Source organism: Peribacillus simplex, from assembly GCF_030123325.1.
GTDB classification, from domain to species: domain Bacteria; phylum Bacillota; class Bacilli; order Bacillales; family DSM-1321; genus Peribacillus; species Peribacillus simplex_D.
On record NZ_CP126106.1, the window covers coordinates 2,332,149 to 2,389,819 of the forward strand.

Consider the following 57,671-nt stretch of genomic DNA (forward strand, 5'->3'; position numbering starts at 1 on the left):
AAATTATTAAAGGTGCTCCAAGCGAGAGGCTATCCTTTTCACGACATTTTGTATACTTTATTATTTTTAACTTGCGACTTTCTTCCTGGACTGCGATTAAATCCCTTTGGTCTATATGATGTGAAAACCGATAGAATCTTATTTCCTTCCACATCCATGACGCACTTTTTAAACGAAATGAAAGCGTAGAAAAGAACAAATGATAGGAGTATTTAATTTTGCACATATAGTATTAAATAAGCGATGGTGATATTATTCAATTATTGGATGAGCCTATGTAGGAATAGAGGAACTGTGTTTCAAAAATATAATGCCCTACTCGCCACAAGTGCTAGTTTTATTAGAAATGAATTTAGAAGAATTATGGCAAGTACCTAGTGATTAAGGAGCGAGATTCACAGTTATCTATCATAAGTGTAAAAAAAATCTTCTTATTGCCATTCAGTAATAAGAAGATTTTTTTTAGATATTGTGTAGAAATAAATAAAAGATTTCGTTCTGATGCAAAATAAGCATTAAATTTTCTAGAACTATCTTAGACATACACCCAAACCAACAGATAGTCTTTGCAAATGAAATTGTACCATTAATATCGTTGAAAAAAATTCATAAGGAACAAAAACAACTCAAAGAAAAGTAGAGCAAAAAAGTTTTGAAATAATTGGAAATCAATAATATTCGGAAGAAGAAGTGGAGACAATTATCCAGTTGAAAAGCCTATTAATTAGGCTTTTTAATGTGTTAATAAATTAAAGCATGGGTCTCAGTCATAACTAATGGTTGGCATAAGAAGCACGATAATTTATAAGAGGTACAATTTTTACAAAAAAAATATTTTTTACCAGATTATTTTAAAGTGATATAATTTTCTTAAAATTATATTTATTTAAGTGAGGACTGATGGAGAGCATGCTGACATTTGGTACAGTTATAAAGCAAAATGCAAGTAAGTACAAAAATAAGCCGGCTGTTATTTTTCAAGATACGATCAAGACATATGAAGAGTTAAACATTCGCGCGAATAAAATTGGAAACGCTTTCTTGGGACGTGGCTTTCGAAAAGGTGATAAAGTAGCTGTCATGTTAAAGAATCATTCTGCTTATGTCGAGATCATGGCCGGGCTGTCCAAAATCGGAGTCATCATTGTACCGATAAACTATCGCCTGGTTGGACCTGAAGTAGAATATATACTAAGAAACTCTGAAAGCCGGGGATTCATTATTTCAAAAGAATATGAAGGGATTGCCCAAGTGTTGCTTCCAAAAAACTCTCAATTAGACACCGTTCTGGTAGTGGGTGGTGCATCCAATGAAAATATGGAAGGGTATGTAGATTTTCTTGCTTCAGGCTGTGATGCGGAACCGAACATAGAGGTTAATGAGAAAGATACTTTCTATCTGGGCTACACTTCCGGTACGACCGGAAAGCCAAAAGGAGTGGTCATTTCCCATCGATCCCGAATACTGACAGGAATGGCCGCAGCTTATGAATACAAGATCGACGAATCAGATATTCACCTTGTTGCCGGGCCTGTTTATCATGCAGCACCATGGATTTTTCTTGTCATGCAGCTGCTCGTGGGCGGCACCCTTGTCATTCATGAATCATTTAATGCAGAACAGGTGCTTGAAGACATTGAACGATACAAGATCACAAACACATTCCTTGCACCAACGATGTACAATTTCTTGATCAACACGAGGGAAGACACAAAAACAAAGCATGACATCACCTCTATGCGCGTGTTGATTTCAGCAGGCTCGCCGCTGCCGACACAAACAAAAATGGATATTCTGGAATTTTTCAAAAATGCCGATTTGAACGAATTTTACGGCTCGACTGAAAGTGCGATTACACTGAACATTAAGCCGGGTGACATTCGCCGGAAGGAACGTTCAGTGGGACATCCTTTCCCGCTTGTGGAATGTTTAATTTTGGATGACGAGAAGAATCCAGTTTCGAACGGTGAAGTAGGGGAGTTGTATTTTAAATCACCGTACAACTTAGACGGCTATTATAACAATCCGGATGCTGACGCCGCTTCATTTTATCATGGTTTTTTTACAGTGGGAGATATGGCGCTGCAGGATGAGGATGGATTTTACTATATTGTAGACCGAAAGAAAGACATGCTGATCAGCGGCGGTGTTAATATTTATCCGCGTGAAATTGAGGAAGTCCTTTATTCACATCCCGGGATTCTCGATGTTGCGGTGATTGGTGTACCGGATGCCGTGTGGGGGGAATCGGTTAAAGCCATTGTTGTACAAAGAGAAGAGGCTAATCTCAAAGCAGAAGATATCATTAGTTACTGCGAAGGAAAATTAGCCGGCTATAAGAAACCAAAATCGGTAGACTTTGTGCATGAACTCCCACGCAACCCATCGGGGAAAATATTAAAAACAACATTGCGGGAATCCTTTGCAAATGATAGAAATGGAATCTTTCATATTAATTAATTTTTTCTATTACGGAAGCAAGTTAAAAAGCAACTGCGTTGATCAAGCAGTTGCTATTTTTTTATAAAATAGACAAATATGACTATCGATCCTCTAATGGTATTTCCATTTTAATAGCAATCTGAATGAGCTAAACCCATTCTATATCAAGTTTTCTAAAGTAACATAACTATTCCACCTGAGGTAATCCCACCATTAAGGATTTAGGGACATCATCTTGTTTAAGGAAATTTAATCTACGTTCATCTCTCTAGCTATGCCGAGTGTGTTTCACATTAGTTAAATATAATAGCCACTAATTAAAGTTGTGCATAAATTATGGAAAAAATAAATAGAGCTAAAGAGAGATCTTCATCCCTCAGATATTTTCCCCAACTTGTGCATTGCTTTTTTTGAGGAAGAAAAGAACAGTTTATAGAAATATGCTCATAAAGGTGTATTCCAAGTATTTCCTCTGTTAGATTATAAGATTTTAACTAACTGATTCATTATTTCTATGTAAATGTTGTTGGGATATAATTTGTAAAATATGAACGGTTTATTTTGCACATATAAGCTCTTAAAGATTTTTAAATATAATGTTAAAGCGAAAATGATTATATGATGTAGCATGTGTTCTGATAATTGAATGTTTGTTTTTGAGCTTTATTTTACCTAATTTTTTCAAATTAAAATGAATATTGATAGGGAATAACGAATAATAAATAAGATTATATATAAAATATAAATTTTTTTAAGTGTTGTGAAATTTTAAATAATCCTATATACTAAAAAAAACTATTTTCCTATATGTAACTGGCGCAACATGGAGTACCATGGGGGAGCATATAGAGTATAAGCCGCGCGCCTGGGCAAACACTTGATTTATAAATAGATCGAGTGTTTTTTATTTTCCTAGGAAGAGGTGTAGGTAGAGATGAGTAATATGCATAGAAAGATGGGGACTTTTGCTTTAACTATGACAGGTATTGGTTCTATTATCGGCTCAGGTTGGTTGTTCGGAGCGTGGAAAGCTTCCCAGATTGCTGGGCCAGCAGCTATTTTTTCTTGGATTATCGGTATGGTTGTAATTTTATTTATTGCATTATCATACGCAGAGCTTGGGGCAATGTTTCCTGAAGCTGGAGGAATGGTTAAGTATCCTCAATATTCGCATGGCTCTTTTATTGGATTTTTAGCTGCGTGGGCGAACTGGATTTCTATCGCTTCGACTATTACCGTTGAGGCCATTGCTTCGGTACAATATATGAGTACGTGGCCTTGGGAATGGGCCAGATGGTCTCATTCTTTAGTTGATAACAATATCTTAACGACCAAAGGATTATTCATAGCTTCTTTATTATTATTGTTCTATTTCTTTGTCAACTATTGGACAGTTAACCTTTTTGCTAAAGCAAATTCATTTATTACTATTTTTAAATTAATTGTTCCAGGTGTAATGGCAGGATCGTTATTTTTTGCTGGATTCCATGGTGAAAACTTTACAAGTTCTCATGGAATCGCACCATATGGTTGGGCAAGCGTTTTAACAGCAGTAGCAACTTCTGGTATAGTGTTTGCGTTTAACGGATTTCAAAGTCCCGTTAATATGGCAGGAGAAGCTAAGTCGCCAAATAAGTCTATACCAATTGCTGTTATAGGGTCTATTCTAATTGCAGGTTTTATATACGTTATTTTACAAGTTGTTTTTATCGGTGCAGTTGATCCGTCTATGATCGTGAACGGATGGAGTCATCTGAATTTTAATTCACCTTTTGCGGATTTGGCAATTGCTCTTAGCCTTAACTGGTTAGCGATTGTATTGTATGTAGATGCGTTTGTATCACCTTCTGGTACAGGTGCCACTTATACAGCTACAACTTCGCGAATGCTTTATGGAATGCAGAAAAATGGGTACTTACCGAAAATCTTTGGTACATTACATCCACTTTATGGTGTTCCTCGTCCAGCTATGTTACTAAACTTAGGCGTATGTTTTATCTTTTTATTTTTATTCCGCGGATGGGGCGTACTTGCTGAAGTGATTTCAGTTGCTACACTTATTTCGTATATCATGGGGCCAGTTGCATTGGCAACTTTAAGACGAACTGCTTCTCATTTTAACCGTCCATTTCACTTAAAGGGTGCTTCTATTATTGCACCTTGTGGATTTGTTTTTGCATCGCTTACTTTATACTGGGCGCGTTGGCCATTAACAGGAGAAGTCGTTTTCATCATTGCCATTGGATTGCCTATTTACTTTTATTATCAAGCTAAAAATAAATGGGATGGATTCAAAAAACAATTTTTATCAGGTGTTTGGATGCTTCTTTACTTAGGTTGTATGATTTTGATATCTTATATTGGAAGTGAGAAGTTCGGCGGAAAAAATATTCTTACATTTGGCTGGGATATGGTGGTCATCGCATGTCTGGCACTCTGCTTCTATTGGTGGGGAGTTAAGAGCGGGATTAAAACAGAATACATGGCTGAGGCTGAAAAAATCAACAAAGAATTTATCAATAAATAACTCTTAGTGTATAGACACAGCTATATGAGTAAAAAGAAAACATGGTTACTTTATGACCATGTTTTTTTTATTTGGCTCTTTTCGTAAAGTTTGTGGCTTTTACAAAGTAAAATCCTGAAAAGGAAAAATATTGGTATTTTGTAGAATAATTATCATAGAGCTTATTCAACTAAATGGCAGTTTAGTTAAATAAGTAGAAGTTGAATTCTGGATTATCATATGCAAAAGGTGTAACCAAAAGGCTCTTTTCATAAAGATTGTTGTTTTTAAAACGAAACGATTTAAGGTTGATTGGAGCGCAAGTCCGAGACTCCTGCGGGAGCAGCGGGACAGGTGAGACCCCACAGGCGTTTACGCCGAGGCGGCTCACCGCCCGCCCCGCGGAAAGCGAGCATCTGGAGGGGAAATAACCACACCGCTTTACTTGGTAAATAGCAACAAAGTATGCGAAAACAGCCAACCAAAAAAAGAACTGTACATGTGAAGTGAACCCAAAAAGTTAGACACTTTATTTAATTAGGCAGCCTTGAGGGCATGAACCCGGTAATCTACCGGGCTCATGCCTTTTAATTTTACCTTGATTCGCTGATGATTGTAGTAATGGATATATTCTTCTAGTTCTTGTTTGAAATGCTCCATGCTTTCAAATTCTTGAAGATAGAGTAATTCGGATTTTAATAAGCCAAAGAAGTTTTCAATGACCGCATTATCGAGACAATTTCCTTTGCGGGACATGCTTTGTGTAATGTTATGTCTTTTCAAATCATGCGAGTATTGTTTCATCTGATAATGCCAGCCCTGATCTGAATGGAGAATGGGTGAATCTTTCGATTCCAAGCGATCAAAGGCTTTATCCAGCATTTTGGAAACGAGCGGATAAACAGGCCGAGATTCGATATTATAGGCGATGATTTCACCATTAAACAAATCAAGAATGGCCGATAAGTATAGTTTCTCCCCAGCTAGATGGAATTCGGTGACGTCTGTCACCCATTTTTCATTGGACTTTGCCGCCTTGAAATCACGTGCTAGAATGTTGGGCGCAATCTTGCCGATGTTCCCTTTGTACGAACGATATTTCTTCATGCGAACCAATGACTTCAATCCTAGTTCATTCATCAATCGGAGAACTGTTTTATGATTGATGCGAGCACCTCGGTTACGTAATTCTAGGGTGATACGCCGATACCCATAACGCCCTTTATGCGTATGGAAAATCTCTTTGATAAGTGATTTAATTTCTGTGTATTTATCCTCACGCCCGAAGGCGTTTACCCAATAATAGTACGTACTCCGTGCCATTTTAGAAATGGATAGAAGCAGATTTAAATCAAATTGTTTCCTTAGTTCATGGACTACTTTCGCTTTTTCTTTCTTTGTAAGGCTTCCTTTTCTTGAACTAAGGCATTCAACTTTTTTAGATAGGCATTCTCTGCACGTAAGTATTCTAATTCGGCAAGAAGTGCTTCTTGAGAGCCATTAGCTGGCGATGTTTTCTTGGTTTCTTTTTTCATGGATAGACGCCCCTTTTTCTTTGGTTTAAGGGCGTCTATACCGCCTTCCTTAAACTGATTTGCCCAATTCAAAAGTGTAGAATCGGAAGGAAGGTTATAGTGTACAGCGGTCTCGTTGATCGATGCCCCATATTCGTTCATATATTTAAGTACCTCTAGTTTAAAGGGCAGAGTGTAATTTGTATAGGATGAAGCAAGTCCTTCCATCCCATGTTTTAGATAGCGAGCGACCCATCTTTTCAGAGGGGATAAACCTACATTTCTTTCTTGTGCAATGGATTTATAGGATTTTTTTCCTTCTAAGTACTCTAAAACTGCATGTAATTTTTCGTCTATCGTATATTTAGTCAAAAAAACTGCACCTCCAATTGTTAGATGTTGTCTAACAATTGGGGTGCAGTTCAATGGGACAGTTCTTTTAAAGAGGGATTATTTCACTTTTTTGAGAGGTGAAATGATATTGTTATAAAAATATCTTTCCCATTTAGCTAATAAACTGTTCCCATTTTCACCTCGCTGTATTTCAATTTCGTGTTTTTTATGAAATTCGCTTACTCGCTTATTATGTTCTTTATGCCAGTGATGGAGAGCTTTTTGGTTCATTTTTATTCCTCCTCCAAAATATCATCATAAGTATAGCTTTATAATTGTTAATTATAAAGCTATTTTAGCCCGCAAATTTTGACATTCCTCTGGTAAATCTTCAAATTTTTTGTCCGCAGCCAGTAAGTCCATCGGACTTCGACAAGGCTCCGAAATGGCAAAACTGGAGCTGAAAACGCCTCTGGATGGGATTGTTTCGTATAATTAAAAAAATATTAAACCCAAATATTGTTCCTACTCGTGGATAAACATAACCAATTAGTTACATAGTAAGCCAATTTTCAATAAATGTTGCAATAGCCCACCCGTTGCTGGATGGGCTATTCAAATGTATTTTATAAAACTCATGGATAAAATCAATATCACGAATTGTGAGTAGGTATAATCTATAATATGGTAAAAACTAGTTTCATAATCTCTTGAAAACCAATCTGAGTTTGAATGAAAAAATTCAAAAATGAATTATTGGGATTTCGATGAATCCTCTATAGAAAGGCATTATAACTGATTAAAATTCATTTATGAATTGACTGGTCTTAATACTAAGCGATTTTACACAAAAATGGGACTTGGCATGCAAGTTGCATAATCATAATAATAATAATAAGAAATCTAACATGCACGATATGAAATTCGTTTATGTGCGGAGGGATAACTGGTGCGAAAAACAAAAAATAAACCATGGGAGCAATGGTATGTTGAAAGAATGAAATCTATGAAGCTGCCGGAAATATCGGTCTATTCACTGCTTGATATAACAGCAAGTAAGTTTCCACACCATACAGCCATCATTTATGAAGACCATTCAATGGATTATAAGAATCTAAAAATGCAGGTAGACAAACTTGCAGGGAAATGGAGAGAAATGGGCTTTGTCAAAGGTGAACGTATTGGTCTGATGATGGCCAACCACCCTTATTTCATAATCAGTTATTACGCCGCCCAGGCACTGGGCCTGATTGTTGTACAGATTAATCCCCTGTATAAACCGCGGGAACTTTTGCAAATTTTAATTGACTCGGATACCAAAAATATTGTATTTGACCAAACCGCCGCAAATACAATCGAAGAAACGAAAGCGATATATGAATTTGATGTTTGCATTAATACGGAAAATGATCAAAATGGCTCCTGTTCCCTTCAAATGATGATTGAAACCGGGGATGCCATTAAGAAGCCCAAAATGATAAGCCCGCATGAAGATACTGCAGTCATCCAATATACTGGCGGCACCACTGGGAAGATGAAGGGTGTCATGCTTACTCACCATAATTTAACATCCAATGTCGTGCAGAGTTATGAAATGTATGGGGATTCCCTTAAACCTGGTGAAGAAATCGTTTTGGCAGCTACTCCTCTTTACCATGTTTATGCCATGACAAGTGCGATGAATCTAGGTATCTATATTGGAGCTGCCATCCTCTTATTTCCTAAATTCGAACTTCAAGATGTACTTGCAAAAATAAAAAAGTACCGTCCGACTTTCTTTCCAGGAGTTCCAAAGATGTATAATGCTTTCGTCAATCATCCTGGAATTGAAAACTATGGACTGAATTGTTTAAAAAGTTGTTCTTGTGGATCGGCGCCCCTGCCGGTTGAAGTAATCAAGCGATTTGAGGAGCTGACAGGTGCCAAAATCGGAGAGGGTTTCGGTTTGTCGGAAGCTTCTCCTTCCACTCATCGTAATCCGCCATTTGGAAAAAGGAAAATAGGAAGCATTGGCATCCCTTTTCCAGGCACGGACTGTATGATCATTGACGATGAAAATAATGAAGTGCCTAACACATGCGTCGGGGAGTTGCTCATAAAAGGCCCGCAAATCATGAAGGGTTATTGGAATAACGAAGCCGAAACCAAAAAGGCCTTACAGAATGACTGGCTCTATACTGGCGATCTTGCGGTGATGGATGATGAAGGGTATTTCTATATAGTCGGCAGGAAAAAGGAAATGATCATCGTCGGCGGATTCAATATTTATCCGCAGGAGGTGGAAGGTGTTCTATATGAACATCCGGCAATAAAAGAGGCAGCTGTGGTGGGCATCCCCCATAAAGAAAAAGGCGAAATTGTGAAAGCATTCATCGTACCTAAAGAAAGCGCTTCCGTGGATCTTGAAGAAATAGAAGGATATTGTTATTCCCAATTGACTCCTTATAAAGTACCAAAAGTATTTGAATTGAGGAAAGAACTTCCGCGGAATACAGTGGGTAAACTATTAAAAAGATTGTTAGTTAAAGAAGAATTGGAAAAGGGTTGAAAGAGGGGAATGTGGTTTCATTTATGAAACCTAAGTTGGATGATAGATCAGTGTGTGAACAAAAATGAAGAAGAGGAGGGAATTATATGCGTTGGGTTGTTCTCATTCTATTATTCTTTGGGGCCGTCATCAACTTTGCGGATAAATCGATCGTGGGACTCGCAGCTGTTCCCATCATGAAGGAATTCAATCTTTCCTATGCGGAGTGGGGCCTTGTTGGAAGCAGTTATTATTGGCTCTACCCAGTAACAGGGATTTTTGGGGCAGCATGGGCTGATCGGCTGGGGGCTAAAAAAGTGCTTGGGTTCATCATGCTGACATGGACTGTTTTGCAATTCGGCGTTTTAGCCATCACCGCACTTCCATTATTGATTCTATATAGGATTTTACTGGGCGCATTCGAAGGACCTTATAGCCCAATCGCTTACAGTCATGCCGATAAGTGGTTTCCGCCGAAACTGAAAGGCTTTGCCAATTCGGTAGTGGTTGGCGGAGGAACCGTTGGTGCGATGATCGTGGCACCGATCCTCGTTTCTTTAATTACGATATTCGGCTGGAAGGCTGCCTTTGCCGCCCTTGGTGGAGCAAGCCTTGTTTGGTTCTTCCTCTTTCAATTTTTAACAAAGGAAAATCCAGTTGAAGTATATGAAAACGTACAAAAGAAAAAGAAAGTGAAACTGGAAAAAATAAAAGTGAAAGACTTTTTGTTGCTATTGGCTTCACCTACTGCTTTGTTTACTACGCTTGCATATTTTTCAACGTATATTTTAGTTGTTTGGTTTTCTGTTTGGCTCCCGATTTATTTAGTGGAAGCCGTAAAAATGACTCCAGGTCAAATGGGAACCAGTGTTGCAATAATCGGAGTCGTTTCCGTATGTATTTATATGGGTGTTTCGATGGTGTCTGATCAATTATTCAAGAAGAATCAGAATTGGCGGTCATCGAGGGTATTTGTCGTCGCGGGCGCCATGATTCTTGGTGCATTGTTCTTTTCCTCAATCATGGTATTTCAAAATCCAATCTGGGTAATAGTCGCCATGTGTTTAGCAAAGGGCCTTACATATGCAATTTTACCGATCGGACCAACGATCATGATCAATGAAATGCAAGAGCGGGGGGGATTGATGACAAGCATCTTAACATCATCAGGAAATATAGCGGGCATTATTGCACCTCTATTAACTGGCTATATCATAAGTTTAGCAGGAGGAAATGAGTTAATGGGATATAACTTATCGATATTGTTCATGGCCATCCTTGTCCTGGCTTTTGGCATCCTGTTTGCGATATTCGTTAAACCAGCCAAATCAAAAGGGAAACATGAAAATAAAAGTTCGGATAACTTTGACCTTAGATCCTCATAAGCAAGGTAGAACCTGCTTACATTCAATGAAACTAGTGAAATGAAGGATTGCTTTCTAATGGGTGTTAAAAAAGGAAAAGGAGCGGATGGGAAAATGAATAGAGATGCCGTCATAGTTTCTGCAGTTCGAACAGCAATTGGAAAACAGGGAGGTGCACTTGCATCGGTTCCCGCCCACGCATTTGGAGCAGTAGTGATGAAAGAAGCCATAAAACGGGCGAATGTCGAACCCCGAATGATAGATGATGTAATCATGGGGAATGTGTTAAGCGGAGGTGGAAACATTGCCAGGTTAACGGCGCTGGAAACAGGCCTCTCGATTCATCTTCCGGGACTGACTGTCGACCGTCAATGCGGCTCGGGAATAAATGCTGTCAACTTGGCTGCACAAGCGATTCGTGCAGGCGAAGGCGATGTCTATATCGCCGGTGGGGTCGAGAGCATGAGCAGGGCGCCATACTTGATGGATCGTCCGGAAAAAGCATACAGTGCAAAGCCGCCGCAGTTCAGAAAATCCCGGTTGTCCCCAAAAGAGATTGGCGATCCCCCGATGGGAATTACGGCTGAAAACTTAGCGGAAAAATATGAGGTCAGCAGGGAAGAACAAGATGAATTCGCTCTACAAAGCCAAAAAAAGATGGCCAGAGCCGTGGAAGAGGGCCGCTTCAATGAGCAAATTGCGCCTATTCACATTCCCGTCAGAAAAGGCGACGATATTGAATTTAAATTGGATGAACATCCACGTCCGCAAATAACGAAAGAAGGGCTAGCCAAATTATCACCTGCGTTTTTAGAAGGCGGTTCCGTGACTGCAGGCAATAGTTCGGGATTTAATGATGACGCATCGGCCCTGGTCATAATGTCGAGGGAGAAAGCGGTGGAATTGGGGATTAAGCCTTTAGCGACGATAAGGGCACAGGCCGTTGCAGGGGTAGATCCGAATTATATGGGAATAGGACCAGTTCCCGCTATAAGAAAGGTAATGGAGAAATCAGGTCTTTCTTTAAATGAGATGGACATCATTGAAATTAATGAGGCCTTCGCCGCTCAAGTCATTGCTTGCAATAGGGAGCTTGATATGAATCCCGCAAGAGTGAATGTGAACGGGGGAGCCATTGCACATGGACATCCACTGGGTGCGACGGGTGCCATCCTCATTACGAAAGCGGTTTATGAATTGAAGCGTTCTGCCGGAAGGTTTGCTCTTATTACAGCTTGCATTGGAGGCGGGCAGGGAATTGCTACGATCATTGAACGTGAAGCCTGATTTTGTAAGAGTGAGGACTCCAATTTACCAGATTGCAATGAATTCCATTGAATGATTAATTGATAAAGCCCTATATGCCCTATGAAGAAAACTTGTAAAAGGCTATTCATGAACAGAACTAAGGAGGAATGAAATGATGACAATCACTTTAACCAAGGAAATGCAGCAAATGAAGGAAATGATCCGTAATTTTGTTGAAAGGGAAGTGGAGCCCTACGCCATACAAATTGAGGAAGAAGATGCAATCCCGGAGCATTTGGTGGAAAAAGCAAAAGACCTTGGCTTATTCGGGATAAGCATTCCAGAACAATACGGTGGAATTGGCTTGAATGCAGTTGGAAAGGCAACCGTATTAGAGCAGTTAGGAAGGACCCATAATGGATTCGTTTCATTAATAAGCGCCCACACCGGGATTGGGAGTACAGGTCTGGTTAAACTTGCATCCGAACATTTGAAAAAAAAATATTTGCCTGAAATGGCAGCAGGCACGAAAATTGGCGCCTTTGCTTTATCTGAACCAGGAGCGGGATCTGATGCAACCAATTTGGCAACAACTGCAGAAAAGAAGGGTGATTACTGGGTGATGAACGGGACGAAACATTTCATCACTAATGGGCCGATAGCAGATGTTTATACCGTATTTGCTTTAACGGATAAAGATAAAGGAGCAAAGGGAGGGATTACAGCTTTTTTAGTAGAAAGAGATTTTCCTGGTTTAATTGTCGGCAAAAAGGACAAAAAAATGGGGTTAAGGGGATCATATACTTCACAGGTCATTTTCGAGGATTGTATCATACCTGAAGAAAATGTTATCGGCGAAGTTGGAATGGGATATATCTCTGCCTTGAAGATTTTAGGTGAAGGGCGTGTAGGTTTGGCTGCAAGATCAGTGGGATCAAGCGGTAAATTGATTGAATTATCAGCCAAATATGCAAAAGAGCGCATTCAATTCGGCAAACCAATTTCGGACAACCAAGCGATTCAATGGATGCTTGCTGATATGGCAACCGAAACGGAAGCCGCAAGAGCATTGACGATGATGGCGGCACAAAAGATTGATGAAGGAAAAAAAGTGATAAAGGAAGCATCAATGGCAAAGCTGTTCGCTTCAGACGTTTTTAATCGGGTCGCGGATAAAGCGGTTCAAATTCATGGCGGAATGGGATATATGGCTGAATATCCAGTTGAACGTTTTTATCGGGATGCCCGCATAACGAAGATCTATGAAGGAACGAATGAAATCCAACGTTTAATCATAGCGAGGAATGTCTTGGAAGAGTGTTGAGTGTTTACTGTTTTATTCGGGCAGGTAGTCTTGTGCCCATGAATCTGGATTTTCAAGGGGGAGGAACGAAATGGGAGAAGATATCGTAATCGTTAGTGCTGTTCGAACACCGATTGGAAGGTACGGTGGAGCATTTAAAGAGATTAGCTCCGGTCATTTGGCGAGCATAGCGATCAAAGAAGCGATCAAGCGAGCGAATATTGCAGCAGAACAAGTGGATGAAGTCATTTTCGGGGAGGTTAGGCAAACGACCGAATCCTCGAATGTCGCGAGAGTGGCAGCTCTGCGCTCAGGGATTCCCGAGTCTGCACCGGCTTTTACGGTAAATCGGTTATGTGCATCTGGAATGCAGGCCATCACCTCAGCAGCACAGCAGGTAATTTCAGGTCAGGCAAATATAGTCGTTGCCGGCGGTACGGAAAGCATGAGCCGCGCACCGCTTTATTTAAGAAGTGCCCGTTTTGGAGGAGACAGGACCAAGCTAGTGGATTCCAATACAGAAGCTGGACAGCAGCCTCAAGAAATTTACGGAAAAAGTTTAGGGATGGGAATTACCGCTGAAAATGTCGCACAACGATACAGCATTTCCAGGGAAGAACAAGATGCCTTTTCAGTGGAAAGTCAACGAAGAGCGGCGCAAGCGATAGAAGAAGGAAAGTTCAAGGATGAGATCGTTCCTGTTCAAGTCTCTGACAGGAAGAGTACGGTTACCATTGAAACGGATGAATATCCACGTCCGGAAACCACAATGGAAAAACTTGCAAGCTTAAAACCCGCTTTCAGGGAAAATGGAACCGTCACTGCAGGGAATGCCTGTGGCCGTAATGACGGGGCTGCTGCATTGGTATTAATGAAGGCGAGTGAAGCGAAACGGTTACAAATACAACCGATCGCTAAGATTGTCGATTGGGCGACCGCGGGAGTTTCTCCAGAAGTGATGGGAATTGGTCCAGTACCAGCAGTCGGAAAACTTATGGAGCGCACCGGGAAAAAAGTAGAGGAAATTGGGCTTTTCGAATTAAATGAAGCGTTCGCTTCACAGGCATTGGCAGTAATCCGGGATTTATCGCTAGATGAAAACAAAGTTAATGTAAATGGGGGAGCGATCGCTCTTGGACACCCAGTCGGATCGACGGGCGCCCGGATCGTGACAACGCTAATTCATGAACTGATTCGCAGGAAAGAAAGATTTGGTGTTGCTACACTTTGTGTTGGCGGCGGACAGGGAATGGCTATCATGATCGAAGCGGTATAGGCCAACGATTAAGGAGTGGAAACCCCATACGTTTCTGCTCCTTTCCGTATATAAGTTGAATCGCGCCAAAGTGAGGGGGAGGAAGATTGCCTGTTGAAGTGGAAGATATTCGGAATCAATTCGAAAGTAGTGCATTCTTTTCACATATAGGTTTTGAAATCATTCGGTTTGAAGAAGGGAATGTTACGATAAAGTTGAACATTGAAGAACATCTGCTTAATGTTAATGGAACTCTGCACGGGGGCATTCATGCTACCATGCTGGATACCATTCTAGGAATGGTGACCCGTTCCGTTACCAAATCCAAAGTCGTTACGACAAGCTTAACTGTACATTATTTAGCCAGCATATCGAGCGGGGAACTATTTGCGGAAGCAAAAGTCCTTCAAAAAGGATACAAAATTGCCTTTACTGAAGGAGAAATAAAAGATATTGCAGGCAACACAATTGCAAAGGGAACAGGGATTTTTAAAATCATTCGAGATAAATGAGGCAAGTTTGATCAAGTTGGCTGACAAATGACTATGCTCCATCTTAATTGAAAAAAATGAGGTGTGAAAAAAATTGACCAGAACTTGGCATGGATTTTATCCGAAAGAAACCCCTGCTGAAATTGTCATTCCTGTATTGTCATTATATGGACTACTTGAACGTTCAGCCCGACTTTATCCAACCTGCAAAGCTGTAATAGATGGGGATCGGGAAATGACATATATGGAATTAAAGGATGCCTCAGATCGTTTTGCTGTGAATTTAGACAACCGTGGATTTCAAAAAGACGATCGTATAGCAATCATGCTGCCAAATTGTCTAGAATATATCATTGCCTATTATGCCATTCATCGTTTGGGAGGTGTGGTCGTTCAAGTGAACCCACTGTATCAGACGAGTGAATTGGATTATATATTACGCGATTCCGAAGCCAATTGGTTCATTGGGCGTGAGGAACAACGGGAAAAGTTAGTGCTAACAAGTTTTGCTGATAGGTTAATGTTCATATCTGCTGAACAATTAATGGAAACTGGAACGGATATATCAAGCAAAGATTATGAACTTCCTGCTCGGGACATCAATCCGAAGGAAGATGTGGCTGTACTTCAATATACAGGGGGGACTACAGGGAAATCAAAAGGGGTCATGCTCACGCATTTTAATTTGATCTCGAATGTTTATCAAGACTTTGCCTTTACGGCAAATGCCCTTCAACTCCAAAGGCCTGGGGAACGGATGCTTGGATTGACCCCATTATTCCATGTATTTGGTAATGGACGATTGAATAGTGCCATATATGCCGGATCGACTTTTATCACATTAGAGAAATTTGAAATAAACAAGGTGGTGGATTTGATTCGATCACATCGGCCAACCATTTTTCCAGGTGTCCCGACCATGTATATTGCTTTACTGAATCACCCGGATTTAACGGCGGACGATTTAAGCTGCTTTAAGTACTGCAGCTGTGGTTCAGCCCCGCTCCCGATAGAAATCATCCATCAGTTCGAAAAAAAATTACGGGTCACGATATTGGAAGGGTTTGGAATGTCGGAAACTTCACCCACTACCCACCGCAATCCTGTCATAGGGCAGAAAAAGCCAGGAAGTATCGGAATTCCATACCCAAATACCGACGCTAAAATCGTCGACCTGAAAACAGGCATTGATGAATTGACAGCAGGTGAAAGAGGCGAACTGATCATTAAAGGCCCGCAAGTAATGAAGGGATATTGGAAAAATTCAGAGGAAACGGCAACGGCTTTGCGGGATGGATGGCTTTATACTGGGGATATCGCGACGATGGATGAAGAAGGATATTTTTATATCGTAGGCAGGAAGAAAGATATGATCATTGCAAGCGGTTATAATGTTTATCCAATCGAAGTTGAAGATATTATATATCAGCATCCAGCCGTAAAAGAGACATGTGTATATGGGGTTCCGGATTCATACCGTGGGGAAACGGTAAAAGCGGCCATTGTCTTAAAGAAAGGAAAGTCAGTTCCGGAGCAAGAAATCAGGGAGTTTTGCGTGCAACGATTGGCCAGATACAAAGTGCCGCGAAGTTTTGAGTTCAGGGAGAAACTGCCAAAATCAGCTGTAGGGAAAATATTGCGCAGAATATTAATGGAGGAAGTGACACAGAGCCCTACTGTCGGGGAGAGTTAAGCATTTCATTTTTTGTTAGGGAACTCATATGAAACCCTAAATAAGTGAAACCTTTATTCGAGGTTCCCCTTATTTAGGGTTTTCCATCATTTTTTTATAGACTATAAAACTACTTTCCTTTTAGGGGAATTTCAAATGAAGTCCCCTCCACCAAAAATTCATGAGACTCACCATCCGCAATATCATCGGTAGTGAATGCAAATGAATCGAGCCGTTCGAAGTTTTCCTCGGGATCAACCAAAAGGCCAATTGTGCCATTTCTTATTTCTCCTGGTTGGTAATCTGACCGGCTTACTTTTTTTGTCCCCATAAATGTATCCCCGGAATGGATGAAATTTTTAGAAGGCACATCATATGTAAGATCATCATTAAAGTAACATTTTCCATTCTGAAGAACTGAAGTTCCTTCGAATCTTTATTTTCCACGGAATAAGTTATCTCTAGATAGGGAACCTTTTCATCAATATCCGTTTTAGACAACGCAGCCCGTTGATCGATTTCCTCCATGGATATATTCTCTTTATAATATATCGAATAGGCCTCTTCAAAACTCAATCCCGTATAGGACTTGAGCTCCTCCTTTGCTTCATCTGTGAGTGAAGACAATTGAATCCTGCGGATATCCTTGATTGTGATGACCATTGGTGCCAATTCAAATGACTCATTAATGGACTTCGTTTCTAGTAATGTGAATGTTCCCCAATTTTTTTGGCGGACCTTATCGCCGACTTGTTCTAGATGGATCCCGCCATATTCCTGCACCTCAGGAATTTTGGACTCCTTGGCTTCCGCATTTTTTCCTTTTTCTCGCTCTCGAAATAATTGAAGGCAATTACACTTAATAAAATAAGCAATAATCCAACAATTGCAGAAATGATCCACCGTTTACGGATACTTCATCACCCCTTGTCTTAAACCATTGCTGTCATATACCATTTTTTCGCAAAGGGCTGATTGGGTAACTGAAGAAATTAAAAGGCATGAGCCCGGTAGACTTTCGGGTACATGCACTCAAAGCTGTGCTTATTTAAATAAAGTGTTTACCTTTTACAATTGGCAATCAATTTGTTGAAACGGTTGGGTCCCATACCTCATTGAATAAAAAACAAGCAAAGGAGCTTGCCATCGATACGATGCAAAATGTCAACCTACCAAATCCCGCGAATCTATTAAAAAGCTATCCTTTTCAATTGTATGAACATAAAAGCCGATGATGAATTGGACAAATAAAGAACCGCTTTACAAAATCTTAACATTGGATTAATGTGGGATTTATATTAAATGATTATGATTAAACCGTAATAAACAGTAATAAACATTAATAATTCCACATTAAATGGAGGCACTTTTTATGAATTACACATTCAAGAAGAATTGTTACAAGTCTATTCAAGCTGTGATGTTAGGAGTGAGTGTACTAGGATTAGCTGCTTGTGGAGCTACTAATGAGGAGGCTGCTCCAGTTATTAAGGATCCAAGTTCGTTAACCCTGAAAGAAATTGAAACAAAGGCAAAAGAAGAGGGGACAATTAATAGTGTCGGTATGCCTGATTCATGGGCTAACTGGGGAGAAACGTGGAATGAAGTGATGAAAAAATATACGTTGGAACACAATGATACAGATTTATCCAGTGCCGAAGAGATTGCCAAAATGGAATCGGAAGGAGAGAATGCAACAGCTGATATCGGCGATGTAGGGGTTTCCTTTGGGCCCATCGCGGAACAAAAAGAATTAACGATGCCATATAAAACTTCCTATTGGGACGAGGTACCTGACTGGGCAAAAGATGACAATGGAGATTGGGTTGTTGGCTACCAAGGAACGATTGCATTCTTAACTAATAAAGAATTAGTAGATAACCCGCCAAAATCATGGGATGACATATTAAAAGGAGATTATAAAGTAACAGTTGGAGATGTTCAGCGTGGTACACAGAACCAAATGGCCGTTCTTGCTGCCGCTAAGGCTTACGGCGGTGATGAAACAAATCTCCAACCAGGAATTGACTTTTTTGCTAAGCTTGCCAAGCAAGGCCGCCTTAGCTTAACTGATGCCAAGCCGGCTAACATCGAAAAAGGGGAAGTGGAAGTTGCCCTTGTTTGGGATTTCAATGCTCTTGGTTACGCTGACCAGATTAACCGTGATCAATTTGAAGTCTCGATTCCAAGTGAAGGTTCAGTCGTAAGCGGCTATGCAACTATTATTAACAAAAATGCAAAGCATCCGCATGCGGCAATGGCAGCTAGAGAATATATCTTAAGCGATGAAGGCCAAATAAACTTAGCTAAAGGATTTGCCCGTCCAATTCGCGATGTAGAACTACCGAAAGAAGTAGCTGAAAAAATGGTTCCAGAAGAACAGTACAAAAATGCAAAACCAATTGAAGATTACAAAGCTTGGGAAGAAACGGCCAAGAAATTACCACAGCTTTGGCAAGAAGAGGTGTTAGTCCATGTCAAATAAAGTAATAGCAATTGTAGTTGATGGTATGAGATATGATAAAGCATGTGAGACACTTGGATTTATTCAACATCTAGTTGAAACAAATCAGGCAGCACTTTACAAAGTAAAGTCGGAACTCCCAAGTCTTTCCCGTCCATTATATGAAGTGTTACTAACGGGTACACCGGCATCAGTGAACGGAATTACGTCCAATCAAGCCGTGCGCTTATCTACTGAGAAAAGTCTCTTTCATCTTACGAAAGAAAACGGCTTAAGAAACGGAACGGTATCTTATTACTGGGTAAGCGAACTTTACAATCGCGCGCCATTCCATTTTATTGAAGATCGTGAGCAAGAGGATGAGTCTAAGCCGATTCAATATGGAAAATTTTATTGGGATGATGACTATCCAGACAGTCATGTGTTAATGGATGCAGAAGCTTTGCGCAGAAAGCATGACCCACACTTTTTATATATTCATCCGCTCGGTGTAGATGTAAAAGGAGAAATGTTCGGTTCGGAATCGAAAGAATATCGTGAACAAATCTTGAAAATGGGAAGCTTGTTGGCACAACTTTTACCAATTTGGATCAAAGAAGGTTACCACATTTTAATTACATCTGACCATGGCATGAGTGAATATGGCAACCATGGCGGCATAACTGATGGTGAGCGTGATGTACCGCTCTTTATCATGAGTCCAAAAGTTGAGCCTGGCGTTTATAGTGAAGTGGTTCCGCAATTAGCTTTTGCACCGCTCGTTTGTGAACTTTTAAATATAGAGCCGTCCAATAAAATGGTTTCCTATCAACTTCCAGGTTTGAAAGAAAAAAATACCCTTTAAAGTAGATACAATATTTCAAAATAAAATGAAGAATGAAGGTTGACGGGAATTGGTTTACCGAACTTACTGTTGAACCAATTCCCAAATTGTTAGAGAACAAAGAGGAGCGAGAAGTCTTGCGAAAAATAAAAAAACAAAAAATTTACTTATTAGCTCTTTTACTGCCATTTATTTTGTTTGTGATTGGATTTGAATTAGGACCATTAGTAGCAATGATTAAAAATAGTTTTTATGCTGACGATGGAATTCAAGTTACGATCGATCAATATCTCACCATATTTAAAAGTGAATTTTACTTGCAAGCCATTCAGAATAGCCTTGTCATTTCTTTATTTTCCGCTGTAACTTCTGTGATTATAGCGGTCATTGCAGCCTATTCGATTACAAAGTTCTCACAAAAAATACAAAATCGATTGCTGATGATTGCCAATATGACGTCGAACTTTGAGGGGATTCCCCTTTCATTTTCATTTATTATTTTGCTTGGAAACAATGGGTTGTTTACGTTGCTTTTTTCAAAGATTGGTGGGGATGTGTTTGCGGATTTTAATTTATATTCATGGACAGGCCTCATTCTTGTTTATATATATTTTCAAATTCCGCTTGCTATTATGCTCATCTACCCGTCTTATCAAGGAATTAAGAAACAATGGAAAGAAGCTTCTTCATTATTAGGAGGGTCAACATTATCATTTTGGCTTCACATTGGGATTCCAGTTCTTTTACCTAGTATCGTAGGTACATTCAGCATTTTGTTTGCTAATTCGATGGGGGCTTACGCTACAGCCTATGCATTAGTAGGCAGCAACTATAACTTATTGTCATTGCAAATTGCCTCACTAGTTGCAAGTGACGTTGCATTAAAGCCGCAGCTAGGCAGTGCGATGGGAGTACTTCTAGCAGCGACAATGATAGGGGCGATGTGGTTCAATGAACGAATGATGCGCCGCATTAGGAGGGATTTACGATGAAACCTTCATTGACTTTTCATAAAGTGATTATTGGGTTACTAGTCATGTATTTATTAATTCCGCTTGTAGGAACATTTTTATTCTCGATTGCCGGAAAATGGGATCATACCATTTTACCTGAGAGTTATACAATGAAATGGTATATTGAATTATTTCAAGATGAACGGTTTTATGATGCTTTTCGACGAACGCTGTTTTTAATTGTCATGTCTGTAGGTCTTAGTGTTGTTATTATGCTTCCGACCATTTTTATCATCACGGTATATTTCAGTAAATGGGAAGGATTACTTCAAGCAGCAGCCATGCTTCCTTATGGAATTCCTCCCATTGTTGGAGCTGTAGGATTAATCAAGGTATATTCAGATGGACCGATTCACATTGCCGGAACACCTTGGATTTTAATCGGAGCTTATTTCATAACGATTCTGCCATTTATGTATCAAGGTATACGTAGCAGTCTTCGTACGATTAATGCCGTGCAGCTTGTTGATGCAGCTGAATTACTCGGTGCCACAAAATTTCAGGCGTTTCGCACAGTGGTGTTTCCAAATATTATATCTGGTATTTTAGTGTCTACCTTATTATCAGTCGCTCTTTTATTTAGTGAGTTTGCTTTTGCCAATTTGCTTGTCGGGGGCCGATTTGAAACCATTCAAATTTATCTTGCCGACAAACTAAACAGCAGTGGTCACTTAACAAGTGCAATTGTCATTACTTATTATTCACTGATTTTACTTTTAACGGGGACTGTATTAAAACTTACGTTTAGAAACGAAAAAAATCGTGTCGTGTCAAATAAGAAGCGTATTCTTTCATTTTTTAAAAAACAATACTGTAGTAAAAATACCGCTATAGAAGGTGAAAAATAATGGGCTATGTAACCATCGATCAAGTGACTAAGGGGTATGAAAATCAAGTCGTTCTAGATGACATTTCTTTAACATTAAAAAAAGGGGAATTTGCTACCCTTCTTGGGCAAAGTGGATGCGGAAAAAGTACATTGTTACGTTCCATTGCGGGGCTTGAAGGTGTTGATATAGGTAGAATCTTAATTGAAGGAAAAGATATAACTAATTTATCACCGCGTCAGCGTGAGGTCGGTATGGTATTTCAGTCTTATGCGCTTTTCCCGAATATGACCGTTTTTGATAATATAGCATACGGCCTTAAAATGAAGAAGGTGAAAAATGTTAAATCAAGAGTGAAAAAGATGATTGATATGGTTGATTTAATAGGAAAAGAAGATTCATATCCTCATCAGTTATCTGGCGGGCAACAGCAGAGGGTTGCTCTTGCCCGTGCGCTTGTCATGGAGCCAAAAGTTCTGCTTTTGGATGAGCCGTTAAGCGCATTGGATGCTAAAATTAGAAAAAGTTTGCAAAAAGAATTAAAGAGAATACAGAAAGAATTAGATATTACAACAATTTTTGTTACTCATGATCAGGAAGAAGCAATGACGATGTCTGATCGGATTTTTGTCATGAATAAAGGAAAAGTTGTACAATCCGGTTCTCCATCAGAAATTTATACGTCTCCAGTCAATACATTTGTTGCAAAATTCATCGGAAATTATAATGTTTGTAAAATGGGAGTTTTCCATAATCTTGTTCGCAGCAAAGAATTAATAGGGAATGAAGTCGCCATTCGTCCTGAAGTTTTACAATTAGTTTCTGTTGGTGAGGATGGCTTGGATATACAAGAGAACTGGGGAATTAAAGGGTTTATTAAAGATGTTTCTATGACAGGGAATGTTTTAAGATATGAAGTGGAAACAGAGGAGTCCGCTTTCCTTGTAGATTATCTTCACCACCGAGGGAAAACGTTTGAACTAGGAGAACGCGTCCAAATTCTTGTACCGAAGAAAGAATGCATTATTTTATAAATTCTTAATGATCACGGGGGAGAAATATGTCTGTTTTGCCAGAAGAAAGAAAGAATGAAATTTTAAAAGAACTTAACAAAATGGGAAAAGTAAAAGTTATGGAATTAGTTGATCAATTTAATGTTTCAGAGGAAACGATTCGACGCGATTTGATGATGTTAGAGGAAAAAGGACTTTTAAAGAGGGTTTACGGTGGAGCGATTAAAACAGTTTTTGAATTTGAGGAGCCTCCATTTACACAGCGTACAACGGTGAATCAAGAAGCGAAAATCCAGGTTGGGAAAAAAGCAGTGGAACTCGTATCTAACGGAGATGTGATTGCCATTGATGTAGGGACAACCATGCTTGAATTTGCGCGGTGCATTGAAAATAAAAAAGACATTACGGTTTTAACCAATTCTCTTCCTGTGTCGTCTGTGTTAACCGAATTACTCAATGAAAATAAGTTTACAGGACAAATTCTATTACTAGGAGGACAAATTGATCCTAAGCATCAATCTATAAGTGGCGGTCTCACTGAACAAATGTTAAATCAATTTAATATTGATAAAGCGTTCATTTCAGCTGGTGGTGTTACCATTCAAAATGGGGTTAGTAATTATCATTTACATGAAACATTAGTTTCACGCAAGATGGTCGAGGTATCAAAGCAAGTTATTTTGCTAACGGATTACTCTAAAATTGGTGTCGACACATTTAGTAAAGTTTGTCCTCTAGAAAAAGTCGATGTGATTGTCTGCGAGCAACCATTTCCAGAGGAATGGAGAAATCATTCAAAATTAGAGGAAGTCAATTGGATTCAAGCATAGCCGATAATGGGACATATCGGGATGGAAGAGGGGGTACTCTCTTTTTTAATTCGATTTTTATTGATAGCAGGTAAAAAAAACTAGAAAGAGAATCTAATAGATAGAACGAGAAAAGGAGATATTAGCATGAGTTTCATTGCGATAGATTTAGACGGAACATTATTAAACGACGAGAATGAAATTAGCGAAGAAAATATAAAGGCGATTCAATATGCCCAAGATAGAGGCTTTGAAGTAGTCATTTCAACAGGACGGGCTTATTTTGACGTTCAAACAATTTGTGAAAAAGTAGGGATTTCCCCATTTGTAATCGGGACAAATGGTGCAACCACTCATTCCAAAAGCGGAAAGTGCATTTCTTCTATTACGATAACTAAAGATCTTGTCGAATCAATTCTCAAATGGTTAGATGAAAGGAATTATTATTACGAAGTGTTTACTGATAAAGCCATTTATACTCTTAAAAAGGGTAGAGAACATTTCCAAAATGAGATTAAAAGTTTGAAGAACGCAGATTTGAATGCAGATATGAAAGAATTAGTTGAAGTAGCGGAAAGGCAATTTGACCAGTTTGGATATGTTTTAGTCGAAAGCTATCATGATATCTTAAAACAGGAGGAAGAATTCTATAACATATTGGCATGTTCTTTTGATAAAAAAAAATTAGCGGAAGCATGGAACAAATTCAAACAGTTTGATGAGCTGATGGTTGTTTCATCTGCTGATCACAACATTGAAATTACTAGTAAAAGGGCTTCAAAAGGAATGGCTCTTGAAAAATTGGCTTTTTTGATGAATGGCTCCTTAGATCAGGCTATGGCAATCGGTGACAGCAACAATGATTTATCCATGTTCGAGAAAGTTGAATACAGCGTAGCGATGGGAAATGCGAAAGATGTCATAAAAGCTGTTTGTACAACGACAACCCTTAAAAATGATGATGATGGGGTTGCTTATGCGATTTATCGATATATGGAGAACTTCGTGGTTCCAAAATAAGTGTCAATGCCGAAGGAGAGAGCGATAAAATGGCATGGATATATATCATAATCTCAGGACTTTTGGAAATCGTCTGGGTGATCGGTCTTAAATATTCACATGGATTCACCAAAATTATACCTAGTATAGTAACGGTAGTTGTAATAATCTTTAGTTTCTTTTTACTTTCAAGAGCTTTACATTCCATTCCCTTAGGGACTGGTTACGCCATTTTTACTGGAATCGGAACGGTGGGAACGGTAGTAACTGGAATGATTTTTTTGGGAGAGACCATTAATCCACTGAAAGTAATTTTTATAGCTTTAATGATATTGGGGATAATTGGAATAAAAATCAATCCAGCCCAACCTGAACACTAAAGGAAGTGAAATGATTTATTCAAGGTTAGGGGATGATTCAATGGCTTGGTTTTTTCTTCTTATTGCCGGAGTTGCCGAGATTGGCAGTGTTATAAGCCTGAAACGTGCAAACGGGTTTAAAAAATTGCTTCCCTCTGTAGCTTGTCTTTTTTTGGGGAGTTTAAGCTTTTATTTTCTTTCTTTGTCATTAAATTCCATACCAGTGGGAACTGCCTATGCAATATGGACCAGTATCGGCTCTGTTGGAAGTGTTTTAGCAGGAATGATCTTCTTTAATGAACCTAGAAGTTTAAGAGTAACCCTATTTATTATGTGTATTATTGCAGGGGCTGTAGGTATTAAAATGACTTCTGGACATTAAGGGCAGGATTTTAAATGGAAATAAGTAGAGAAAGGTATTACCTATGGAGGAGAGCGAGATGAAACTATTCAAGATTTAAGAATGCTGCATTCTGATCTGACCGTTTACAACTGTCATAATCTCTGCTTCAATTTTTGAATCATTCAACGTAATGGTGCGATACTTCAATAACGAAGTGTCGCTTTTTTTTTGACCTTCCGCTAAAGTCGTACCCGTCTTAAAAATAGCTGACTCTTTCCTTCGTCGATGAATCGCTTTCATAGCTTCCCTTATCTTGTGCAAATCTGGACCTCGCGTATGGTACGTTCCGGATCCTCGAGACAATCGTTCCTCGAACATCTTGGTTCTTTTGTTTTCCTTTTTGAACACTTACTTAAAGAGAATAATGAATTTTTTGTATTTTCAATATTTACAGTCAATATTTGAAATGGTAGTATAACAATATCTATTAATAATTATCAAATTATAAGGTTTTTTCCAAAAAATCATTTTTTTATTATAATGAAAGTTTTTCAAACTAAAATATTATTATTATAGTTAGAATATTTTGTATTTATATTTCTTTAGGGGATGAATGATGATGAGTATTAAAAAAATGTCAAATGCAATAAAGTCAACTGAAATAGTAAAGCAAACAACTGGAATATATGAAGAAGCTGTGAGATTAAGAAGAATGATCCATGAAAATCCTGAACTTGGATTTGAAGAGCATAAAACGGCTGAAATTATTGCGAATTATTTAAAAGAGCTTGGAATTGAAGTGACATCCGGGGTGGCGAAGACAGGAGTTGTGGGTATTCTTCGTGGAGATAAAGAGGGGCCTGTGCTTGCTTTACGAGCTGATATTGATGCCTTACCTATTCAGGAGAAAACGGATGTAAGCTACAAATCTAAAAATCCTGGGGTTATGCATGCTTGCGGACATGATATGCATACCGCAATGTTACTATCTGCCGCTAATGTTTTATCTCAAAATAAGCATCATATTGCGGGTACAATAAAATTCATTTTTCAACCTGCGGAAGAGATGAAGGGCGGAGGAATCATGATGGTTGAAGAAGGCGTATTGAGCAACCCTCCCGTTGACCATGCTTTTGCTTTTCATGTTTGGCCTGAATTAGCTACTGGTACTTATGGTTTTAGAAATGGTGCGATAATGGCAAGTATGGATTCTTTCGATGTCGTATTAAAAGGTAAGCAAGGTCACGGGGCAGCACCGCATCAAGGAGTAGATGCTATTGTGGGTGCTGCTCATGTTGTAACAGCTCTACAAACAATTGTTAGCAGAGAAACAGATCCAGTAGATTCCGTTGTTATTACAATAGGAACAATTGAAGCAGGGGATGGCTATAATATTATTCCTGAAAAAGCTAGTTTTAAAGGAACTGTACGAACACTTAATGCGAACACACGTAAGGAGGTGGCTGCAAGTATTCAACGAATCATCGAAGGTGTGGCCTCCGCACTTAAATTAGAAGTTGAAATAAACTATAACTTTACAGTGGGGTATCCTGTTACAATGAATGATCCAAAATTTAATGAACATGTTGCTGCTATTGCTACTGATTTATTTGGAGAAAACTCAGTGCAGTGGTTGTCTAAACCAAGTATGGCAAGTGAAGATTTTGCTTTCTATTTAGAAAAAGTCCCGGGTACATTTGTCTTCTTGGGAGTAGGAGAAAACCCTGAGGATCCGATGAAGCTGCATAGTGACGTATTCTTACCTGATGAAAAAGCTATGATTCAAGGGATTTCCCTTATCGTAGGACTAGCTATGAATACTACTGAAAAAATTCAATAAGTTAAAAAATGATAAGCAAAAATAGTTTGTAGAAAAGGAGTGTAATAAAGTGCAAGAAAATTCCCTGCGTAATTGGAAAATTCATTTATTTGTTTTGATATTAGTCTGTGTTACAGAATTTATTGGCGTCAAAACGTTTAACATTGGGATTGGAGCCATTGCGTTATTTCCAATGCTGTATGCATTAATTATCGGAGCCATTATTAGTCTACCTTCTTTAAAAATTTTAAAAATGAAGGAAATGAATGTAGCGGCCAATATTTTAGGAATTTCATTCATGCTTTTTGTAGCCAAATTGGGAATGTTAATGGGGCCTTCATTGCCGAAGATATTTGATGCTGGGATTTCTTTAGGATTACAAGAAGTGGGACATTTCGCGGGGACAATCCTATTAGGTTTACCGATTGCTTTATTACTTGGAATGAAAAGAGAAGCAGTCGGTGCTACTTTTTCAATCGATAGAGAACCTAACTTAGCCATTATTGCTGAGAAATATGGCTCGGATTCACCTGAAGGCCGGGGAGCGCTGGGCGTATACGTTTGTGGAACTTTGTTTGGGGCTTTATATCTGTCAGTGTTAGCAAGTTTTTTGGCTCAAACTGGTTGGTTTCATCCAATTTCACTAGCCATGGGTGCGGGTGTAGGTTCAGGTAGTATGATGGCTGCCATGTCAGGGGCATTAGCTGTTATCTTCCCGGAATCCGCAAAGGATATCGCAGTTTTTGCTGGTGCTGCTAACTTAATTACAACAATTTTAGGAACGTATATTTGTGTATTCTTTTCTCTTCCTTTTACAAACTATTTATACAAAAAATTTGAGCCTATTTTAGGGCGAAAGTCAAAAAAAGATCAAATCAAAAATATTGAAGCATAGGGCATAAAGGGGAGATTTTATATGAAAGATAAAATATTGACTTTTATAATTATCGGTATAATAGCCATTATGGGAAATTGGATTGGATACGATGTTTCACCAATTGACGCATTACCAGGTATGACGATCATTGTTGCTGTAACGATATTAGGGTTCTTTTTCGCAAAAATCTCCCCTATTAAACTACCAATTGTTGTTTGGGTTTCTATGTTAGCCTTATTGGTTACAACTCCGATTTTTCCAGGAAACGCATCAATCATAAAAATAACAGAACAAGTTAATTTTATGGCCTTGGCAACACCTATTTTGGCTTATGCTGGCCTTTCTTTCGGGAAAGATTTGAAAGAATTTAAAAAATTGGGATGGCGTATAGTTGTTATATCTCTAGTTGTATATACAGGAACATTTTTGCTATCAACTCTAGTTGCAGAAATTGGGTTTAGATTAACTGGTAAATTCCATTAAGTTTTTGTGATCGTGCTAATCGGAAATGAAAAATTGAAATAGCTTATGGCGACTAGAGAACGGAGTATGGAAGGTGTCTACGCTGGATGAGATGTCAAAAGAGCGTACAGTTTCACCTTAACTTTAATAGCTTTATAAAATGTCTGATTCCAATATTAGGAATCGGGCATTTTTTATGCAAGGAAAGCATTGATTTCCCCAGTAAGAACCGAAGAATCAGGATCATGGGGTTAGCATCTTATTTCCATGGATAAGAGATATGATTAGCAAAATATCCTACTCAATATATAGTCATTTATACTCTTTAGCATTGTAGCAGCCAGAGGATTGCCGCCCTTTAGTTATTACAATGTCTGTTTCATATAATGAAGCAACTTATAAACAGTTAGAAGGAAAGGAAACAATAAATATCTCATGAACTAGATAAATTAGAAGCATCTTTATTTAGTGGTCTATTGCAATTTAAGGAATATATTAATTTGACTATGGAAGGATTGTTAAGGATTGAGAAGCCTATTATGGAGAGTTAGATGAAAAGTGCTAATTATATGTAAAGAAATGTATCTACACATCTTAGAAGTGTAAATGATATTAGGTCAAGATAAGAAGGGATTCATAATGAAATCCTATCCTTATTAGAGAGTCAAGAATGCTGATACCCTAAATGCAAAAGAGAAATAATCAACCATATATTAGATTGATTATTTCTCAAATTAATAATGATCAAAGTTATTCTTCTAAGAATAACCTTACACCGAATACTAATGTACTGTACCCGTAATACCTTCTGTGGCTCTATTAACACTCTCTCTTTTTAAGAACATTCTTAGCTGTCGTATTAGTACGATATAGAGTAAGTACCAAATACTTGTAAGTGCTGTAAAAGTCAGTCAAAATAAAAGAAACTGGAAAAAATGACTTTGATTATCTAAAATAAATTGAGGTAAGAAGCTCAGAAAATTGAAAATTTTATTGATTTATTTTCGCTAACAAATGTTGAACCTAAAAGCAATATACCACCAAGCATTTGAACAAATGTCATTTGCTCTTGCAAGATAAGAGCAGAAATCAGTATCGCTACAAATGGATCTACATAGCTTAGCATAGCAATACTTTGTCCTTTTAACTTTTGCATACCTGAAAAAAATAACCAAAATCCAATACCAGTGTTAACAATCCCTAATAGTATTATAAAGGGAATGGATGATCTGGATACTTCCAAGATACTAAATCCCTCAGTAATAAGCACATATGGTAATAGCAGCAAAGCAGTTGTTCCAAGTTGGATCATGGTAATCTCTAACTTGGCCATGTTTTGAATGAATTTATTTAATAACATTAATGCAGCGTAAAATGCAGCTGCAACTAATCCAAAAAAGATCCCTAACAGATCACCTTTTCCAGATGCACTTATGCCATTTCCAACAATCGATAACATACCTAATATCGCAGCACCAATACAAACAATCTTTTTGATAGGTAATTGTTCCTTAAGGATAATTGGTGAGAGAATCATGACAAACACAGGTGCAAAGTAATACCCTAATGTTGCGTTAGTGATTGTTGTATAATCGTAAGATTGATAGAGAAAAATCCAATTCCCTCCTAATGCAATACCAGAAAGAAATAGGATGGAAGCATTAGTTTTCAATAATTTCCACGAAATGGATTTTTTCATCATAAAAAATACGAACATTAAAAATAGACATCCGATTGAACTACTTAGTAAAGCTGTTTCACTCGAAGATAAATCAATGTATCTTTGCACTAAACCGATCGTACCAAAGATTATCATTGATAATATAAACTGAATGTTAGATTTCATCGTCTACTCCTTCGAATCTGCGAAACAGCTTACATTTCGCAGATTCTTAATCTGTTTTTAATATAAGCTTATTCAGTACTGTTTTAACAAATGGAGTAAACGGTGGTGGCGGTGATGTTGAAAATGGCTTCCAAGTGTTTAATTTTGTATTTGATAATGGCATCATAATTCCCCCTATTTTTTCTATTAATAGATTTTGAAAGTGACAAGTTAAGCATCCCCTCATATAGAGCTGCAATGACAGAAGCTAGATTGCCTTGTCATTGCTTAAGAAGGTGTTGTTCTTGCTTTAATTCATGATGTAAGACCTCACCAATACGTTTTATTCCTTCCCTAATTTGTTCTTTCGTTGTATTCGAGTAATTTAGCCGAAATGTGTTCTTTTGTGTACCATTTGGAAAAAATGGAATGCCAGGAACAATGGCCACATTATTTTTCAAGCACTCCACAAAGATTTTACTTGAATCAACAGAAGCTGGAAGCTCCACCCAAATAAATAACCCGCCTTCCGGCTTGCTGTAAGAGATATTTTCAGGGAAAAATTGATCGATGCAGGCAATCATCGTTATGCATCTTTCTTTGTATACGGCTTTAATTTTTTCAATATGAGCCTCTATATCATAAAGTTCCATATACTTAGCGGTGATCCGCTGTGCAAAGCTGTCAGAGTGTAAGTCTGCTGTCTGCTTAAATGCCACGTATTTTTCAATAAATACTTCATCCGCACAAATCCAGCCAAGCCGAAGTCCCGGTGTGAAGATTTTCGAAAAGGTGCTCAGATAAATGACCCGGCCTTCTGTATCAAAATGTTTTACTGGCGGAAGGGTAGTACCCGAAAACCGGATAGCTCCGTACGGATTATCTTCCAAAATCAAAACATCATACTGGCTGGCGAGCTCGATCATTCTTTTTCTTCTTTCAAGCTTGAGCGTTCGGCCTGTCGGGTTTTGAAAATCGGGAATGGTATAAATGAATTTTGCCTGGGGATTCTCCTGAAGCTTTTTCTCCAGTGCTTCCATCATCATGCCGTCTTTATCCATCTTTACTTCTACAAAGTTGGCATTGTATGCTTTAAAGGCATTGACCGCAGCCAAGTATGTGGGGCTTTCGCAAATGATCGTATCCCCTTCGTCAAGAAAGAGCTTTCCTGTCAGGTCAATGGCTTGCTGGGACCCTGATGTAATCACGATTTGCTGTAAATGGGCTTGAATACCGATTGCATCCATCCGCTTAATGATCGCGTTTCTAAGCGGGATATATCCTTCTGTTGTACTGTATTGAAGGGAAGCAGGACCATCTTCTTTAAGAACGGCTTCACATGCCACATTCAGTTCCTCTACGGGAAACAGTTCCGGAGCCGGGAGACCTCCTGCAAAAGAAATCACTTCTGGCCGTTCTGTGACCTTTAAGATTTCACGCGTTTCAGACGATTTAACCAAACTAGCTCTCTTTGCAAATTTGTTGTGCATTTCTAAATGCTCCTTTTAATCATATTGTTTAAAAATCATTAGTTGTTTCGAGGCATGATATCCTCCCGTTAAATTTGAACTATCATAACACGCACATAAAAAACCATACAATATTATAATTGTATGGCAAACAATATTTTTTCACTTTTCAATTATTTTTTTAAGTATAATAAGCGCTTTTTCAAGTTCCTCTTTCGTTTCTGGCGCACAAATCCCCAAACGCACGGCATTTGCCGGTGCGACATTGCCTACCGTAAATCGCCCTCCACTATAAACTTGTACACCTTGTGCTGCAGCTATTCGTTCAAATTGGTCCCCTGTATAATGGTTCGGCAGATGTAACCAGCGAAAAATTCCTGTTTCTCCGCCTAAACAATTATCCTTATCCAAATAATGATTGACCAATTGATTGCGAGCTTTAGTTTCCTCTTTATGAAGTGCAACAATGTTTTCAAGTTGACTCGATACAATTGCTCGTGCTGTTAACTCCGCAAGTAGTGGCGATACGGAAATATTTAAGTTATATAGAGCTTTTCGAGTGGAATCCAGGAATTTGAAAGGAACTGACATATAAGCAAGACGGAGTCCAGGTGCCATCGATTTCGATAAACTCGCTATATAAATCGAATGCTCAGGTGCATATGTCGCTAAGGCCGGCAATACTTTGTCTTGGGTTAAATGATACATTCCATCTTCAATGATAAATAAATTGTACTTTATGGTAATCTCCGCAATAGCCTTTCGAGTTTCAATGCTCATTGTATAGGTCATCGGATTCTGGTAATCCGGAATAATATATATGCCTTTAATGTTTTCGTTTTTACATGCATAAAGAAGTGCTTCCGGACTCATTTCATCAGTTTCTGACCGAATCGGGACAAGCTGGATGCCCAGCATCGCGGCAGCTGTCTTTAACCCTGGATATGTATGGTGATCGACACCTATCCGGTCTCCATGCTGACAAAGACCTGCAAGTGTTGCGGTGATGGCATTTTGTCCGCCATTAGCCAGTAAGATATGCTCTCTAGTCGTTTCAACACCGGCATATTTTAATAATTTGACGCCTGCATCTTTTTGCCAAATCGAATCACCTGGCCGGCTGTATCCAAACCATCTCGCACAATCGGATTCTTGTAACATGGATTGCAGTAGGTCATGTAAGGGGCCGTATGATACACGATCTGGTAGCATTGCGCCCATTTCAATCAAATGTTTTGGCTTTTCTTCCGAAAGCAAGTATGCGTTCGAAATCGCATCATATGAAACATACGTTCCACTGCCGATGGTTGCACTAATCAGTCCTTTTAACTCAGCTAATTTAAATGATTTTGAGATTGTACTTAGATTCACATCCAAATAGTCTGCTAACTCTCTTTGCGGTGGAAGCTTTGTGCCTGGAACTAAGCGTCCCTCTTTAATGTCAGATTCTAACTGCTTAGCTAATGCCTGATAAATCGGTCTATCTTCTCGATTCAATGTCGGCTTCCATGTCATTGGATATTCTTCAAACGAATTAATAGGCACAATCCTCATCCTTTTTTCATACAATTATAAAATTGTATAGCAACAAATTCAAATTCATGAATTACTTTAGACATTCTTCACAATCGAGCACGATTGTTAAAGAATAAAGGACATTACATATTTGATATAACAAATATGTAATGTCCTTTAATCTATCTATATTTTTTTTATTTAGGTCTTGATAAACAATGATATGTGGCAAATAGACATCAATACCGCCCATTAACGTATTATATGGATAATAGATCAATAAAGGGCCAGTCACGACGATATAGTATTCTCTAGTGGAAAAGTAATGGAGAAAGATCAAATAAATAACTGACCGCTCAAAAAAACGTATTTCGGTCCATTAACAGACATTTACTTTTATTATTTAGATAGTTAAAGTTATAAACAATAATAAAAATTCACTATTCAGTATTGTTTGAAAATAAAGGTGGAGGATCGAATGAATTCAAAAGTATTAGTTATAGGTCCTATAGATTTAGTAGAACTAGTGATTACTATCGGCAAATCATACTCCGACATTACCATGTTACCTGCACCTTACAAACATGAACAAGAAACAATGGATGTGATTAAAAGAAGAGTCGACGAGGCAGATGTCTTATTCTTTTTAGGCACCATCCCTTATCAAATGGCAAAGAATCAAAACATTACTAAGCCAATGGTTTTTATTCCCTCAACAGGAACATCTTTGTATCGCACTCTTTTTAAGATCATAACAGAAACTTCGTTTAATCCAATCAAAGAACCTTTTAGGATTAGTATAGACACATTGCCAAATAGGGAAGTGAAAGAATGTTTTGAGGATTTAGAAATATATCCAGAAAAGATGTTTCTGAAAGCTGATCACAAAGCAGATGAATTGGTTCATTTTCATTATGAATTATGGAAAAATGATCAAACTCAGGTGGCCGTTACATGTGTTAAATCCGTATACGAATCGTTAAAAGGGCTAGGGGTGCTCGTTTTCAGGGTTCTACCTACAATGTCCGCCATTCGATCCAGTTTGAATAATGTTCTTTTGGAGGGGAAGGCCTTACTTCAAAGCGATACACAAATTGCCATTGGAATCCTGCATTTTAATAACTTGCTTTCTTCTTTAAAAAAGCCCATATCAGAATATGGAGAACAGCGAAAAAAAGCTGCACTTCAAAATCTTCTTATCGATTTTTGTGAAGAGGCCCAGGCTATTTTTGACTGGTCAGAACGAGATGAAGTCCGATTCATAACTACTCGGGGCGCCATTGAAAGGACTACCCACAAATATAAAAAAGCTCCGCTATTAGATGAGATAGCCATGAAAATTGATGTAGAGACCACCATCGGAATAGGATTTGGACATACAGCAAACGAAGCGGAAGTAAGTGCTCGTAAAGCACTTATGAAAGCGAGAGTTAATAAACCGAGTTGCTTTGTGGTTGACATGGATGGAACTGTTTTTGGGCCTGTCGGAAAAGATGGGAGATTGAAATATTCCTTGCGGAGTGATGACCCACATATAATGAACTTAGCAAAAACAGCTGGGCTCAGTATTGCAACCATAAACAAATTACTTTCCTTTTGTGAGTGCTTTGGCAATAGATGCATCACGGCAAATGATCTTGCAAATGGACTGGGTTTGACCATTAGGAGCGCAAGGAGAATCCTGAATACCCTTGAAAATACGAATCTAGCTGTCATCGTGGGTGAGGAACAGCCCATAAACCGAGGGAGACCCCGACAGCTATATGAATTTCAATTTTCCAGGGAGTCAGTCAGATAGGGTTTTATTAATTAATAGTGAAGAAAGGGGAAATTTTATGAGAATAGCTATCGGTCAGTTGGCACATGAAACGAATACGTTTTCTCGAGTAAGAACGACAGTCGACTTATTTAAAGTATGGGAATGGACCCAAGGAGAGGAACTTCTCGATAGGCATACTGGTGTATTGGATTATCTGGGAGGGATGATCGATCGGGGAGAAGAGCTGGGGATTGAAATTGTGCCGACCTTTGCAGCCATGGCCAATCCTTCAGGAACGATAACACAGGAAACGTTTCAAGAAGCAAAAAATCTATTAATATCAAGTATTATGAATGCTGGAAAATTGGATGGGATTTGTCTATTTCTTCATGGTGCAGGAGTAGCAGATGGAGTTGACGATATTGAAGGTGAGATTTTATCGGAATTAAGAAGCATTTTAGGTTCAAAATTACCAATCGTAGCTGCTTTGGACCTCCATGGTAATATTACGGAAACCATGGTTAAAGAAGCAGATGTACTTCTCGGCAATATAGATTACCCTCATACGGATTCCTATGAAAGGGGGATAGAAGCGATTGATATAACTGCTCGCATGATACAAGGGGAAGTTAACCCGGAAATGGCTCTATCTAAATTACCATTACTTATTCCTACTACAACCTCCTACTTTTCTCCAATTAAAGAAATAAATGAATGGTGCGAGGAATGGGAAAAGCATCCCGAGGTCCTTGATTGTACCTTATTCCACGGCTTTCCATATTCAGATATCCCTCACGCAGGAGTTTCGGTAATTACCATTACGAATAATGAACCCTCTTTAGCACAAAAAATTTCAAATGATATAGCTGCTAAAATTTTTGAGAAGAAAGATGAATTTTATCCAATATTGCCGTCACCAAAGAAAGCCATTTCATATGCTTCCTCCCGAAGTGAAATGCCCATCATCATTAATGAAGCTTCTGATAACCCTGGTGCTGGTACACCTGGTGATGGCACCTTTTTATTGAAGGAAATGATAGCAGCAAACATTCCAAATAGCTGCTTTGGGTTTATTTTTGATCCAGAAGTAGCAAAAATGGCCCATAAAGAAGGTGTGGGGTCCCTAATTCAAGTCGAATTAGGTGGTAAAACAGATCGTTTACATGGTAACCCTCTAAAAATATCAGCTTATGTAAAAAGCCTTTCTGATGGCAAGTTTATTCAGTCCTCACCGATGTGGAATGGAAGCAAAGTGAACTTGGGGAGAAGTGCAAGATTATTGGTTGGTAATGTAGATATCATTGTATGCTCTGTAAATTCCCAGACTTTTGATGAACAAATTTTCCTTCTTCATGGAATAGATGTTGAGAAATCAAGTATTGTTGGTTTGAAATCATCTCACCATTTTCGCGCAGCCTTCATGCCTATTGCTAAAGAAATCATAACGGTTGACTCGCCTGGGTTAAGCAGTGCAAAGTTATCAACCTTTGATTTTAAGAATATAAGCAGACCGATTTACCCTTTTGATTCTATTTTAAATCATTTAATTAGTCTAACCAATATATAGAGGATGTGGTCAAATGCTAGACGTAATAATAAAAAATGGAAGGGTTTATGATGGAACAGGGAACCCTTGGACGAAAACTGACATTGGAATCGAGGATGGGAGAATTACTTTTATTGGGAATTTAAGCGGCGAACAGGCTAAACAAACTATAGATGCCAATAGGTTGGCAGTTTCACCAGGATTTATTGATCCTCATGTCCATTCTGAATTACTTTGCACTGTTCCTGAAGTTCATAAAATAAAGGCACTTCAGGGTGTGACTACAGAATTATTTGGACAGGATGGTATTTCTGTTGCTCCTGTATCAGAAAAAACAAAGCCGTTATGGAAAAAACAATTAAGTGGACTGAATGGCGATATTGGGGAGTGGCCATGGAATAGCATTGATGAATATTTTTCATTTCTAGAAAAGTCAAAAATGATAGGCAACGCAGCTTACCTGGTACCTCATGGCGCGGTTCGTTCCTTGGTCATGGGATTTGAAGATAGAGTGGCTACTAAACAAGAATTGGAAAAAATGCGTTTGCTGGTCGAGGAAGGAATGCGTATGGGAGCAGTAGGCTTGTCCTCAGGATTGGTATATCCCCCAAATGTTTTCTCCAATAAGGAAGAATTGATTGAAATATGCAAGGGTACCGCGAAATATGATGGCTGTTTCGTTGTCCATATTCGGAATGAAAGCATTCACTCTTTATCAGCTTTGGATGAAGTCATAGATGTTTCCAGACAATCCGGTGTAAGATTACATATTTCTCATTTTAAGATAATCGGCCAAGGAAACAGGGATAAATTTAAGAAAGCACTGGACAGAATGAATGCCGCTAGACATGAAGGTATTGAAATTACCTTTGATCAATATCCATATTCAGCGGCTTCAACGGTTTTTCATGCCATACTTCCACCTTGGATGCATGCAGGGGGAACGGAAGAAACCCTGATACGATTGAGTATTCCAGAAATCAGAAAAAGAATCTCGGAGGAATTTAAAACAAACACAGATTATGAAAATTGGGTTCTGAATTGTGGCTGGAAAAATATCATGATTACCTCCGTTCAAACGGATTCTAACAAATGCTTAGAAGGTAAGGATATGATGGAAATTTCAGAAATCAGGCAGCAATCCCCTGAAGATGCCGCATTTGATATTCTTATTGAGGAAAAAGGGAATGTAGCAATGGTCATTCATTGGGGCTTCGAGGAAGATGTTTTGCAGAGTATGTGTCATCCACTGCAAATGGTGGGATCTGATGGGATTTTTGGAGGTAAGCCGCATCCTCGATTATATGGGACATTTCCGAGAGTATTAGGCAAATATGTTAGGGAAGAAGGAGCTTTGACGCTTGAACAAGCGATTCGTCGAATGACAGGTGCTCCTGCGCAGCTAATGAGATTAAAGGATAGGGGATTAATTAAAGAGGGATATCAGGCAGATATTGTTATATTTGATCCTGAAAAAATTAAAGATCGAGCTACATTTGAAGAGCCGCTATTAGAGCCTGAAGGCATACATGTGGTTTATATAAATGGAAAATTAACCGTTTATCATGGGGAATACACAGGAGCACGGGATGGGAAGGTAATTAGAAGGTTCCAAAGTTCAAAAATAGATAAAGTGGCAACATTTTAGGATCGATTGATAATCCCCATTAATTTGCCTATGGAAAGAAAAAAGAAGGATTAGTAGAAAAAGGGAGGAATAAGATGAAGCGTTACATTGGAGGGTCCCAAAATAAGCACTTTATATTATTTTTGCTGTTCGTTGGTTATCTGGTTGATTATTTGGATCGGATGGTCATGAGTGTGGCTGTTGTATCTATTAAGGAAGAATTTAATTTGGATGCTGCTGCTGTCGGGGCAATCTTGAGTAGCTTCTTCTTATCCTATGCCATCATGCAAATACCAGGAGGATGGCTAACAGATAAACTGGGTTCGAGAAGAGTCTTGATATGGTCCATCATTGTATGGTCTATTTTTACCGTATTTACTGGTTTTGCCTGGTCTCTTATTTCGTTACTTGTCATACGTTTTCTTTTCGGGCTTGGTCAAGGAGGATATCCTTCCGCTTCTCAAAAGGGGATAGCGGATTATTTTCCCCGGGATGAAAGGCCAAAGGCTTCTGCTTACTTGATGTCATCCAATTACTTTGGGATGGCACTTGCCCCACTGGTGGCTGCGCCGATGATTTTATTTATGGGCTGGAGAAACATGTTTTATGTAATCGGCTTGCTAGGAATATTGTTAACGATAGCTTTCTGGGTATATTTTAAACCAAAAGATAGCACTGCTCCATTAAAAGACAATAGTGTTCCAATGAAGGAATTGCTGATGAATTCTGGATTGTGGAAAATAACTGTCATGTGGTTTGCTGCTGGAATAGTAAATTGGGGACTTTCTTCCTGGATTCCATCTTATTTGATGGAAGCTAGAGGAATGGATCTGTTGTCCATGGGTTTTTATGCAGCGTTACCGGGTATCTCGACGGGAGTTGCTATGTTGTTCAGTGGGTGGCTTCTTGACAGGTTTTTTAATAATTTGGAAAAATATTATGCGGCATTTGGCATGCTTATGTCAGGGATATTCCTATATTTGATGTTTACATCGACCTCCTTAGTAGCTGCAATGGTTTATTTGAATCTTTGTATGGTCTTTAAAAGCTTTGCCTTTACAGTTGCTTTTGCTTTGCCGCATAAAATCATGTCTAAAAAGGTTATCGGTTCTGCAATGGGAGTAATTAATATGGGGGCACAGGCAGCAGGTTTCATATCACCTCTTGTCATGGGCTTTATCATCACCTTTACAGGATCCTACAATGGGGCATTTTGGTTCTTAATCGGATGTTCCGCCATATCAATAATTGCTGCGCTTTCCATTAAAAAGAATAATCATATGGAGCAACCAAAAGATGTTGACCTATTAGCATAGTATATGAAAAGGAAAAAACCCCGGATTTGGCCTTGAAAACCACCCCGGGGTTTTTGAATTTATTTAAGAAGGCTCAAAAATAAGCAGGTTTCTCTCTTTCCTTCCCTTCATTGAAATATTGTATTTTTTTCTAGAATCCTCAGCTACAGTACAAGCCGTTTTATAATAAAGACATATCATATAACGAAGGGGAAAATCTTGAAAAACTGAGAACAAGCAATTAATCTTCTATTGTTTTTTCATCCAAGGAACCCCATCTCTCTATTAACAAATTTTTTAAAAAGGAGACGTTTAGGGAATGTGTCCATTTGACAATGGTGAGGAAAGGATACATCAGCCGAATAAAAGTACAATGCTGTCCCGGCAAGAGATAAATGCCATTGAGTCCTGGATTTCTCAAATAGGGATATTCCAATTTTATAAAACAGTTGGACAAAAAATGTCTGCTGCCAGAAAAACGCTAAAGTTAAAGTATAATATCATTGGGCATGGATTCAACCGGGTCGTCTATGATTTAAATAATGGCTATATATTAAAAGTGGCATTTTCAGAAGTTGGTTTAATAAGCAATGCAAATGAAGCCTATTTATATAATAACTGTAATGAGAAAGTCAAAAAGTATTTATGCCCGGTTAAGGAGCATGGGACGGGCTGGATCATCATGAAGAAGGTGGACACGAAAGTGCCGTTTGCAATCAAGGAATATACGAAATTGATCAAGTTGGAATTAAAATTCCTGAGGTACGGTATTATACCAATAGATTTGCGTTTAGATAATGTCGGATATAACGAGAAAGATGAAATGGTTGTCATTGATTATGGTCTATTCACCATGGATCTCAAAAGCCCTGTGCTCCGTTGGTTTGTTTGATGATGGGTCTTCCAAAGAAAATATAAAATGGACATTACAATGAAGTGATTAGGCGAAGCGGTAAATCGTGAGGGCCGTTCTTGCCTAAATGAAAGAAGCATGTTACGAAGGGCTCTTTGTGCAACATGCTTTTTTATTTGGTTTACAAGATCATAACTGATGACACAACGCTTGCCACTTTTTTATCATTTTGAAATAAATCTGCGAGTACATAAGCAGTTTTTTTTCCGATTCGGTCAACTTTTGCTTCAACTTGTACGTCCCCTAATCTCACTGGTCGATGAAAGGTAGTATGTAAATCAATGGATGCGAAGGATTGCCCGATACTTAATTTAGATGATATCGCATAAGCCATCATTATATCTGCTGCAGAAGTAACAAATCCACCCATTGCTACTCCAATTCCGTTAATAAACTTTTCATCTACTTTCCATACACCTTTCGCAATTCCATCTTGGGCATAATTTGCTTCAATCTGTAACGTTAGATCACAATTCGGAGGTTGTTTCCCCTCTGTTAAAACTTGTAAAAGTTCGTGTCCTTTAAGTGATTTCCCCATTAAATTGCCCCCTTTGAATAAGTTGAAACTACAGAATATTCTAACATATATCATGATGTTAAATGTCAATGAAGTTGTTAAGTTTACAAATAAAGTAAAAAAGGGGGGCTGAATCAACTTGAATTATTTTTTAGGGTTTGTAAAATTTGAACGTTATTGGAACGTAGGGTACTCGCTTTCCGCGGGCGGTCCCGGAAGCCTCCTCGGCTTGCGCCTGCGGGGTCTTCCTAGACGCGCTTTTCTAAGCAGGAGTCTCGAACACCCGCTCCAATCAACTTGAATGATTTTTAGAAAAAAGCTTTAGGGAAAAATGGCATTACTTCGATTTGTCTACTTTCTTATGGTTTCTAAATGACCTATGATCTGTTTGAAATTTAAAGTTATTAATTATCAAAAAAATCAAAAAGCTTCTTCTTTTTCTAATTAAATTGTGATAGTGTATAAAACAAAGAAGGATTACCTTCATCATTTTAATTATAAGAAGTATTTAATTCGTCGGAAAGGGGTAATATTTTGGAACATCTTCCTTTTAAATTATTAGTAAAGGAAAAATTTGACCATTTATCGGCAGGTCAAAAAAAAGTTGCCGCTTACCTGATTGAAAATTTGGATGAAGCCGCCTTTAAAACGGCATTTCAAATTGGTCGGGAAGCGGAGGTTAGTGAAACGACGGTCATTCGGTTTTCCTATTCATTAGGATTTGAAGGGTTTAGTAAAATGCAGGCCAGAATTCAAAAACAGCTGCTGCACCAAAATCATATGGACATATCCAATAGTGATTCGATTCTCCGCATTGATGACAAGCAAGATCCATTCACCAAAGTGATAGAAAACGAAGTTCATATTTTAAGACATCTATTAGATCATACGAACGTTCAGGATATATGGAGAGCAGTCGATGTCTTGATCCAGGCTGACCAAATATTAATTGCAGGGCATCGCATTTCCCATGCCGCAGCCTATTGGTTTTCCTATACGCTAAGTTCGTTAAGGGAAAATGTAAGTTTATGTTCACCAACAGGTGACTTCTATGAGAAGTTTTGTAACCTCACTAACAAGTCTGTGATAGTCGTTTTTTCCTTTCCGAGGTATGCGAATGAAACATTAAAAGTTGCTGAGTGTGCCAAAGAACAAGGAGTTTGTTTAATTTCAGTTACAGACCGCCTGCTGTCACCTGTTGGCCGCATCGCTGATATTGCATTGACAACTGAAGAAAACGCAGAAACCGGAACCAATTCAATCGCTTCCGTCATCAGCTTATTGGACTTGGTTATTGCAGGCATACATCAAAAGGACGAAAAACGGATCCACACCCATCAGCAAAAATTAGAAAGGCTATATTCAAGTTATGAAGTGTTTAATGAATGAGTCTTTTAATAAAGTTAAAATTCATGTAAAGGAGGAGGTGCATCATTATGAACCCGATTCAATATATTGATCAGCATCAAGAATCATTGATAAAGTCCTACCATGACCTGCATGCTTTGGCTGAGCCAAGCTGGCAGGAGGAAAGATCGTCTTGCTACATATTAAAATGCCTTAGGAAAGCGGGAATGACCACAAAAACATTTAAAAGCCATCATGGAATCATTGCCGAGATTCCAGGCATCTCCAAAAAGGTCGTGGCATTAAGGGCTGATATGGATGCGCTTGTTCAGGAAGTAGATGGAGTTGTAAAGGCCAATCATTCATGTGGACATGACGCACATAGCACAATGGTTTTATATACAGCATTGGCCATTGCCTCCAGTGGAATCCGGCCTAAACATACTCTCCGATTCATATTTCAGCCTGCGGAAGAAAAAGGAGAAGGCGCCCTTCAAATGATCAATGATGGAGCATTGGAGGATGTTACATATTTATTCGGGGTACATGTAAGACCCAGTACGGAGGTTCCTTATATGAAAGCTTCCCCTGTCATTGTCCATGGCTCAGCCGAAACGATAAGGGGAACAATCAAAGGTTTACAAGCCCATGCATCCCGACCGCAAGATGGAATAAATGTCATCGAGGCAGCAGCTTTGCTTATACAAAAATTACAGCAGATTAATCTAGATACCGAAACTTCTTATTCAATCAAAATGACTCAATTTCAAACAAACAACAATGTATCAAACGTTATCCCGGAAACAGCTGACTTTGCAATTGATGCAAGAGCTCAATCAAATGATGTAATGAATGAATTAAATCGCTTATCAGAGGAAGCTTTTGACCAGACAATGCAACAAACTGAAACATCCATCTCCTGGTCTGCGGAAGAATTCGTCCCAGCTGCGAGTTTGCATGAAAAAGCCATAAAGCTGGCTGAAGCCGCCATTGGAGAAATCCTTGGGACGGAAAATGTCGTTCCGGTCTGCATTTCTCAAGGAGGAGAGGATTTTCACTTTTATACAGCCAAAAATCCTGATATAACAGCAACCATGATAGGGTTAGGCTGCGATTTAACGCCTGGTCTGCACCATCCGGATATGAAGTTTAATTTACGAGCACTTATTTATGGAACGAAAATTTTAATTAACACAGTAATGATGGCGACAGAAGAATAGAATTTTTTCGATAAAAATCTACTGAAGGGGTGTTTTATGGAAAATACCGCACATACATCACAAACCGGGGATCAAACAGCTACTGATGGAAAACAACTGGAGCGCAAACTCAAGCCAAGGCATCTTTCCATGATTGCAATCGGCGGAACCATTGGAACGGGGCTATTTTTAGCAAGCGGTTCCATTATTCATACTGCGGGTCCCGGAGGAGCTGTAGCAGCTTATATAATTGCCGGAATCATGGTTTACTTCCTGATGACAAGCTTAGCCGAAATGGCTGCCCTCATTCCTATTACAGGCTCTTTTAGTACCTATACATCAAGGTTTGTCGATCCGGCTTTAGGATTTGCGATCGGATGGAACTATTGGTATAACAACGCAATCGTAGTCGCGTTGGAATTGGCGGCTTCCTCCCTGATCATGAAATATTGGCTGCCTTCTGTTCCAGGCATCATTTGGAGCGCATTATTTCTTGCCCTCATATTTGGCCTGAATGTTTTATCGGTAAAAGGATATGGAGAATCAGAATTCTGGTTTGCCATTATAAAGGTTTTGACGATTATCATTTTTATAGCAGTGGGGTTATTGATGATTGTAGGAATCATGGGAGGGGATGCCGTAGGTTTTGAAAATATCACCAAAGGAGAGGCACCGTTTAAAGGAGGCTTTTTATCCGTTATAAGTGTCTTTATGGTGGTCGGATTTGCCTTCCAAGGCACCGAGTTAGTAGGAATTGCGGCCGGCGAGAGTGAAAATCCGAGAAAAAATATACCCAAGGCCATTAAGCAAATCTTCTGGAGACTGCTCTTGTTTTATGTATTGGCGATAATCGTGATTGGATTTTTAATCAGCTATAATGACCCGCGTTTGTTAAGCTCTGATATAGAAGATATTGCGGTAAGTCCCTTCACTTTAGTTTTTCAAAACGCTGGACTTGCGATCGCTGCATCGGTTATGAATGTGGTCATTCTTACTTCTGTTCTTTCTGCAGGCAATTCCGCCATGTACGGTGCTTCTCGTGTCCTTTGGGTGCTGGCAAAAGAAGGCAAAGCCCCTTCGTTTCTAAAAAAAGTGAATTCAGGCGGCATTCCAGTTAACGCTGTGTACTTTTCTACCATCGTTGGGATGGCAGCTTTCCTGACCTCTCTTTTCGGCGAAGGCATGATTTATTCTTGGTTATTGAATGCTGCAGGATTATCCGGCTTTTTATCCTGGTTAGGAATTTCGATTACACATTATCGATTCAGGAAGGCATATATTGCACAAGGAAGAGACTTGAAGGATTTGCCTTATGTATCAAAATGGTACCCCTTCGGTCCGATATTAGCCACATTATTATGTGTTACGGCTATCCTGGGACAAAATTACTCTGCCTTTTTCGGCCCTGAGATCGACTGGTATGGAATATTAATTTCTTATATCGGGCTTCCTTTATTTTTCCTGGCTTTTCTAGGTTATAAAATCGTAAAGCGAACAAAAATGATTCCATTGCAAGAGGCTGATTTCAGTAAAGTTGAATAATCTTCTTTTGTTCAAAAAACAGGAGAGTATTTCATCTTAAACATAGTATTTAAATGATAGCTCCAGTGCCTAGTAACGACAAGCCGTCGGCAGTGGTAATTACTTGTCCATCTTATGTTGGGTCGAAAAAGGCACTTGAGCTTTATTCCTAGGAGGTTGGACATGACGAAAACACAGGAAATTGCAATTCGTTCTCTTCATCGAATTGAAGAGCTAGAGGACGTAAGAAAGCTAGAATCCGCCATTTGGGGAGAAAACGACTCGATCCCCACACACCAAACCATAACAGCTGTGAAAAACGGTGGTTTGGTTCTAGGAGCTTATTGCGAGGAGAAGCTGATCGGATTTCAGTACAGCTTTCCGGGATTCAATGGGCAAACAGCCTATCTTTGTTCACATATTCTAGGAATAGATGAGCAATTCCGCAACAAAGGAATAGGGGAGAAGTTAAAGTTAGCCCAACGTGAGGAAGCGTTAAAGCTTGGCTTTTCCCTTATTACCTGGACTTACGATCCTTTGGAAAGTATTAATGGGTATTTAAATATAGCCAAGCTTGGTGGGGTCTGTTCCACATATATCGCAAACTGCTATGGCGAAATGGACGATCTTTTAAACAGCGGAATTCCATCTGACCGCTTTCTTGTCGAATGGCATATTGGTAAAAAGGAGACAACGGATTCTAGTGGACGGGGAATCCCGCTGGAATTTGTGATGGAAAACTCGCTTATTCAATGGGAGACCATCGAAAAGGGAGTGCCTGTTCCTTCTTGCACCCTTCCACTGCCTGAACAAGAATGTGATACAGCTTTTGTGGCCATTCCAAAAGACTTCCGAACAATAAGGGGCACAAATAGTCAAGCAGCCAATGAATGGCGGATGAAAACCAGGGACACATTTACCGATTTATTTCAGCAAGGATGGGAGGTAACAGATTTTATAAAGAATTCCATGACGGAAATTCCCGTTCAGTTTTATGTGCTGACAAGGAAATAAGCAGGTGAATTTTAATAAGAGCTCGTAATTTCAGGCTGCTGTCAGCCTATTTAATAAAAAATTGGTAAGACTGTGTCTTTTAACAGTATTATCACAAAGGAGAATTTCCAAGTGAAAATTAAACAAGTTATTCTAAGGCATCTTAAACTAGACCTGCTTGAACCTTTTACAACTAGCTTTGGGACCGAATACAATAGGGATTTCATCCTTGTAGAAGCAAAAAGCGATGATGGCATTTCCGGTTGGGCTGAATCGGTTGCGATGCTCGACCCTCTGTATAATGAAGAAACCTTAAAAACAAACTGGCATATACTCGAGGATTATCTAATTCCAATTATCCTTAAAAATGAAATCAAGCATCCGGATGAACTCTCTGAAAAATATTTCTCCCATATTCGCGGCAATTATATGGCAAAAGCCGCTTTAGAGGGTGCAGTTTGGGATCTGTATGCGAAAAAGCAAGATGCTTCACTCTCAAGTGTATTAGGTGGAACAAAAAAGAAAATTGAAGTGGGGGTAAGCATCGGGATAAAGGACTCGATCGATTCGACCCTAGATATGATTGAAGCTCGTCTCGGTGAAGGCTATAAACGCTTTAAACTAAAAATCAAACCGGGCTGGGATGTTGAATTAATAGACAAGGTCCGAAAAGTATATCCTGAAATCCCGCTCATGGCAGACGCAAATTCAGCTTATACCTTACAAGATATAGATCGGCTATCCGCCTTGGATGATTATAAATTAATGATGATTGAACAGCCGCTTGCCTATAACGATATTATTGACCATGCAGATTTACAGTCAAGGTTAAAAACACCTATTTGCCTGGACGAAAGCATTCACTCCTTAGAGGATGCAAGGAAAGCTATTAAATTAGGCAGCTGTAAAATTATTAATATTAAGATTGGTCGTGTCGGAGGTTTGACTGAATCCAAGAAAATACATGATTTATGTCTTGAACATGAAATTCCGCTATGGTGTGGGGGTATGCTGGAATCAGGCATTGGAAGAGCGCATAATATTGCCATTACATCGCTGCCAAACTTTACTCTTCCGGGAGATACGGCAGCTTCCTCGCTCTACTGGGCAGAAGATATCATTGACCCTGAAGTTACAGTGGAAAACGGAATAATCAAAGTTCCGGAATTGCCCGGAATTGGCTATGAACCAAGCTTGGAAAAAATCAATAAGTATACTATACATAGTCAAACATTTAATTTAAGTTAGAAGTAGTTAAAAGAAAAAGGGCAGTCACTAGCTTCAACATCTATTTTCCTTACATAAAGGCATGATTCCCCATGAAGGGAACATGCCTTTTTTTAAACAAAACAATAATGATTGGAAGTACTTGAAATGCCACGGCAAAGATAAAGACTAACGGATGATTTCTTGTGATTACTCCTTTTTCACCAAACATTTTTGAAATTACCAATGACTTTATGAGCTGGCATGGCAGAAATAAATGCACGATCATCTATACTTTGTACAGTTTGACATAATTCTGCCCATTGGATATTCACAATCACACAAAGTATGACTTGTTTTTCACTATGTGAGTAAGCCCCTAAAGCTTCCCAAGATGTAACACCGCGATGGAAAGCTTGATTGAGAGCTTCAGATATCTCTGCTCCCTTATCCGTCACTATAATTACTGAACTTCTTTCCGCAATATTAAGTAAGGATTCATACGTTTTAGCTCCTACATATAACGAAAGAATGGTAAACATAGCTGCCTGAACATCAAAAATTACAGCAGATATAGCAACAATTATCAGATTAACGATAAGACCAAATTTAGAAATGGACAGATTTTTGTGTTTTGCAATGATCCGTCCAAGGACATCCAATCCGCCATTTGAGCCGCCTACACGAAGCATGATGGCTCCGCCAGCAAACGAAACTATACCCCCGAATATTGAGGCTAAAATAACATTTTCTGTCCACATGAGACGAATAGGGATAAAGTGTAAGAATATGGTGTCAGAAATGACGGCAAGAATCGTATAAATGATAAATTTTTTCCCTAAATGGATATATCCTAAGATTAAAAGTGGAATATTATAGATAAAATACTGCACTCCCACTGACCAATGAAAAAAGTGGTACAAAATCATACAAATCCCAATGATACCTCCAGAAAGTAAATTAGCTGGAAGTAATAATGTATTTGCACCAATAGCAATTAACAAACTACCAAATATAATACTCAATACCTCAATAACAATACGGTATTTCCCTTTATTTCTCATATTGCATCCTTTCTTCAATTTAATGGTAAAATAGAATATTCTCATTCAGAATTATACATGAAAATTTGATTAAACGTATACTACTTGTAGGAAAAACAATTCAACAATCTAATCCGTTTGGTACAGAATAAAAAATTTTTTAAGCCATACTCACCCTATAATTTGATAGATATAATAAATTAAACGTAATGGCTCGTATATGTACAAAGTTATAAGTGATTCAGTATCTATTAAACATTCATTTATCGACATTTTCCAAAACATTCATCTTATTAATGGGCAATAAATCTATTATGAGGAAGATAAAAAGGCGTCTATGCGAACATCATAGATGCCTTTTATTTTATTAAGAATTGAAAGAGGAGAATATTCTTGTTTTTCGGTATGTCCTAAGATGTATGGCTAAGAGAAGGCTATATCAAAGTCATGAGAGCAAAGTCTTCTTTATATTCTAAAAAAATTATCGTTCTCTGATAATTCAATAATTTTAGTTTCTTCAATTAAACCTTGGTCAATACTTGACATTCTTTCTCTTAAAATAGGGACTATGTATTGTCGTTTTATATCTTTTGATAATTAAAAAATAGTATCAAGTTGGTAAATAAGTAATATAATGAGGATTTTGCGCATATAAAGAAAAAACACTATCCAGATTCTTTAATTAAAATTCAAAGCATAAACAATCAATGATTTCTTAATAGTCAATACAGCTTTTATTGTGAGAATTAAGGAAAATGATAGGTAGAAGGTGACAAACATGGAAGCAATCGTCCTAGCTGCTGGATATTCCAGCCGAGCGAATGCATTTAAAATGACTTTGCCGATGGGGCAAATGAGTGTGTTGGAGCAAACGATCTCTAAATTTGAAGGATTATGCAGCAGGGTCATCGTCGTAGCTGGGTTTCAAGCGGAAATCATCCAAGAGGTAATTGCCAAAATCATCAGTGAAAATGCCTATTCATTTAAGATCAAGTTTGTTTATAATGAAAACTTTAACCAGGGAATGTTTCATTCCATTCAAAGGGGCTGCAACGAAGTAAATGCCCCAACCTTCTTTATAACACCCGGAGATTGTCCGCTTGTTAAAAAAGAGACTGTTCAGCTACTAGCAAAACACAAAGGAAACGTAGTTATTCCCAGCTTTGACTATAAAGGCGGCCATCCCATTAAATTATCAAGCGAAGTGAAACAGAAAATTCTTGAAACCAATCCAGAGAGTAATTTGCGTGCGGTCCTGAGCGGTTACGAAAAGCAATACATGAATGTGGATGATGTGGGAGTATTAATGGATGTTGATACACCGGAGGATTACCAAAAAGCCATTGATTATGCTAAAGCTTTAAATTTCTCGAAGTAAAACTATAATTAAAAACTACGGAAATCTTGAATAGAAATGAATAATTCTCATTGATAAAATCGTAGGCAGAGGTTTCTATTCAGAATATGTCCCTTTAAAAAAATGAGTCGAAGGGTGTTGTTGCAATGAATCTCAAAGACATAAGCACCTCAGTGCCCAAAAAGGACCATAAAGGTAAAGTATCGGGCCAGTTGCCCTATATTAGTGACGTGAAAGTGGAAAATATGGTTTATGGTGTTTTGTATCGATCGCCAATTGCTTATGGAAAAATCATATCCATTCAATTACCTAACCTTCCAGAAGGGTATGAAGCTGTTGGAGCAGAGCATATCCCAGGACCGAATTATGTCAAAATTATCAAAGAAGATCAGCCCATTTTTGCCAATGAGTGGGTCAATTATATTGGTGAGCCGATTCTCATGCTCACGGGCAAAGACCTGGATATCCTGTACAGTTTGTTAAATGGAGTGAAGGTTGAATTTGAAGAACATCAGGCTATCTATACATTGGACGAAGCGATCAAGCAAAAATCAGCATCCTTAGTTTTGGCAAGCTATGAATTTGGGGAAAGCTTAGAGAACATTTCAGCTATCGAGCAGGGAGCACATCAAATCATCGAAGAAGAATATGATACGGGTTATCAGGAGCATGTCTACCTTGAGCCGCAAGGAATGCTCGCCGTTTATAAGGATGATGAAATTGTCGTCCAGGGATCGATGCAATGTCTTTATTATATAAAAAATGCATTGCTAAGCGCATTAGCCTGTAGTGACGATGAAGTTAGAGTTGTTCAAAGTCCTACCGGCGGAGGTTTTGGCGGCAAAGAAGATTATCCTTCGATGATGGCTTGTCACGTAGCCGTTGCCGCAAGAGCAATCAAAAAATCGGTAATGCTCGTGTTCGACCGTTCTGAGGATATGCTGGTCACGACGAAAAGGCATCCGGCCAAACTCAAATATCGAACGGCCCTTGATAAGGAAGGAAATATTTTGAGCATGTGTGTTGACATCTTTCTCGATGGAGGGGCAAATGTGGGATTGAGCTCTGTCGTGCTGCAGCGCGCATTAATAAACGGTGCCGGTGTTTATAAAATTCCGCATTTTCATGCAAAAGGCTATGTCTTAAAAACCAATACCGTTCCGAACGGCGCCTTCAGAGGCTTTGGTGCTCCACAAAGCTTTGCCGGAATCGAAAGTCATATTGGACATCTTAGTAAACTGGCAAAAATCGACCCGCTTGAATATAAACGAAAATACCTCGTCAAACAAGGAGACCCCACCATCACCAAAGGTAAATTCCGCGACCCGATATTAGTGGAAGAAATGATTGAAGACGTACTAAACGTGTCAGAATACAAAAAGAAAAAAGAAGACTTTCAGCGCTTAAATCAACAAAATCAGCGCTATAAAAAAGGCATAGGAACTTCGTTGTTCCTCCACGGCTGTGGATTTACAGGCAGTGGCGAAAGAGATCATATTAAAGCAACGGTGAAGCTGGTTAAATCAAAGGACGACCAGGTATCACTAAAAATCTCAAACTCTGATATGGGACAAGGTATTTTGACGACGTTGTGTAAAATTGTCGCCAAAGAACTTAACCTCCCGTTCGAAGATATTTTGTACCCTTATCCCGACACAAAAGAGGTTCCCGACTCGGGTCCGACCGTAGCTTCCAGGACGACGATGATTGTCGGAAAATTGCTTGAACGAGCCGCAAAAAAACTTAAGGATCAGTGGCAAACAGGGGAGGAACAGGAAGTAGTTGAACACTATGTTCACCGTGAAATGATTCCTTGGGACGAGAAAACCTTCACTGGAGATGCATACCCGGCTTATTCATGGGGCGTTAATATCGTTGAAGTAGAAGTTGATACGTTAACAGGAAATATAAAGTTAGAAAAAGTATATGGCAATTATGAAGTTGGGAAGGTCATCGATGAACGGATTATGAAAGGTCAAATTGACGGTGGTTTGGCTCAAGGGCTAGCATACGGTTATCTAGAAAAGATGACGTCAAAGCAAGGCAGAATCCAACAAAAAAGCATATCTGATTATGGACCGCCGACTTCATTGGATATTGTTTCAATTGAAAGCAAGGTCTTTGATAACCCCTATGCTGATGGTCCATACGGGGCGAAGGGCGCAGGTGAATTGACTTTAATCGGAGGGGCTCCAGCAGTCCAAGCTGCAATCGAGGATGCCCTGCAAACTTCTTTTCAGCAAATTCCGATTACACCGGAAGTCATTATTGAAAGTCTTTGGATGAAAGAAGGTGAAGAGGGTTGATTAAATTCACACTAAATGGAAGAACGGTAGAAACTGACGCCCCTGCTACAGCGAGATTACTAGATTTATTAAGAGATGACTTTAAGTTAATCGGAACAAAGGAAGGCTGTGGTGAAGGGGAGTGCGGAGCCTGCAGTGTTTTTATGAATAACCTCCTGCAAAACAGCTGCCTTATTCCAATTGGCTCGATTGCTGGTGCCGATATTCAAACGATCGAAGGCATCATTGAAACGGAACAATTCAAGATTTTAGATGAGAGTTATTCCATCGCCGGGGGAGTGCAGTGTGGCTATTGCATTCCGGGGATGATTATGGCAAGTACAGCTTTGTTATCTAAAAATCCTCATCCTTCAGAGGCTGAAATTCGTGAAGGCATCTCCGGAAATCTGTGCCGATGTACGGGCTACAATATGATTGTTGAGGCGATTAACCTGGCAGCTAAAAAAGGTGATGGCTTATGGTAGAGAAAATAAAAGCGTATCGCTTCGAGCGTTTAGACGAAACGTTAAGCCAATTGAATAGTGAAGATTGTGCAATCATAGCCGGAGGCACCGATGTTATGGTTCTTCACAAAAGTAGAAGGGGAGTACCTCCGAAAATCCCTAAACCGATTGTTTTTATTAATCATCTTTCCGAATTAAAGCAGGTGTATCAACATCACAAGGATCTCCACATCGGGGCCTGCTGTACCTATAGTGAATTACTTGAAAATCCGTTGATTCCTTTTGCTTTAAAGAATGCAATTAATACAATTGCTGCCCCGGCAATTAGAAACCGGGGAACATTAGGCGGTAATATTTGCAACGCCTCTCCAGCCGGTGACATGCTTCCTTTATTATATGTATACAATGCAAAGCTTCTGTTGCGCTCTGTAAATGGTGATCGCATGGTTGCGATTAGCGATTTTATTCAAGGTCCACGACGGGTTCAACGCTTTCACAATGAAATAGTAACGGAGATTATTCTGCCGTTCGTATTAGAAGATTCACATGTCTTTTTCGAGAAAGTCGGCAACCGCAACGCAGATGCCATTGCCAAAGTATCGTTTGCGGGTTTCGTCCGGATAAGCAAAGATCGAATCGATGACATTCGATTTGCCTTCGGGGCGGTCGGACCTACGATGGTTCGTTCCATTGATATTGAGAAGAAGCTGGTTGGAAAAACGATACCATTAGCCGATGGAGACATCGCTGCGATTGTGGCAGCCTTCGATAAGATCATTAGACCAATCGACGATCAACGCTCCACTGCGGCTTACAGAAAAACCGTTGCGTTATATCTTTTACGTTATTTTCTTAGCATGAAGCAATATCAACCGAATTAATGTTTTAAAATAGGGGGGACTTTTCATGCTGCTGATGGAAAAAGTGTCCATGCTGACGCGTCAAAACGAATCCTTTGCTTTAGCCATGATTATTGAATCAAAGGGCTCGACTCCCAGGCATGTTGGAAAAATGATTGTCTACCGGGATGGTACCATTGAAGGGACTGTCGGAGGGGGCTTGGCTGAACACTATGTGATCGAAGATAGTGTAAAGGCGATCCAAAATGGCCAATCGAAAATCGTTGAATATAAATTGAATAAACATGCAAAAGACGGAATTCAGATGAATTGTGGCGGCACGTTACGGGTCTTTATTGAAGTCTATACAAGCAGGCCTGAACTCATTCTGGCTGGGGCCGGTCATTTAGGACATGCGTTGGCAAAGCTCGCTGATTTCCTCGAATATCCTTATTGCATTGTCGATGATCGCGTTGGTTATTGTACGAAGGAACGCTTTCCCAATGCGACAAACCTTTTTGTGAACGAGGATATTGGAAAGGCTTTGCTCGCAGCCAATCCAAATGAAAAGTCATATGTGGTAATTGTTACAAAAGATTGTGATGATATTGTATTAAAAACGGCACTGCAATTTCCGATTGCATATGTTGGGATGGTCGCCAGTAAACGCAAGGTCATAAGCATATTTGAAAAGTTAAAAAGTGAAGGGGTCACGCAAGAACAGTTGGAGCAGGTCCATTCTCCAATCGGATTGGAAATTGGCTCGGAAACATCAGAAGAAATTGCCATCAGTATTATCGGACAAATCATCAAAGTAAGCAAGGAAAAAAAGCCTGTAAAAGTGAAACAATTAATTAGATAAGTAGAAGGGTATAACACCTGAGGCAGATAAAGCTAAATCACAATGTTTAATAGACAATGGGGTCAGTCACCGCTGTGTTAAAGTATTAACTCAGTGGGACTGACCTTTTTTCTTTGATAAAAGCTAGAAGCAGGCCCTTGCTCTTCAGGGTGGGTTTTTTGTAAGGAGTTCCCGATTTAGCGCATGAAGTAGTGGATATACAAAAACGCTTCATGAAAAATTGAACCTTTGGATAGATGATAATATAAAAAATATTGATTAAAATTATATGGAGAATAATGTGTTTCAAGTCAAAACGGGTGAGGAGGAATGAGCATGAAAATGTTTAAAATGAGTGCTGTGGCATTGGTCGCTGCGTTGTTGTTCCCTTCTTCTACATTTGCAAGTGGCTGGGATTACTTAGGAGAACAATCTCTTTATTCTAATGGTGCTGAAAGTGATGTGTTTGCCTCAACTGGTGGTGATTATAAGATCTGTCGGGATTCTTACGTGGGTCCAGCTGGTAAGTTAAAAGTTGAATTATGGGAGTATGATCCCGACAGTTATAATGATTATGTAGGGGTAAGATATTTAGATCGAGGCGAGTGTGGCATTTTCCGGGGTATTGGTAACTTTGTTGATGGAGGAAATGAAGCAGAATTTTTTGCGAAATCAAGGACTAACAGTGATATGCATTTAATCTTTTATGATTAATTCACTATCTGAATAAAAAAAAGACCTGGGATTGATTTGTAAAGGCTAAAGACCCTTTTTGCATCCAAACAAATTCGTTTAATCAATAAAACGTGACTATTGCCCTTGTATCAGCCAGAAAAGTTGGTACAGGGTTTTTATTTTGTTTGGCTACCTTTACGTCCCAAGGAAAATAGCGAAATGTTGGAAGCTTTGCCATGTTATTTTTCACAGGCGGGAAACATCCCTCACAATGCAACATAAATCTTTTCCTGTTCATATAGTGAGGTCATCTTCACGTCATACCAACCTCCACAAAATAGTCATAGCAATTCTCTCTTATCGATTAAATTATTTTTTTAAAACCACATCTCCATTAGAGGATGTTACACCAAAATAAACCCCTTGGGAGCCATGGGGTTTTTTCACTTTTATTATTCTAGAAATACAGAATACAAGAAAAATGATGGAATAAATATTTCATAAATACCCGACTTGAATGATGCAAATAAATGGGGCGTTTCTACAACATTCTGTACGTGTCGCTTCGGCATTAAATGATTCGATAACGACGAACTGTACGACTCATGCTTCGCCTAAATTCCGTAGGTCTCTATACCATCTACGGCTACTGCCGCCATACCGAACGAGCCGGAAACCGTAAGAATAAGGGATTAAAGGATTATTAGAATAAAAGGTCACAAGGATAGCAGCCACTCGGCTGCTATTTTTTTATTTATTTTTTCCCTTTGCCATCCGAATCGTAAAACAGCGCAGGCCGGCTAACCTCACCCGAACCTTTCCGGCAGGAAGCTAAGACGGCCAGTCAATCGATCAGGGGCAAAACACTTTTTGATTAGGGGCGCTATCGCAACATCAAGAAATTTTTTGTGCTTAATCCCTTTGACCGATTGCCTATGCGTGTTTTTAGTTCTACATGTCAAAGGGGAAAAATAATCCCCCTTTGGGAAACTAATTCGCTTCGCTCCCCGATTAATGAACATTATCTACAATCCATTTGCCATTCAAAAAAATATATTGTAATTCGACTTTCTGCCATGTATGGTGTTATGAAATGCACATTAGCTTTTCTTATATACTTTAAAAAGTTATCATGATAGAGTCTCTGTACATTGTATATATACACATTGATGTTACAAAACTGTATGTATGGAAAAAAGGGGTGAGGCGATGAGAAAGTTACATATTAACTGTGCCGTTATAACCGTCTTCCTTTTCTTTTTTGGCTGTTTCTTTCCTTTTGCCGTGCATTCGGAAGCCCAAAAAGTGATTCGGGTTGCAGGGGATAATAACTTTCCACCTTTCGAATACTTGAGCGATTCGGGCGTTTATACCGGTTTTAATGTAGATATAATGAATGCCATTTCCATCGAGACCGGCATTAGGTTTGAATATTATCCAATGCCGTGGAACGAGGCAGTGCAAGCTATGCGCTCTGGAAGAGTTGATGCGATTCAAGGCATGAAGTACAATCAGGAACGTGAAGAGATTTATGATTTTTCAGCTCCGTATTTTACAAGTTCACAAGGGATTTTTGTGTTGAAAGATAACATGTATATCCGAAAAATCGAAGATCTTAAAGGCCGGAAAGTAGCTGTCCAAAAAGGTGATGTTGCAAGCGGTCTATTAAGTAAAGTAGATCGTTTGCAATTGGTGGAAACTAATAATCAACAAGAAGCCGTTCAGTCGTTGATTGACGGAAAAGTGGATGCTTTCATTGGAAACCGGATTACGGGTCAATATTTTCTTCAGAAAAATGAGCAGCAATCACTCATTAAGATTGTCGGTGAGTCACTTGACACAACAAATTATGCCGTCGCTGTGATGCCAAAAAATAAAGAGTTGCTGACACTATTCAATCAGGCAATTTCTCAAATCAAGAAAGATGGGACGTATGAAAAGATAGAGAAAAAGTGGTTCGGGGAATATATCCTGCCGAATACTCAACGACTACGCAAAACGCTGTTGTATTTGGAGATTGGTCTTTTTATTACCTTCATTGTAATTTCTCTCATCTTATGGTGGAATCTCAGCCTTAAACGAGAAGTGGCTAAGCGAACCGAGCAAATTGAGCACGTGAATAAAGACTTGGAAGAGAAGATGCTGCTACTTGAGGAAAACATCCATTTTCAGCAGCAAGTATTAAACAGTGCATACAGTTCGCTTATTACATTGAATCAGCAAGGTCTTGTATCAATGATCAATGTTAGGGCTATGGATTATTTGGAGTTGGACGGTAATGTTGTTAGAAAACCTTTTCAGGCTCTGCCCATTACCTATTTCATCCCGGAAAAGGAGATTAAGGCTGCGTTAGAGAGAAAGAGAGTTTTCTTACAAAAGGAAACGGTGTGGTCTCAGAATGCGGGCAAAAAAAGGTATATTACTTACAGCGTGTACCCAATTCAGACTATTGGGGGAGAAAGTGTAGGTGCGGTGTTGAATTTTTTCGATATTACGGAACAAAAACAGCTGGAGAGAAAGGTGGCCCAGGATGACCGCTTGCGTTCATTGGGACAACTTGTGGCGGGTATCGCACATGAGATAAGAAACCCGTTAACATCGATCCTTACCTATACACAATTACTGCCGAAAAAATTTGCAAGCGCAGATTTCCGTACATTCTTTTCCGAACAGGTCACTAGTGAAATTACCAGACTTAATACATTAATTAACGATTTGCTCGATTATTCCCGTCCTAAAAAATCAGAACCTGTCACGTTTTCGCTCAATGAGACCATGGAAGGGATTGAGCTATTGCTTAAGCCGAAAATCAAAGAAAAAAACCTGCGTATTGTTCGTGAGTTCGCCGGAGACATTCAGACAACGGCAGATACACAGCAGATCAAACAAGTGCTGGTGAACGTCATTCTCAATGCCATTCAGGCGTCCAATATAGGGGGAACCCTTATTTTTCGGGCATATTATCGGGATAT

The 57,671-nt window shown here is 39.0% G+C and carries 49 protein-coding genes, 1 pseudogene and 1 riboswitch (2 of these 51 cut by a window edge); of the genes and pseudogenes, 39 read left to right on the plus strand and 11 right to left on the minus strand.

Translation table 11 applies throughout. The annotated features are described in order from the left end of the window. The 3 genes from QNH43_RS11105 to QNH43_RS11115 form a co-directional block, all read left to right on the plus strand. On the plus strand, positions 1–189 hold the final stretch of the coding sequence (locus QNH43_RS11105) for an adenine deaminase C-terminal domain-containing protein (RefSeq protein ID WP_434060169.1). The gene continues 1,599 nt to the left of window position 1, outside the view; only the last 189 of its 1,788 coding nucleotides appear in the window; its start codon lies beyond the left edge, outside the window; the stop codon is at positions 187–189. Between the two features lie 711 nt (positions 190–900). Beyond that, complete coding sequence (locus QNH43_RS11110; protein WP_283917865.1) at positions 901–2,460, plus strand: class I adenylate-forming enzyme family protein; 1,560 nt, start codon at positions 901–903, stop codon at positions 2,458–2,460. Positions 2,461–3,241: 781 nt separating this feature from the next. Further along, positions 3,242–3,320, plus strand: a riboswitch (ZMP/ZTP riboswitch). A gap of 56 nt (positions 3,321–3,376) precedes the next feature. After that, positions 3,377–4,969, plus strand: a complete 1,593-nt coding sequence (locus QNH43_RS11115) for a glutamate/serine transporter AimA (protein ID WP_076368868.1) — start codon at positions 3,377–3,379, stop codon at positions 4,967–4,969. Between the two features lie 516 nt (positions 4,970–5,485). Here QNH43_RS11115 and QNH43_RS11120 read toward each other — a convergent pair. Both QNH43_RS11120 and QNH43_RS11125 read right to left on the minus strand, forming a co-directional pair. After that, a protein-coding gene (locus tag QNH43_RS11120) for an IS3 family transposase (RefSeq protein ID WP_283914783.1) occupies positions 5,486–6,834 on the minus strand; the annotation gives its coding sequence in 2 pieces (ribosomal slippage) (positions 5,486–6,390 and positions 6,390–6,834; 1,350 coding nt in all). Positions 6,835–6,912: 78 nt separating this feature from the next. Then, on the minus strand, positions 6,913–7,086 hold the full coding sequence (locus QNH43_RS11125; protein WP_283917866.1) for a hypothetical protein: 174 nt from the start codon (positions 7,084–7,086) through the stop codon (positions 6,913–6,915). A 658-nt stretch (positions 7,087–7,744) separates the two neighbouring features. Here QNH43_RS11125 and QNH43_RS11130 point away from each other — a divergent pair. From QNH43_RS11130 to QNH43_RS11160, 7 genes are all read left to right on the plus strand, one after another. Beyond that, positions 7,745–9,343, plus strand: a complete 1,599-nt coding sequence (locus tag QNH43_RS11130; RefSeq protein WP_283917867.1) for a long-chain-fatty-acid--CoA ligase — start codon at positions 7,745–7,747, stop codon at positions 9,341–9,343. Between the two features lie 86 nt (positions 9,344–9,429). Then, positions 9,430–10,707, plus strand: coding sequence for an MFS transporter (locus tag QNH43_RS11135; protein WP_283917868.1), 1,278 nt, complete (start codon positions 9,430–9,432; stop codon positions 10,705–10,707). A gap of 93 nt (positions 10,708–10,800) precedes the next feature. Next, on the plus strand, positions 10,801–11,973 hold the full coding sequence (locus QNH43_RS11140; protein ID WP_283918336.1) for a thiolase family protein: 1,173 nt from the start codon (positions 10,801–10,803) through the stop codon (positions 11,971–11,973). Positions 11,974–12,109: 136 nt separating this feature from the next. Further along, the gene (locus QNH43_RS11145; protein WP_283918337.1) at positions 12,110–13,258 is read left to right on the plus strand and encodes an acyl-CoA dehydrogenase family protein; all 1,149 of its coding nucleotides are present in this window, start codon (positions 12,110–12,112) and stop codon (positions 13,256–13,258) included. Positions 13,259–13,328: 70 nt separating this feature from the next. Continuing rightward, positions 13,329–14,513, plus strand: coding sequence for a thiolase family protein (locus tag QNH43_RS11150; protein ID WP_283917869.1), 1,185 nt, complete (start codon positions 13,329–13,331; stop codon positions 14,511–14,513). Positions 14,514–14,599: 86 nt separating this feature from the next. Continuing rightward, positions 14,600–15,004 (plus strand): PaaI family thioesterase, encoded by a 405-nt coding sequence (locus QNH43_RS11155; protein WP_283917870.1) that lies wholly within the window; start codon positions 14,600–14,602, stop codon positions 15,002–15,004. 73 nt (positions 15,005–15,077) lie between these two features. Next, positions 15,078–16,676, plus strand: coding sequence for a long-chain-fatty-acid--CoA ligase (locus tag QNH43_RS11160; RefSeq protein WP_283917871.1), 1,599 nt, complete (start codon positions 15,078–15,080; stop codon positions 16,674–16,676). Between the two features lie 109 nt (positions 16,677–16,785). On the opposite strand, the gene QNH43_RS11165 is transcribed toward QNH43_RS11160, so the two are convergent. Both QNH43_RS11165 and QNH43_RS11170 read right to left on the minus strand, forming a co-directional pair. Beyond that, positions 16,786–16,986, minus strand: a complete 201-nt coding sequence (locus QNH43_RS11165; RefSeq protein ID WP_283917872.1) for a hypothetical protein — start codon at positions 16,984–16,986, stop codon at positions 16,786–16,788. Further along, complete coding sequence (locus tag QNH43_RS11170; protein ID WP_283917873.1) at positions 16,968–17,438, minus strand: hypothetical protein; 471 nt, start codon at positions 17,436–17,438, stop codon at positions 16,968–16,970. The genes QNH43_RS11165 and QNH43_RS11170 overlap by 19 nt, the downstream gene beginning before the upstream one ends. 589 nt (positions 17,439–18,027) lie before the next feature. Here QNH43_RS11170 and QNH43_RS11180 point away from each other — a divergent pair. The 9 genes from QNH43_RS11180 to QNH43_RS11220 all read left to right on the plus strand — a co-directional run bounded on the left by QNH43_RS11180 (position 18,028) and on the right by QNH43_RS11220 (position 25,344). Continuing rightward, positions 18,028–19,140 carry an ABC transporter substrate-binding protein gene (locus tag QNH43_RS11180; RefSeq protein ID WP_283917874.1) on the plus strand — a complete coding sequence of 371 codons (1,113 nt, stop codon included), beginning with the start codon at positions 18,028–18,030 and terminating at the stop codon, positions 19,138–19,140. After that, positions 19,130–19,963: an alkaline phosphatase family protein gene (locus QNH43_RS11185; RefSeq protein WP_283917875.1), complete on the plus strand. Its 834-nt coding sequence runs from the start codon at positions 19,130–19,132 to the stop codon at positions 19,961–19,963. The genes QNH43_RS11180 and QNH43_RS11185 overlap by 11 nt, the downstream gene beginning before the upstream one ends. A 116-nt stretch (positions 19,964–20,079) precedes the next feature. Next, positions 20,080–20,934, plus strand: a complete 855-nt coding sequence (locus tag QNH43_RS11190; protein ID WP_076368878.1) for an ABC transporter permease — start codon at positions 20,080–20,082, stop codon at positions 20,932–20,934. Next, positions 20,931–21,803 (plus strand): ABC transporter permease, encoded by an 873-nt coding sequence (locus QNH43_RS11195; RefSeq protein WP_283917876.1) that lies wholly within the window; start codon positions 20,931–20,933, stop codon positions 21,801–21,803. The genes QNH43_RS11190 and QNH43_RS11195 overlap by 4 nt, the downstream gene beginning before the upstream one ends. Next, on the plus strand, positions 21,803–22,816 hold the full coding sequence (locus QNH43_RS11200) for an ABC transporter ATP-binding protein (protein ID WP_283917877.1): 1,014 nt from the start codon (positions 21,803–21,805) through the stop codon (positions 22,814–22,816). The genes QNH43_RS11195 and QNH43_RS11200 overlap by 1 nt, the downstream gene beginning before the upstream one ends. 26 nt (positions 22,817–22,842) lie before the next feature. Continuing rightward, a complete protein-coding gene (locus QNH43_RS11205) occupies positions 22,843–23,625 on the plus strand; it encodes a DeoR/GlpR family DNA-binding transcription regulator (protein ID WP_283917878.1) in 783 nt (260 codons plus the stop codon). A gap of 126 nt (positions 23,626–23,751) precedes the next feature. Then, a complete protein-coding gene (locus QNH43_RS11210) occupies positions 23,752–24,624 on the plus strand; it encodes an HAD family hydrolase (RefSeq protein ID WP_283917879.1) in 873 nt (290 codons plus the stop codon). 29 nt (positions 24,625–24,653) lie between these two features. Then, on the plus strand, positions 24,654–24,983 hold the full coding sequence (locus tag QNH43_RS11215; protein WP_283917880.1) for a DMT family transporter: 330 nt from the start codon (positions 24,654–24,656) through the stop codon (positions 24,981–24,983). Between the two features lie 40 nt (positions 24,984–25,023). Beyond that, positions 25,024–25,344, plus strand: a complete 321-nt coding sequence (locus QNH43_RS11220; RefSeq protein WP_283917881.1) for a DMT family transporter — start codon at positions 25,024–25,026, stop codon at positions 25,342–25,344. A gap of 75 nt (positions 25,345–25,419) precedes the next feature. Here QNH43_RS11220 and QNH43_RS11225 read toward each other — a convergent pair whose 3' ends face one another. After that, positions 25,420–25,626: a hypothetical protein gene (locus QNH43_RS11225; RefSeq protein ID WP_283917882.1), complete on the minus strand. Its 207-nt coding sequence runs from the start codon at positions 25,624–25,626 to the stop codon at positions 25,420–25,422. A gap of 298 nt (positions 25,627–25,924) precedes the next feature. On the opposite strand from QNH43_RS11225, the gene QNH43_RS11230 reads away from it, so the two are divergent. From QNH43_RS11230 to QNH43_RS11240, 3 genes are read left to right on the plus strand one after another with little or no spacing between them, the layout of a single operon-like run. Beyond that, positions 25,925–27,145, plus strand: coding sequence for a M20 metallopeptidase family protein (locus QNH43_RS11230; RefSeq protein ID WP_283917883.1), 1,221 nt, complete (start codon positions 25,925–25,927; stop codon positions 27,143–27,145). Between the two features lie 49 nt (positions 27,146–27,194). Then, complete coding sequence (locus QNH43_RS11235; RefSeq protein WP_076368885.1) at positions 27,195–28,019, plus strand: DUF3100 domain-containing protein; 825 nt, start codon at positions 27,195–27,197, stop codon at positions 28,017–28,019. Between the two features lie 21 nt (positions 28,020–28,040). Next, a complete protein-coding gene (locus QNH43_RS11240) occupies positions 28,041–28,484 on the plus strand; it encodes a hypothetical protein (protein WP_283917884.1) in 444 nt (147 codons plus the stop codon). A 729-nt stretch (positions 28,485–29,213) separates the two neighbouring features. On the opposite strand, the pseudogene QNH43_RS11245 reads toward QNH43_RS11240, so the two are convergent. From QNH43_RS11245 to QNH43_RS11260, 4 genes and pseudogenes are all read right to left on the minus strand, one after another. Next, positions 29,214–29,443, minus strand: a pseudogene (locus QNH43_RS11245) (LysE family transporter); the annotation flags it as partial. Further along, positions 29,437–30,309, minus strand: a complete 873-nt coding sequence (locus QNH43_RS11250; protein ID WP_283917885.1) for a DMT family transporter — start codon at positions 30,307–30,309, stop codon at positions 29,437–29,439. The pseudogene QNH43_RS11245 and the gene QNH43_RS11250, both read right to left, overlap by 7 nt. 260 nt (positions 30,310–30,569) lie before the next feature. Then, complete coding sequence (locus tag QNH43_RS11255) at positions 30,570–31,778, minus strand: aminotransferase-like domain-containing protein (RefSeq protein WP_283917886.1); 1,209 nt, start codon at positions 31,776–31,778, stop codon at positions 30,570–30,572. Between the two features lie 141 nt (positions 31,779–31,919). After that, a complete protein-coding gene (locus QNH43_RS11260) occupies positions 31,920–33,302 on the minus strand; it encodes an aminotransferase-like domain-containing protein (RefSeq protein WP_283917887.1) in 1,383 nt (460 codons plus the stop codon). Positions 33,303–33,750: 448 nt separating this feature from the next. On the opposite strand from QNH43_RS11260, the gene QNH43_RS11265 reads away from it, so the two are divergent. The 5 genes from QNH43_RS11265 to QNH43_RS11285 all read left to right on the plus strand — a co-directional run bounded on the left by QNH43_RS11265 (position 33,751) and on the right by QNH43_RS11285 (position 40,391). Further along, complete coding sequence (locus QNH43_RS11265; protein ID WP_283917888.1) at positions 33,751–35,070, plus strand: helix-turn-helix domain-containing protein; 1,320 nt, start codon at positions 33,751–33,753, stop codon at positions 35,068–35,070. Between the two features lie 37 nt (positions 35,071–35,107). Next, positions 35,108–36,598: a M81 family metallopeptidase gene (locus QNH43_RS11270; RefSeq protein WP_283917889.1), complete on the plus strand. Its 1,491-nt coding sequence runs from the start codon at positions 35,108–35,110 to the stop codon at positions 36,596–36,598. Between the two features lie 13 nt (positions 36,599–36,611). Then, positions 36,612–38,225 carry an N-acyl-D-amino-acid deacylase family protein gene (locus QNH43_RS11275; protein WP_283917890.1) on the plus strand — a complete coding sequence of 538 codons (1,614 nt, stop codon included), beginning with the start codon at positions 36,612–36,614 and terminating at the stop codon, positions 38,223–38,225. A 74-nt stretch (positions 38,226–38,299) separates the two neighbouring features. Continuing rightward, entirely contained in the window at positions 38,300–39,520 is a 1,221-nt protein-coding gene (locus QNH43_RS11280) for an MFS transporter (RefSeq protein WP_283917891.1), read from the plus strand. A gap of 298 nt (positions 39,521–39,818) precedes the next feature. Next, positions 39,819–40,391, plus strand: a complete 573-nt coding sequence (locus QNH43_RS11285) for a hypothetical protein (RefSeq protein ID WP_283917892.1) — start codon at positions 39,819–39,821, stop codon at positions 40,389–40,391. 142 nt (positions 40,392–40,533) lie between these two features. Here QNH43_RS11285 and QNH43_RS11290 read toward each other — a convergent pair whose 3' ends face one another. Next, positions 40,534–40,950, minus strand: a complete 417-nt coding sequence (locus QNH43_RS11290) for a PaaI family thioesterase (protein ID WP_076368891.1) — start codon at positions 40,948–40,950, stop codon at positions 40,534–40,536. A gap of 513 nt (positions 40,951–41,463) precedes the next feature. Here QNH43_RS11290 and QNH43_RS11295 point away from each other — a divergent pair. The 5 genes from QNH43_RS11295 to menC all read left to right on the plus strand — a co-directional run bounded on the left by QNH43_RS11295 (position 41,464) and on the right by menC (position 47,237). Then, positions 41,464–42,318, plus strand: coding sequence for a MurR/RpiR family transcriptional regulator (locus QNH43_RS11295; RefSeq protein ID WP_283917893.1), 855 nt, complete (start codon positions 41,464–41,466; stop codon positions 42,316–42,318). A gap of 47 nt (positions 42,319–42,365) precedes the next feature. Continuing rightward, complete coding sequence (locus QNH43_RS11300; protein ID WP_283917894.1) at positions 42,366–43,496, plus strand: amidohydrolase; 1,131 nt, start codon at positions 42,366–42,368, stop codon at positions 43,494–43,496. Between the two features lie 36 nt (positions 43,497–43,532). Beyond that, positions 43,533–45,017 (plus strand): amino acid permease, encoded by a 1,485-nt coding sequence (locus QNH43_RS11305; RefSeq protein ID WP_283917895.1) that lies wholly within the window; start codon positions 43,533–43,535, stop codon positions 45,015–45,017. Positions 45,018–45,179: 162 nt separating this feature from the next. Further along, positions 45,180–46,010, plus strand: a complete 831-nt coding sequence (locus QNH43_RS11310; RefSeq protein ID WP_283917896.1) for a GNAT family N-acetyltransferase — start codon at positions 45,180–45,182, stop codon at positions 46,008–46,010. 111 nt (positions 46,011–46,121) lie between these two features. Next, positions 46,122–47,237, plus strand: a complete 1,116-nt coding sequence (gene menC / locus QNH43_RS11315) for an o-succinylbenzoate synthase (protein WP_283917897.1) — start codon at positions 46,122–46,124, stop codon at positions 47,235–47,237. A 179-nt stretch (positions 47,238–47,416) separates the two neighbouring features. Here the strand turns inward: menC and QNH43_RS11320 are convergent, their stop codons facing one another. After that, positions 47,417–48,259 (minus strand): YitT family protein, encoded by an 843-nt coding sequence (locus QNH43_RS11320; protein ID WP_283917898.1) that lies wholly within the window; start codon positions 48,257–48,259, stop codon positions 47,417–47,419. 757 nt (positions 48,260–49,016) lie between these two features. On the opposite strand from QNH43_RS11320, the gene QNH43_RS11325 reads away from it, so the two are divergent. From QNH43_RS11325 to QNH43_RS11355, 7 genes are all read left to right on the plus strand, one after another. Beyond that, a complete protein-coding gene (locus tag QNH43_RS11325; RefSeq protein WP_283917899.1) occupies positions 49,017–49,616 on the plus strand; it encodes a nucleotidyltransferase family protein in 600 nt (199 codons plus the stop codon). A gap of 125 nt (positions 49,617–49,741) precedes the next feature. Next, positions 49,742–51,901, plus strand: coding sequence for a xanthine dehydrogenase family protein molybdopterin-binding subunit (locus QNH43_RS11330; RefSeq protein ID WP_283917900.1), 2,160 nt, complete (start codon positions 49,742–49,744; stop codon positions 51,899–51,901). Further along, on the plus strand, positions 51,898–52,365 hold the full coding sequence (locus tag QNH43_RS11335) for a (2Fe-2S)-binding protein (RefSeq protein ID WP_283917901.1): 468 nt from the start codon (positions 51,898–51,900) through the stop codon (positions 52,363–52,365). The genes QNH43_RS11330 and QNH43_RS11335 overlap by 4 nt, the downstream gene beginning before the upstream one ends. Beyond that, on the plus strand, positions 52,359–53,225 hold the full coding sequence (locus QNH43_RS11340) for an FAD binding domain-containing protein (RefSeq protein WP_283917902.1): 867 nt from the start codon (positions 52,359–52,361) through the stop codon (positions 53,223–53,225). Before QNH43_RS11335 ends, QNH43_RS11340 begins: the two co-directional genes overlap by 7 nt. A 25-nt stretch (positions 53,226–53,250) precedes the next feature. Further along, positions 53,251–54,045, plus strand: coding sequence for an XdhC family protein (locus tag QNH43_RS11345; RefSeq protein WP_283917903.1), 795 nt, complete (start codon positions 53,251–53,253; stop codon positions 54,043–54,045). Positions 54,046–54,360: 315 nt separating this feature from the next. Then, positions 54,361–54,738 carry a hypothetical protein gene (locus QNH43_RS11350; RefSeq protein ID WP_283917904.1) on the plus strand — a complete coding sequence of 126 codons (378 nt, stop codon included), beginning with the start codon at positions 54,361–54,363 and terminating at the stop codon, positions 54,736–54,738. 1,170 nt (positions 54,739–55,908) lie between these two features. Next, a protein-coding gene (locus QNH43_RS11355) for a transporter substrate-binding domain-containing protein (RefSeq protein ID WP_283917905.1) crosses the window boundary here: on the plus strand, positions 55,909–57,671 show its 5' portion. 211 nt of this gene lie beyond the right edge of the window; only the first 1,763 of its 1,974 coding nucleotides appear in the window; the start codon lies at positions 55,909–55,911; the stop codon falls past the right edge of the window.

Excerpts from the sequence above, each read along its gene's own strand:
- QNH43_RS11110 (WP_283917865.1), top strand. The coding sequence starts at position 901 with ATGGAGAGCATGCTGACATTTGGTACAGTTATAAAGCAAAATGCAAGT.
- QNH43_RS11115 (WP_076368868.1), top strand. The coding sequence starts at position 3,377 with ATGAGTAATATGCATAGAAAGATGGGGACTTTTGCTTTAACTATGACA.
- QNH43_RS11125 (WP_283917866.1), bottom strand. The coding sequence starts at position 7,086 with ATGAACCAAAAAGCTCTCCATCACTGGCATAAAGAACATAATAAGCGA.
- QNH43_RS11135 (WP_283917868.1), top strand. The coding sequence starts at position 9,430 with ATGCGTTGGGTTGTTCTCATTCTATTATTCTTTGGGGCCGTCATCAAC.
- QNH43_RS11140 (WP_283918336.1), top strand. The coding sequence starts at position 10,801 with ATGAATAGAGATGCCGTCATAGTTTCTGCAGTTCGAACAGCAATTGGA.
- QNH43_RS11145 (WP_283918337.1), top strand. The coding sequence starts at position 12,110 with ATGACAATCACTTTAACCAAGGAAATGCAGCAAATGAAGGAAATGATC.
- QNH43_RS11150 (WP_283917869.1), top strand. The coding sequence starts at position 13,329 with ATGGGAGAAGATATCGTAATCGTTAGTGCTGTTCGAACACCGATTGGA.
- QNH43_RS11165 (WP_283917872.1), bottom strand. The coding sequence starts at position 16,986 with ATGGGGACAAAAAAAGTAAGCCGGTCAGATTACCAACCAGGAGAAATA.
- QNH43_RS11180 (WP_283917874.1), top strand. The coding sequence starts at position 18,028 with ATGAATTACACATTCAAGAAGAATTGTTACAAGTCTATTCAAGCTGTG.
- QNH43_RS11185 (WP_283917875.1), top strand. The coding sequence starts at position 19,130 with ATGTCAAATAAAGTAATAGCAATTGTAGTTGATGGTATGAGATATGAT.
- QNH43_RS11195 (WP_283917876.1), top strand. The coding sequence starts at position 20,931 with ATGAAACCTTCATTGACTTTTCATAAAGTGATTATTGGGTTACTAGTC.
- QNH43_RS11200 (WP_283917877.1), top strand. The coding sequence starts at position 21,803 with ATGGGCTATGTAACCATCGATCAAGTGACTAAGGGGTATGAAAATCAA.
- QNH43_RS11205 (WP_283917878.1), top strand. The coding sequence starts at position 22,843 with ATGTCTGTTTTGCCAGAAGAAAGAAAGAATGAAATTTTAAAAGAACTT.
- QNH43_RS11210 (WP_283917879.1), top strand. The coding sequence starts at position 23,752 with ATGAGTTTCATTGCGATAGATTTAGACGGAACATTATTAAACGACGAG.
- QNH43_RS11215 (WP_283917880.1), top strand. The coding sequence starts at position 24,654 with ATGGCATGGATATATATCATAATCTCAGGACTTTTGGAAATCGTCTGG.
- QNH43_RS11220 (WP_283917881.1), top strand. The coding sequence starts at position 25,024 with ATGGCTTGGTTTTTTCTTCTTATTGCCGGAGTTGCCGAGATTGGCAGT.
- QNH43_RS11230 (WP_283917883.1), top strand. The coding sequence starts at position 25,925 with ATGAGTATTAAAAAAATGTCAAATGCAATAAAGTCAACTGAAATAGTA.
- QNH43_RS11240 (WP_283917884.1), top strand. The coding sequence starts at position 28,041 with ATGAAAGATAAAATATTGACTTTTATAATTATCGGTATAATAGCCATT.
- QNH43_RS11250 (WP_283917885.1), bottom strand. The coding sequence starts at position 30,309 with ATGAAATCTAACATTCAGTTTATATTATCAATGATAATCTTTGGTACG.
- QNH43_RS11255 (WP_283917886.1), bottom strand. The coding sequence starts at position 31,778 with ATGCACAACAAATTTGCAAAGAGAGCTAGTTTGGTTAAATCGTCTGAA.
- QNH43_RS11265 (WP_283917888.1), top strand. The coding sequence starts at position 33,751 with ATGAATTCAAAAGTATTAGTTATAGGTCCTATAGATTTAGTAGAACTA.
- QNH43_RS11270 (WP_283917889.1), top strand. The coding sequence starts at position 35,108 with ATGAGAATAGCTATCGGTCAGTTGGCACATGAAACGAATACGTTTTCT.
- QNH43_RS11275 (WP_283917890.1), top strand. The coding sequence starts at position 36,612 with ATGCTAGACGTAATAATAAAAAATGGAAGGGTTTATGATGGAACAGGG.
- QNH43_RS11280 (WP_283917891.1), top strand. The coding sequence starts at position 38,300 with ATGAAGCGTTACATTGGAGGGTCCCAAAATAAGCACTTTATATTATTT.
- QNH43_RS11285 (WP_283917892.1), top strand. The coding sequence starts at position 39,819 with ATGTGTCCATTTGACAATGGTGAGGAAAGGATACATCAGCCGAATAAA.
- QNH43_RS11290 (WP_076368891.1), bottom strand. The coding sequence starts at position 40,950 with ATGGGGAAATCACTTAAAGGACACGAACTTTTACAAGTTTTAACAGAG.
- QNH43_RS11300 (WP_283917894.1), top strand. The coding sequence starts at position 42,366 with ATGAACCCGATTCAATATATTGATCAGCATCAAGAATCATTGATAAAG.
- QNH43_RS11305 (WP_283917895.1), top strand. The coding sequence starts at position 43,533 with ATGGAAAATACCGCACATACATCACAAACCGGGGATCAAACAGCTACT.
- QNH43_RS11310 (WP_283917896.1), top strand. The coding sequence starts at position 45,180 with ATGACGAAAACACAGGAAATTGCAATTCGTTCTCTTCATCGAATTGAA.
- QNH43_RS11320 (WP_283917898.1), bottom strand. The coding sequence starts at position 48,259 with ATGAGAAATAAAGGGAAATACCGTATTGTTATTGAGGTATTGAGTATT.
- QNH43_RS11325 (WP_283917899.1), top strand. The coding sequence starts at position 49,017 with ATGGAAGCAATCGTCCTAGCTGCTGGATATTCCAGCCGAGCGAATGCA.
- QNH43_RS11330 (WP_283917900.1), top strand. The coding sequence starts at position 49,742 with ATGAATCTCAAAGACATAAGCACCTCAGTGCCCAAAAAGGACCATAAA.
- QNH43_RS11340 (WP_283917902.1), top strand. The coding sequence starts at position 52,359 with ATGGTAGAGAAAATAAAAGCGTATCGCTTCGAGCGTTTAGACGAAACG.
- QNH43_RS11345 (WP_283917903.1), top strand. The coding sequence starts at position 53,251 with ATGCTGCTGATGGAAAAAGTGTCCATGCTGACGCGTCAAAACGAATCC.
- QNH43_RS11350 (WP_283917904.1), top strand. The coding sequence starts at position 54,361 with ATGAAAATGTTTAAAATGAGTGCTGTGGCATTGGTCGCTGCGTTGTTG.